This is a genomic window from Chryseobacterium sp. (genome assembly GCF_045629545.1).
In the GTDB taxonomy this organism is placed as follows: domain Bacteria; phylum Bacteroidota; class Bacteroidia; order Flavobacteriales; family Weeksellaceae; genus Chryseobacterium.
This window is the reverse complement of record NZ_JAZQRK010000012.1, coordinates 57,672-115,342: the sequence shown is the minus strand read 5'-3', so window position 1 is coordinate 115,342 and position 57,671 is coordinate 57,672. Positions and strand designations below refer to the sequence as shown.

At 33.4% G+C, this 57,671-nt stretch carries 56 protein-coding genes (2 of these 56 cut by a window edge); 36 read left to right on the top strand and 20 right to left on the bottom strand.

The window, feature by feature from the left end; genetic code table 11:
- From ACKI42_RS03130 to ACKI42_RS03105, 6 genes are all read left to right on the top strand, one after another.
- On the top strand, window positions 1-72 hold the end of the coding sequence (locus ACKI42_RS03130) for a DUF2490 domain-containing protein (RefSeq protein WP_407402360.1). 603 nt of this gene lie to the left of the window's left edge; only the last 72 of its 675 coding nucleotides appear in the window; its start codon lies beyond the left edge, outside the window; its stop codon occupies window positions 70-72.
- Between the two features lie 125 nt (window positions 73-197).
- The gene (locus ACKI42_RS03125; RefSeq protein ID WP_407402358.1) at window positions 198-548 is read left to right on the top strand and encodes a VOC family protein; all 351 of its coding nucleotides are present in this window, start codon (window positions 198-200) and stop codon (window positions 546-548) included.
- A 37-nt stretch (window positions 549-585) separates the two neighbouring features.
- On the top strand, window positions 586-1,608 hold the full coding sequence (locus ACKI42_RS03120) for a glutaminyl-peptide cyclotransferase (RefSeq protein ID WP_407402356.1): 1,023 nt from the start codon (window positions 586-588) through the stop codon (window positions 1,606-1,608).
- Window positions 1,609-1,696: 88 nt separating this feature from the next.
- Window positions 1,697-2,608: a hypothetical protein gene (locus ACKI42_RS03115; protein ID WP_407402354.1), complete on the top strand. Its 912-nt coding sequence runs from the start codon at window positions 1,697-1,699 to the stop codon at window positions 2,606-2,608.
- 37 nt (window positions 2,609-2,645) lie between these two features.
- Window positions 2,646-3,266 (top strand): deoxynucleoside kinase, encoded by a 621-nt coding sequence (locus tag ACKI42_RS03110; RefSeq protein ID WP_407402352.1) that lies wholly within the window; start codon window positions 2,646-2,648, stop codon window positions 3,264-3,266.
- Between the two features lie 86 nt (window positions 3,267-3,352).
- Window positions 3,353-3,703 carry an ArsC/Spx/MgsR family protein gene (locus ACKI42_RS03105; protein WP_407402350.1) on the top strand — a complete coding sequence of 117 codons (351 nt, stop codon included), beginning with the start codon at window positions 3,353-3,355 and terminating at the stop codon, window positions 3,701-3,703.
- Window positions 3,704-3,755: 52 nt separating this feature from the next.
- On the opposite strand, the gene ACKI42_RS03100 is transcribed toward ACKI42_RS03105, so the two are convergent.
- The gene (locus ACKI42_RS03100; RefSeq protein ID WP_407402348.1) at window positions 3,756-4,061 is read right to left on the bottom strand and encodes a DUF493 family protein; all 306 of its coding nucleotides are present in this window, start codon (window positions 4,059-4,061) and stop codon (window positions 3,756-3,758) included.
- A gap of 35 nt (window positions 4,062-4,096) precedes the next feature.
- Window positions 4,097-4,777: a DUF4197 family protein gene (locus ACKI42_RS03095; protein ID WP_407402346.1), complete on the bottom strand. Its 681-nt coding sequence runs from the start codon at window positions 4,775-4,777 to the stop codon at window positions 4,097-4,099.
- 409 nt (window positions 4,778-5,186) lie between these two features.
- On the opposite strand from ACKI42_RS03095, the gene ACKI42_RS03090 reads away from it, so the two are divergent.
- The 10 genes from ACKI42_RS03090 (at window position 5,187) to ACKI42_RS03045 (ending at window position 21,461) form a co-directional block, all read left to right on the top strand.
- Window positions 5,187-8,012 (top strand): SusC/RagA family TonB-linked outer membrane protein, encoded by a 2,826-nt coding sequence (locus ACKI42_RS03090; protein WP_407402344.1) that lies wholly within the window; start codon window positions 5,187-5,189, stop codon window positions 8,010-8,012.
- 12 nt (window positions 8,013-8,024) lie between these two features.
- The gene (locus ACKI42_RS03085) at window positions 8,025-9,440 is read left to right on the top strand and encodes a RagB/SusD family nutrient uptake outer membrane protein (protein ID WP_407402342.1); all 1,416 of its coding nucleotides are present in this window, start codon (window positions 8,025-8,027) and stop codon (window positions 9,438-9,440) included.
- A 65-nt stretch (window positions 9,441-9,505) separates the two neighbouring features.
- On the top strand, window positions 9,506-10,879 hold the full coding sequence (locus tag ACKI42_RS03080) for a glucoamylase family protein (RefSeq protein ID WP_407402340.1): 1,374 nt from the start codon (window positions 9,506-9,508) through the stop codon (window positions 10,877-10,879).
- Window positions 10,880-10,979: 100 nt separating this feature from the next.
- Window positions 10,980-11,684 carry a prolyl oligopeptidase family serine peptidase gene (locus tag ACKI42_RS03075; RefSeq protein WP_407402338.1) on the top strand — a complete coding sequence of 235 codons (705 nt, stop codon included), beginning with the start codon at window positions 10,980-10,982 and terminating at the stop codon, window positions 11,682-11,684.
- A 26-nt stretch (window positions 11,685-11,710) separates the two neighbouring features.
- Window positions 11,711-14,038 (top strand): beta-glucosidase BglX, encoded by a 2,328-nt coding sequence (gene bglX / locus ACKI42_RS03070; protein ID WP_407402336.1) that lies wholly within the window; start codon window positions 11,711-11,713, stop codon window positions 14,036-14,038.
- Between the two features lie 82 nt (window positions 14,039-14,120).
- The gene (locus ACKI42_RS03065) at window positions 14,121-14,501 is read left to right on the top strand and encodes a hypothetical protein (RefSeq protein WP_407402334.1); all 381 of its coding nucleotides are present in this window, start codon (window positions 14,121-14,123) and stop codon (window positions 14,499-14,501) included.
- Between the two features lie 108 nt (window positions 14,502-14,609).
- Window positions 14,610-16,037 carry an adenylosuccinate lyase gene (purB, locus tag ACKI42_RS03060; RefSeq protein ID WP_407402332.1) on the top strand — a complete coding sequence of 476 codons (1,428 nt, stop codon included), beginning with the start codon at window positions 14,610-14,612 and terminating at the stop codon, window positions 16,035-16,037.
- Between the two features lie 152 nt (window positions 16,038-16,189).
- The gene (locus ACKI42_RS03055; RefSeq protein ID WP_407402330.1) at window positions 16,190-16,657 is read left to right on the top strand and encodes a transposase; all 468 of its coding nucleotides are present in this window, start codon (window positions 16,190-16,192) and stop codon (window positions 16,655-16,657) included.
- 265 nt (window positions 16,658-16,922) lie between these two features.
- The gene (locus ACKI42_RS03050) at window positions 16,923-20,621 is read left to right on the top strand and encodes a phosphoribosylformylglycinamidine synthase (RefSeq protein WP_407402328.1); all 3,699 of its coding nucleotides are present in this window, start codon (window positions 16,923-16,925) and stop codon (window positions 20,619-20,621) included.
- Between the two features lie 201 nt (window positions 20,622-20,822).
- Window positions 20,823-21,461, top strand: a complete 639-nt coding sequence (locus ACKI42_RS03045; protein WP_407402326.1) for an SGNH/GDSL hydrolase family protein — start codon at window positions 20,823-20,825, stop codon at window positions 21,459-21,461.
- Between the two features lie 11 nt (window positions 21,462-21,472).
- Here the strand turns inward: ACKI42_RS03045 and ACKI42_RS03040 are convergent, their stop codons facing one another.
- On the bottom strand, window positions 21,473-21,826 hold the full coding sequence (locus ACKI42_RS03040) for a diacylglycerol kinase family protein (RefSeq protein WP_407402324.1): 354 nt from the start codon (window positions 21,824-21,826) through the stop codon (window positions 21,473-21,475).
- Between the two features lie 145 nt (window positions 21,827-21,971).
- On the opposite strand from ACKI42_RS03040, the gene dnaN reads away from it, so the two are divergent.
- The 5 genes from dnaN (at window position 21,972) to ACKI42_RS03015 (ending at window position 25,859) form a co-directional block, all read left to right on the top strand.
- A complete protein-coding gene (gene dnaN, locus ACKI42_RS03035; RefSeq protein ID WP_407402322.1) occupies window positions 21,972-23,102 on the top strand; it encodes a DNA polymerase III subunit beta in 1,131 nt (376 codons plus the stop codon).
- Between the two features lie 178 nt (window positions 23,103-23,280).
- Window positions 23,281-24,183 (top strand): NADP-dependent oxidoreductase, encoded by a 903-nt coding sequence (locus ACKI42_RS03030; RefSeq protein WP_407402320.1) that lies wholly within the window; start codon window positions 23,281-23,283, stop codon window positions 24,181-24,183.
- A 577-nt stretch (window positions 24,184-24,760) separates the two neighbouring features.
- Window positions 24,761-25,063: a hypothetical protein gene (locus tag ACKI42_RS03025; protein ID WP_407402318.1), complete on the top strand. Its 303-nt coding sequence runs from the start codon at window positions 24,761-24,763 to the stop codon at window positions 25,061-25,063.
- A 174-nt stretch (window positions 25,064-25,237) separates the two neighbouring features.
- A complete protein-coding gene (locus ACKI42_RS03020) occupies window positions 25,238-25,456 on the top strand; it encodes a hypothetical protein (RefSeq protein WP_407402316.1) in 219 nt (72 codons plus the stop codon).
- A 73-nt stretch (window positions 25,457-25,529) separates the two neighbouring features.
- Entirely contained in the window at window positions 25,530-25,859 is a 330-nt protein-coding gene (locus tag ACKI42_RS03015) for a GNAT family N-acetyltransferase (RefSeq protein WP_407402390.1), read from the top strand.
- A 66-nt stretch (window positions 25,860-25,925) separates the two neighbouring features.
- On the opposite strand, the gene ACKI42_RS03010 is transcribed toward ACKI42_RS03015, so the two are convergent.
- The 9 genes from ACKI42_RS03010 to tsaE form a co-directional block, all read right to left on the bottom strand.
- Window positions 25,926-27,920 (bottom strand): prolyl oligopeptidase family serine peptidase, encoded by a 1,995-nt coding sequence (locus tag ACKI42_RS03010; protein ID WP_407402314.1) that lies wholly within the window; start codon window positions 27,918-27,920, stop codon window positions 25,926-25,928.
- Between the two features lie 138 nt (window positions 27,921-28,058).
- Window positions 28,059-28,403, bottom strand: coding sequence for a phage holin family protein (locus tag ACKI42_RS03005; protein ID WP_407402312.1), 345 nt, complete (start codon window positions 28,401-28,403; stop codon window positions 28,059-28,061).
- Window positions 28,404-28,492: 89 nt separating this feature from the next.
- Entirely contained in the window at window positions 28,493-28,915 is a 423-nt protein-coding gene (locus ACKI42_RS03000; protein ID WP_407402310.1) for a PaaI family thioesterase, read from the bottom strand.
- A gap of 112 nt (window positions 28,916-29,027) precedes the next feature.
- Complete coding sequence (locus ACKI42_RS02995) at window positions 29,028-31,304, bottom strand: cation:proton antiporter (protein ID WP_407402308.1); 2,277 nt, start codon at window positions 31,302-31,304, stop codon at window positions 29,028-29,030.
- Between the two features lie 102 nt (window positions 31,305-31,406).
- Entirely contained in the window at window positions 31,407-32,129 is a 723-nt protein-coding gene (locus tag ACKI42_RS02990) for a LytR/AlgR family response regulator transcription factor (protein ID WP_407402306.1), read from the bottom strand.
- Window positions 32,095-32,868, bottom strand: a complete 774-nt coding sequence (locus ACKI42_RS02985; RefSeq protein WP_407402304.1) for a sensor histidine kinase — start codon at window positions 32,866-32,868, stop codon at window positions 32,095-32,097. The genes ACKI42_RS02990 and ACKI42_RS02985 overlap by 35 nt, the downstream gene beginning before the upstream one ends.
- A 5-nt stretch (window positions 32,869-32,873) precedes the next feature.
- Complete coding sequence (locus ACKI42_RS02980; RefSeq protein WP_407402302.1) at window positions 32,874-33,245, bottom strand: hypothetical protein; 372 nt, start codon at window positions 33,243-33,245, stop codon at window positions 32,874-32,876.
- Entirely contained in the window at window positions 33,245-34,438 is a 1,194-nt protein-coding gene (locus ACKI42_RS02975) for an alanine dehydrogenase (RefSeq protein ID WP_407402300.1), read from the bottom strand. Before ACKI42_RS02975 ends, ACKI42_RS02980 begins: the two co-directional genes overlap by 1 nt.
- A gap of 60 nt (window positions 34,439-34,498) precedes the next feature.
- Window positions 34,499-34,906, bottom strand: coding sequence for a tRNA (adenosine(37)-N6)-threonylcarbamoyltransferase complex ATPase subunit type 1 TsaE (tsaE, locus tag ACKI42_RS02970; RefSeq protein ID WP_407402298.1), 408 nt, complete (start codon window positions 34,904-34,906; stop codon window positions 34,499-34,501).
- Between the two features lie 78 nt (window positions 34,907-34,984).
- Here tsaE and dnaG point away from each other — a divergent pair, with 78 nt between their 5' ends.
- Window positions 34,985-36,958 carry a DNA primase gene (dnaG, locus tag ACKI42_RS02965; protein WP_407402296.1) on the top strand — a complete coding sequence of 658 codons (1,974 nt, stop codon included), beginning with the start codon at window positions 34,985-34,987 and terminating at the stop codon, window positions 36,956-36,958.
- A 108-nt stretch (window positions 36,959-37,066) separates the two neighbouring features.
- Window positions 37,067-37,753, top strand: a complete 687-nt coding sequence (clpP, locus tag ACKI42_RS02960) for an ATP-dependent Clp endopeptidase proteolytic subunit ClpP (protein WP_407402294.1) — start codon at window positions 37,067-37,069, stop codon at window positions 37,751-37,753.
- Between the two features lie 803 nt (window positions 37,754-38,556).
- Here the strand turns inward: clpP and ACKI42_RS02955 are convergent.
- The 8 genes from ACKI42_RS02955 to ACKI42_RS02920 form a co-directional block, all read right to left on the bottom strand.
- Window positions 38,557-39,291, bottom strand: a complete 735-nt coding sequence (locus ACKI42_RS02955; protein WP_407402292.1) for a carbon-nitrogen hydrolase family protein — start codon at window positions 39,289-39,291, stop codon at window positions 38,557-38,559.
- A gap of 164 nt (window positions 39,292-39,455) precedes the next feature.
- Window positions 39,456-40,259, bottom strand: a complete 804-nt coding sequence (locus ACKI42_RS02950; RefSeq protein ID WP_407402290.1) for a hypothetical protein — start codon at window positions 40,257-40,259, stop codon at window positions 39,456-39,458.
- 197 nt (window positions 40,260-40,456) lie between these two features.
- The gene (locus ACKI42_RS02945; protein WP_407402288.1) at window positions 40,457-40,984 is read right to left on the bottom strand and encodes a DUF1772 domain-containing protein; all 528 of its coding nucleotides are present in this window, start codon (window positions 40,982-40,984) and stop codon (window positions 40,457-40,459) included.
- Entirely contained in the window at window positions 40,947-41,573 is a 627-nt protein-coding gene (locus ACKI42_RS02940; RefSeq protein WP_407402286.1) for an NAD(P)-dependent oxidoreductase, read from the bottom strand. The genes ACKI42_RS02945 and ACKI42_RS02940 overlap by 38 nt, the downstream gene beginning before the upstream one ends.
- A 70-nt stretch (window positions 41,574-41,643) precedes the next feature.
- Window positions 41,644-42,420 (bottom strand): helix-turn-helix domain-containing protein, encoded by a 777-nt coding sequence (locus tag ACKI42_RS02935; RefSeq protein WP_407402284.1) that lies wholly within the window; start codon window positions 42,418-42,420, stop codon window positions 41,644-41,646.
- A gap of 738 nt (window positions 42,421-43,158) precedes the next feature.
- Window positions 43,159-44,085, bottom strand: a complete 927-nt coding sequence (locus ACKI42_RS02930) for a M12 family metallopeptidase (RefSeq protein WP_407402282.1) — start codon at window positions 44,083-44,085, stop codon at window positions 43,159-43,161.
- 28 nt (window positions 44,086-44,113) lie between these two features.
- Entirely contained in the window at window positions 44,114-45,022 is a 909-nt protein-coding gene (locus tag ACKI42_RS02925; RefSeq protein ID WP_407402280.1) for a hypothetical protein, read from the bottom strand.
- Between the two features lie 1,460 nt (window positions 45,023-46,482).
- The gene (locus tag ACKI42_RS02920) at window positions 46,483-46,782 is read right to left on the bottom strand and encodes a helix-turn-helix domain-containing protein (RefSeq protein ID WP_407402278.1); all 300 of its coding nucleotides are present in this window, start codon (window positions 46,780-46,782) and stop codon (window positions 46,483-46,485) included.
- 93 nt (window positions 46,783-46,875) lie between these two features.
- Between ACKI42_RS02920 and ACKI42_RS02915 the strand changes: the two genes are divergently transcribed.
- The 13 genes from ACKI42_RS02915 to ACKI42_RS02855 form a co-directional block, all read left to right on the top strand.
- A complete protein-coding gene (locus tag ACKI42_RS02915; RefSeq protein ID WP_407402276.1) occupies window positions 46,876-47,175 on the top strand; it encodes a hypothetical protein in 300 nt (99 codons plus the stop codon).
- A gap of 35 nt (window positions 47,176-47,210) precedes the next feature.
- Complete coding sequence (locus ACKI42_RS02910) at window positions 47,211-47,750, top strand: LuxR family transcriptional regulator (protein WP_407402274.1); 540 nt, start codon at window positions 47,211-47,213, stop codon at window positions 47,748-47,750.
- 54 nt (window positions 47,751-47,804) lie between these two features.
- Window positions 47,805-49,475, top strand: coding sequence for a DNA cytosine methyltransferase (locus tag ACKI42_RS02905; RefSeq protein ID WP_407402273.1), 1,671 nt, complete (start codon window positions 47,805-47,807; stop codon window positions 49,473-49,475).
- Between the two features lie 2 nt (window positions 49,476-49,477).
- Window positions 49,478-49,666 (top strand): helix-turn-helix domain-containing protein, encoded by a 189-nt coding sequence (locus ACKI42_RS02900; RefSeq protein WP_407402271.1) that lies wholly within the window; start codon window positions 49,478-49,480, stop codon window positions 49,664-49,666.
- A gap of 212 nt (window positions 49,667-49,878) precedes the next feature.
- Window positions 49,879-52,851, top strand: coding sequence for a hypothetical protein (locus ACKI42_RS02895; protein WP_407402269.1), 2,973 nt, complete (start codon window positions 49,879-49,881; stop codon window positions 52,849-52,851).
- Between the two features lie 5 nt (window positions 52,852-52,856).
- A complete protein-coding gene (locus ACKI42_RS02890; RefSeq protein WP_407402267.1) occupies window positions 52,857-53,222 on the top strand; it encodes a hypothetical protein in 366 nt (121 codons plus the stop codon).
- Between the two features lie 11 nt (window positions 53,223-53,233).
- Entirely contained in the window at window positions 53,234-53,620 is a 387-nt protein-coding gene (locus ACKI42_RS02885) for a hypothetical protein (protein WP_407402265.1), read from the top strand.
- Window positions 53,617-53,823, top strand: a complete 207-nt coding sequence (locus tag ACKI42_RS02880) for a hypothetical protein (protein WP_407402263.1) — start codon at window positions 53,617-53,619, stop codon at window positions 53,821-53,823. Before ACKI42_RS02885 ends, ACKI42_RS02880 begins: the two co-directional genes overlap by 4 nt.
- A gap of 4 nt (window positions 53,824-53,827) precedes the next feature.
- Window positions 53,828-53,980, top strand: coding sequence for a hypothetical protein (locus tag ACKI42_RS02875; protein ID WP_407402261.1), 153 nt, complete (start codon window positions 53,828-53,830; stop codon window positions 53,978-53,980).
- A 129-nt stretch (window positions 53,981-54,109) separates the two neighbouring features.
- Complete coding sequence (locus tag ACKI42_RS02870; protein ID WP_407402259.1) at window positions 54,110-54,463, top strand: hypothetical protein; 354 nt, start codon at window positions 54,110-54,112, stop codon at window positions 54,461-54,463.
- A gap of 617 nt (window positions 54,464-55,080) precedes the next feature.
- A complete protein-coding gene (locus tag ACKI42_RS02865; RefSeq protein ID WP_407402257.1) occupies window positions 55,081-55,545 on the top strand; it encodes a hypothetical protein in 465 nt (154 codons plus the stop codon).
- Window positions 55,538-56,077: a hypothetical protein gene (locus ACKI42_RS02860; protein WP_407402255.1), complete on the top strand. Its 540-nt coding sequence runs from the start codon at window positions 55,538-55,540 to the stop codon at window positions 56,075-56,077. The genes ACKI42_RS02865 and ACKI42_RS02860 overlap by 8 nt, the downstream gene beginning before the upstream one ends.
- A gap of 39 nt (window positions 56,078-56,116) precedes the next feature.
- Window positions 56,117-57,671 carry the 5' portion of a sialate O-acetylesterase gene (locus ACKI42_RS02855; RefSeq protein ID WP_407402253.1) on the top strand. The gene runs 1,139 nt beyond the window's last position, so 1,555 of the gene's 2,694 nt are visible here — the first part of the coding sequence; its start codon is at window positions 56,117-56,119; its stop codon lies off the right edge, out of view.

Genomic DNA, 57,671 nt, shown 5'->3' with positions numbered 1-57,671 from the left:
ATTCAGGAAAACAAAAATCGTGGTCAAGTTCAGGTAGGTTTTTACAACACCATTCCGTTTTTTAAAAAGTAAATCTTTTATTTTTTACTAGTAAAGGGTAAAGAATCTTTCTAACTTTATGGAAAACCTATTTACATGTAAGTTTACTTTTAAAATAAAAATATCATGAGTCAATTCCAAGTCATCAGACCACTATTGTGGACTCACTCTTTCGAGGAAACCTTATCTTTTTTACCGAAATCTTAGATTTTGTAGTGGCAGAACGCAATGACCCTTGGAACTGGGCTTGTCTTGAGCGCGAAAATGTGCAAATTATGGTTGCCTTACCCAATGATAATCATCCCAATAAAGAAATTGGTTTTTCTGGCTCTTTTTATCTTACCTTGAGCGATGTAGATCAATTGTGGGAAAAGATACATGCGCAGACCAAGATTTGCTATGATATCGAAAATTTGGACTGGGGCATGAGAGAATTTGCAATTTATGATAACAATGGTTACTTGCTGAAATTTGGGCAATCCACTTCCAAAATTAGTAAAGAGGAATAAAATTTGCTATTTTTGGAGAAAATTTTGACAATATAAAATGAAAAATAAAATACTAATTGGATTTGCAGCGTTGATGCTTTTGTCTGCTTGTAAAAAAGATGATAAGATTCTAAGCTCTTTGGCAGATTTCAATTATTCTATGGAGACCAAAGGGTATAATTTTGGTGATAAACTGAATCTTCCGCAAGAGGTTATGGATAATGCTGAATCTATTTCTATAAGTTTTGGTGATAAAGAAACTACTAGCCTGGTTGTAGATTCTAGATATTTTACTTTGGGTGATAATGCAGTTACATTTGTTATCAAAACTAAAGGTGGAGAAACGCTAAACCAAGATGCAACCATCAATGTGTTTACAAAAGTTCCTGTGCAGAATCTTACTTATAATGTAGTTGCAGAATACCCTCATAATCCTTCCAACTTTGTGCAAGGTTTCCAACTAGAGGGAAATACAGTGTATGAAAGTGATGGACAAAATGGTTCTTCTCAGATATTGAAATACAATCTTGGGGATACAACGCCCATAGCTGCTACTAAGCAAGCTGAAGATGTATTTTCTGAAGGAAGTACCATCGTGGGTGACAAGATTTTTCAATTGACTTGGCAAAATAAAAAAGGTTTTGTTTATGACAAGGCTTCATTAAAATTACTTTCAGAATTTCCTTATCCAGATGTAATGGGAGAAGGTTGGGGCCTAACATTTGATGGCAAAAATCTTATTGCATCAGACGGTACCAAAAATTTGTATTTCCTTAATCCTTCAGATCCATCAAAGGTAGTACGATATATTTCTGTAGCTGGAAATTCTGAAATCTATGATCAGCTGAATGAACTAGAATATTACCAAGGTTTTATTTATGCTAATGTTTGGCAAAAACCAATTATTTTAAAAATAAATCCAGCAAACGGTGAAGTAATAGGAAAATTTGATTTTACTACAATAGCGAAGGCTAATACTAAAGGATCAGATGATGTTCTGAATGGTATAGCCTTTAAAGGAGATAATATGCTGGTAACAGGTAAAAACTGGTCTAAGATATACGAAATTGCTATTAAATAATTAGAAGCAAAATCTATATCATAAAAATAAATATGTAAATTGGTAGCGTTCCTTTCTGGGGGCGCTATCTTTGTAAAATAAATTTTTTTTGAAATTTTTTAATTTAATATTCATCTTTTTATTTTGTGCTTTTTCTGCACAAAAAACACTGCCATTTGATTCATTAAGAATCAAAGAGGCTAAAGATCTGTTTGCTGATGACTACGGAAGTATTTATCTCTACAAAAACAAAGACTTTAGTTTTACCAAATACGATTCTTTGGGAAATCAGCTAGGTAAAATGATGTTTACCGTACCCTTTAGAGTACAAGGTGTTCAAAATCCGCTTTCTGTAGCCTTATTTTCAGAGAATGCACAGGAAATGAAGTTCGTAGACCAAAATCTCAATGAAATACAAAAAATAGATTTTAAGCAAAAATTTACTTTTATCAAATTTGCATACGCAGAGGATTTGCAACAGATATGGCTTTTAGATGAAAGTACCAAACGACTTATACAGTATAATTTCAGAAACGATACGATGGTCAATTCCTATTCCTTCGCTCCTAATTTTGATGATTTGATAGACTTAATGGTATTCGAGAATAAAGTGTACTTCCTATCAAAAAATAGTTTTAAGGTTTACAATCTGAAATTCGAAAAACTTTTTGAGGCTGCCTTAGATAATGCAAAAAGATTCCGAAGAGAGAATGACGTGATAGTGGTGGTTACAAAGAATTCTATTTTAAAATATATTCCAGAAACTGAATTGTTGAAGATTTTTGAAGATCCTGATGCGCAAATTGTGGATAAAAACAGCCGTGCATATTTTGAAGTAAAAGGGAACAAACTTTATCTTTACACCCTAGAAAATTACAAGAGCAAGAAAGAAAGCCAAAAAGAACAATCACCTGAGGAAGTTGAAAAAACAATCGAGCAGCTGGAAAAAGAAAAAGCCGAGCAGCCGGATATTCTACAACTTATGAAAGAGATTTTTGATGTTCAGTCTCTTGGGATTTAGTACAATCAACTCAAAAGAAAAAAATAGAAGACGAGATATGCATATTGCAGTAACAGGAAATATTGGAGCGGGAAAAACAACACTAACAAGGATGCTTGCAAAGCATTATGGTTGGGATGCACAGTTTGAGGATGTAGATCATAATCCTTATTTGGAAGATTTTTATGCAGATATGAGCAAATGGAGTTTTGCTTTGCAGATCTATTTTTTAGGAAGTAGATTTCGTCAGGTTAAAGAGATTAGAGAAAGTGGCAAAAATATTATTCAGGATCGTACCATCTATGAAGATGCTCACATTTTTGCAGAAAATCTTAATGATATGAATCTACTTACGGCTAGAGATTTCAGTAATTACACCTCAGTATTCAATCTCATGAAGAGTTTCGTATCGGCACCAGATTTATTGATATATTTAAAATCTGATGTTCCCAATCTGGTGAAAAAAATCTATAAAAGGGGTAGAGAATATGAAGCGTCTATTAGCATTGAGTATTTATCTAAACTAAACTCAAAATACGAAAAGTGGATTTCTAGTTACACAGAAGGTAAACTATTAATTATTGATGTAGATAATCTAGATTTTGTAGAAAAACCTGAAGATTTTGGCTTAATTCTAGAGCAGATAGAAACTTCTTTACATGGATTGTTTCAACAATAATTCCATGTAAATTATTATGCATTGACTAGTATGGCGCTAAATTTGTTCCATTCAAACATAGTTATACATATTCAAAACCTATTATCATGCTAGTTAAAGTTTTACACAATAACAATTGTTCAAAGTCGAGAGCAATTTTGGAATATCTTGATGAAAATGGAGTGCCATTTGAAATCATTGATATGATTAACGATCCATTGAGTCCATTGGAATTGAAGACGATACTGAAAAAGCTCAATCAAAGTATTTTTAGTATTGTGAGAACTCATGATAAGCTTTATTTGGAAAACTATTCTAGCAAGCAATATACAGATGAAGAGTGGCTAGATATTTTGTCTAAAAACCCTTCTCTTATACAAAGACCTATTATAATAAAAGGACCTGTGGCAATGCTTGGTAGACCAATAGAAAACGTAAAATATTTTATTGACAAATAGATTATCGAAAATTAAATAAATAAAAAAGTCAGCTATTAGCTGACTTTTTCGTTTATAGAAGCATTACATTTTCTATTTTTCCTACTTGTTTGTATATATCTATTACCTGATCCGCATCCAATACAAAGGCATTGATATTACATGCTGTGTATTTTCCATTTTTGCTTTCTCTATTACTCATCGTAAATTTGATGCCATCGAATACCTTATAGATTTCTGTAAGTTTTGCTTCGTCTGTGGGTATGATAAATTTAAATAAATAATCTTCTGGAAAATCATGATTGTTTTCTAATTTTTCCTTTAGCGATGCGTAAAATTCCTCCGGACTCGCATGTTCATTTCCTTGTAGTATGTCCATTATTTAATAGTATTATAGCTTAAATATAACAAATATTATTTAATTCCGAAAGACCCAAGCAAAGAACTTGAATTTTGCTTTTCGTGATCTTCAATAATATTAAAAAGGCCATTTACTATCTGTTCTGAGGCCATAGTACTTAACCCACTTGCGTTGGTAGCAGAGGTGTTTCCTCCTAGCAGTCCACTCAATAGGTTGCTTCCAGATAAAGCAGTATTAATAGTTTTTACAATTCCATATTTGTTCAACTCTTGTTCCACTCTTGGGGCAATAGCAGTTACCAATTGATGTGAAGTTTTTTCTTTCAAAATAAGAGTTGCTGTGCCTTTTTCTCCTTTTATAATTCTGGTAACATCTTGAGCTGTTAGGCTATTCACTGCATTTTGAAGAATTGGTTTAGAAATATTCACCGTATATACCGCAGCATCAGCAATATATTCTCTTTCTTTGGCAACAATAGAGGGCGCTATTTTTTCTAGGGTAGTATTGATGTCTCGCAGCTGTTTTGGTAACGCTTTATCTACCAAATTGTTTTGCAAAAATGATTCTCTGTTTCCGTAGATATTCATTCCTTTATCTATACCTCCAAGTAATATCCTTTTGATAATAGAAAGACCAATATCTGAAGTGGCCATTGTTGTACAAGATTGAAGGGTAGTGCTTATTACTGCGCCGGTACTCAAAAGTAGAGTTGCAGCGATTATATATTTTTTCATTGTCAATTTTCTTTAGGATTTCAAAATCTAAGCCAAAGGTAAAAACTATAGCATCGTTATCAAAATAATCATGGGATAATTCGATAAAGTTAGATTTATAATCATGAAAAATGGAACTCGAGCATCGTATGGAAGTTCTTATATCAATTTTAGGCGATTTACTACCAAGTATTTAGAATTCAGAAGTACAAAATTATTAATTATACTTGCGATTTTTTTAAGAATATCTGTAAAACTATAGTGATAATAGGTTTATTATTTAATATAATAGGTTGTTTATAAATAAATTAAGTAATTTTAAGTTCAAAGAAATTTTTTTATACTTTTGATTAATGTCTTATTATGGGAAAAACCATTCATGGATATCTTTATTCTAGTTGCATTTATACAAAAAGGAAATTAACACGTTATGAAACAAACACAATTAAAGTATTCTTGCCTCATTGCTGTTCTATACTTCGGTATGAGCGTAGATGCACAGTCTACAAAAAAAGATTCTACCACAAAGGAGCGGAAGATAGAAGAGGTAGTCATGATTGGGTATGGATCTCAGAAGAAAGAAAATATCACGGGAAGTATAGGCTTGGTATCTGCCAAAGAGTTGGCAGATAAGCCCAATGCAAATCCGCTAAGTTCTATACAAGGAAAGTTGTCGGGTGTGCAAATTATCAACTCTGGTTCTCCTGGAGGTTCTCCTAGGGTGGATATTAGAGGAGTAGGTTCTCTGTCTGGTAAAACCGTGTTTATTGTAGACGGGATGATCACAGATGATATTTCTTTTCTAGGCCCGCAAGATATAGAATCCATGAGTATACTGAAAGATCCCTCTAGTTTGGCAATCTATGGTGCAAGAGCCTCTAATGGAGCAGTGATTATAAAAACCAAATCGGGTAGAGGTAAAAAACCGGTGTTCAATTTTAATTCATATTTAGGATTTAAAAAAATTACGAACATCCCTGAAATGACCAATTCAGATCAATACATTGAGTTGTATAATGAGAAACTGAAAAATGAAGGCATTACAGATCCGAAAAGCTTTCTTAACCGCAATAATTATTCGGCTGACACTAATTGGTTTAATGAAATTTTTAGAACAAGTATTATAAATTCTAATGACTTTTCTGCTTCTGGTGTTGCTGGTAAACTCAATTACTATGCAAGTGTTGGGTTACTACAAGATGAAGGAAATCTAGCAGCTGGTAAGGGTATCAACTCTGGGAGTGGTTTTAATAGATTGAATACCAAGCTTAATCTTACTTATAAGATTAATAAGAATATTACATTTGGAAATAATTTTACTTTCTCCAAAATGCGTACAGATGTTGCACAGAATCCGTTATTGGATGCTTACACCTCGCCACCTATATTTTCTGTAATGAATGATGCTATTGGAGATTATCAGTATTTCAATGGATTTTCTATCCCCAATTCTAGAGCCAAACTGGATCTGTATCGTTCTCAAATTCGCCAGGAAAGATTACTAAATAACGTTTGGGGAGAGTATAAGTTTTTGAAGGATTTCACTCTAAGGGTAAGCTATACCAATGATAATATCAACCAAAGCAAATACGATTATACTCCTACGGCAACATATACTCCTAAAGCAGATCAGAAACCAAATAAGCTGGTAACAATAGATTCTAGAACGAGAAATTATGTTTGGGATAACACTTTAAGTTGGAAAAAACAGTTTGGTGATCACAATTTAGAGTTATTGGGTGGATTTTCTAGAACAAGAAATTCTTTGTCTGAAATTTATGCTTCCGCTCTTGATGTGAATTATAACGGTAGCAATGAATCTTTGGGTATATCAAAAGGCACAAACCAAGTGTATTATATTACCGATAGATTAGCTGAAGCTATTTCACAAGATCATTACAGAGTAGAATCTATTTTCGGGAGAATAAACTACGATTATAAAGGCAAATATTTGCTTAATGGTTCTGTCCGAAGAGATGGGTCTTCTAAAGTTTCTAAAGAAGATCGATACAGAACCTTTCCAGCAGTCAGTGCAGGATGGGTAGTATCCAAAGAAGACTTTATGTCAACACAAAACGTATTCAATCTGTTGAAATTTAGAGCGAGTTGGGGGCAATTGGGAAATCCAGATGTACCAAGAGAATATACGCTAAATGCTTCAATTATTGGAGCTGGAGCTTATTTCGGAAACACAGGTTATCCTGCAACGACAATAGATAGGGTGATAGATCCTAATATTGGTTGGGAAACAACTATAGGGAAAGACTTTGGTGTAGAAATGGCACTTTTTAATAATAAATTAAAAATAGATGCTACTTATTTTGATAAAAATACCAAGGATGTAGTGTATGGCATTGTACAAGGTACAGTTTCTGGTGCAAGTAACTGGAATAGCTTTGTGACGAATGCTTACTCATTCAAAAATAAAGGTTTCGAAATTGCGGTGAACTACAATACGAAGTTTAATGACAATTTAGGTCTATCAGTTTACGGAAATTTCACAGGACTGAAAAACGAAATTACTTCCGTCTATGGGGGATCTTATCTGAATGCGGGAGCTAGTTTGTTTGGTAATAACATCATCAGACTAGAAGCAGGACAAGCTGTAGGATCTTATTATGGCTATGAAGTGGATGGAATCTTTCAAAATGATGCTGAAGTATCTGCGTGGGCCACTCAAAATGGGGCTACTCCAGGAGCATTCAAATTTAAAGACATGGATGGTAATGGTATTATAGATTCTCGTGATAAGACATTTTTAGGTAGCCCCATACCAAAAGGGACCTATGGTTTTGGTATTAATATGAATATTTATGACTTCGACTTTGGAATTGATTTTCAAGGCGTTTTCGGTAACAAAATTTATAATTATAATAGAGAACAACGCTACGGTAACGAAAATTGGGATTTGGACTTTTATAACAACAGATGGAGAGGTGAGGGTACCTCTAACAGCTATTCTATGACTACTAATAATCAGGCGATTATATTACCTAGTAGTTTCTATGTAGAGGATGGTAGTTACATTAGAATACGTAATGTTCAAGTAGGTTATAATTTGCCAAAATCATTTGCTCAATCTCTATCTATCACCAAATTGAGATTGTATGTAAGTGCACAAAATCCGTGGACAAGCTTCAAGTACAATGGATTCTCCCCCGAAATTTTGAATGGAGATAGAGTACAAATGGGAGTAGATAATAATATCTATCCAATTTCAGCTATTTATACATTTGGGATGAGTTTAACTTTTTAATCTAGAAAAATCATGAAAAAAATATTTTTATCTATAGCCCTAGTGGCAATAACTGTAAGTTGTAACGATTTTTTAGACATCAAAGAGGAAGGGGTAATTGTGGGAACGGATTTCTTTAAAACAGAAAATGATGCCATGGAAGCTACTAATGCAATCTATAGCTTCCTTCGAAGTTATGATAATTCTGCCTTTCCTTATCAGTTTGTTTTTGGGGTGCCAGCAGATGATGTGGTGAAAGGTTCTAACCCTGGTGATGCTTCATTTATTAATGAATATGATAATTTTACATATACAGTAAGCAATGATGGCGTTAAAGGATATTGGATTGGGCAATGGCAAGCCGTAAATAGAACCAATCAAGTTATTACCAAAGTACCAGATATCGAGATGAATGCAGCACTTAAAGAAAGGCTCGTAGCAGAAGCCAAGATGCTAAGAGCTTATTTTTACTTCAATCTCATAAGAATATACGGAGGTGTCCCAATCTTTGATGGATTACAAAGTGACTACAAGAAACCAAGGAATTCTGTAGAAGAGGTGTATAATTTTATTATTTCAGATCTTACAGCCGCAGCTGCAGTTTTGCCTCAAAGTTATGATGCAGCCAATAAGGGTAGAGTAACAAAAGGTGCGGCACTTGGAATGCTCTCTAAAGTTTATTTGTATAAAAAAGATTGGCAGAAAGCTTTTGATACCTCGAATCAGGTGATGGGATTGGGTTATTCTCTAGATCCAGACTTTAATCATGTATTTAGACCATCAGGAGAATTCGGTTCAGAGTCTGTTTTTGAAGTTAATTGTGATTGTTCAGCACAGTTTGGAGGAAGTCAATATGCCGAGGTACAAGGAGTTAGAAATCAATTTGGATGGGGATTCTTTACACCATCACAAGCTTTAGAAGATGCTTTTGAACCTGGAGACATCAGAAAGGAACTTACTATTCTTAGAAACGGAGAGACTACCCCAGAAGGAGATCTTATTGCTATGGGTGATCCTCAGTCGGTCACTACCTTCAACCAAAAAGTATACGTGCCAACTGCTCTTAATAATAATGCTTGTGGTTATGGTTCTATCCAGAATATTAGAATTATGAGGTTTGCAGAGATTTTATTGATAAACGCCGAGGCGGCAAACGAGCTTGGAAATACATCGGTAGCCACTACCAATCTAAATAGGGTAAGAAACAGAGCTTCATTGGCAGGTACTACAGCTACCAATCAGGCAACACTTCGTACAGCAATATGGCATGAAAGAAGAGTGGAGCTAGCCCTCGAGGGTGATCGCTTTGTAGATCTTGTAAGAACCGGACAAGCTGGCAATGTATTGGCACCCTACGGATTTAAAGTTGGTAAAAACGAAGTTTTTCCAATTCCTTTAGATGCAATGAATGAGAGTAACGGAATGTTTACTCAGAATCCTGGTTATTAATTAATATATTTAAAATAGCCAAAGTAATCTTTGGCTATTTTTTTTTACCAAAAAATTTAGCTCACATGAAATCTACCTTTTCAACACTTATTATTGCTTCCTTATTTCTTTCCTGTACAAGTATACCTCAAAATGGCTCAAGATTGGAAACGAAAAACAATCCTACAGATACACAATTATTAGATAGAGTACAAAAAGATGCTCTCAAATATTTTTGGGACTATGCTGAGCCCAATTCGCTAATGGGTAGAGAACGATATCATGAGGACGATATATATCCAGATCATGATAAGCATGTAATCACCACTGGAGGCTCAGGTTTCGGCTTAGCTACTATATTGGTGGGAGTAGAACGAGGTTTTGTGCCAAGAAAAGATGCTGTAAAGAGATTACATGTTATGATGGATTTCTTATCTAAGGCAGATCGCTTCAAAGGAGCTTGGTCACATTGGATAAATGGAGAAACCGGAAAAACAGTTCCCTTTGGTAAAAAAGATAATGGTGGAGATCTTGTAGAAACTGCTTTTCTTACCACAGGTATCATTATGGTGAGAGAGTATTTTAAAGATGGTAATAAAGAAGAAAAAGCACTCGCTGAGAAATGCGACAAGCTTTGGAAGGAAGTCCAATGGGATTGGTACACAAAAGGAGGCGAAAAGGTACTTTACTGGCATTGGTCACCAGACTATCAGTGGGAAATGAATTTTCCTCTCCAAGGTTACAACGAATGTCTGATCACCTATATTCTTGCAGCTTCATCTCCTACGTATTCCATCGATAAAGAAACTTACGAAAATGGTTGGACTCGCAATGGCACCTACTTGTCAGATAAAAAACAGTATAACCTACCCATGATCGTGAAGCACAACGGAGCAGAAAAGTACGGTGGACCTTTATTTTGGTCACAATATTCTTATATTGGGCTAGATCCTAATGGTCTGTCCGACTCTTTGGTAAAGAATTATTTCGATCTAAATAAAAATCAAGTATTAATAGATTACCAATATTGCCTAGAAAATCCTAAAAATTACAAAGGCTACGGAAAAAACTATTGGGGTCTTACCGCAGGGTATTCTCGTAATGCAGATGGTAGCGTTGGCTATGATGCGCATTTTCCTGAGAACGATCGCGGGGTAATAACACCTACTGCTGCATTAAGTAGTTTTCCTTACACTCCTACACAATCTATGGATTTCTTGAGATTCATCTATACCGAAAAATCACAGTTTATAGGTTCTGCTGGTCCCTATGATGCCACCTCTATACATTATGACAACTGGTTTACACCACGTTATTTGGCTATCGACCAAGGTACGATATCTCCCATGATAGAAAATTATAGAACAGGTTTACTGTGGAAATTATTCATGAATGCACCAGAAATACAAAAAGGGCTCAAAAAATTAGATTTTAAATCTACTAAGTACCCACAGAAATAATATTTTATTTAGAAGCTATTTCCCGCTTTTCACTTCAATCTTTTTTTTCCAAAAAAAGGATTTTCATTTCAATCGGGGCTAGTCAAACAATCGTATAACTATGATGACAATAAAATCAATTTTTTTCGCAACACTTTTATTTTCTTTAAGTCTTCAAGCTCAAGAAAAAAAAGCCACCTTTAATAAAGAAATCAAAAAGCAAGAAAAAATATCTTATATATTAGATTTCCCAGATAATACAAAAGATAAAGTTCCGTTAATCGTTTTTTTGCATGGTTCAGGAGAGCGTGGCAACAATTTAGATCTGGTAAAAGCCCATAGTCCATTTACTTACAAACATCTTATGCAAGAGAAAGTGGCTATTTTGGCACCACAATGTCCAGAAGATACTTGGTGGGATACAGAGACGGTGTATCAACTGATTATAGAGATTAAAGAAAAATATAAAATAGATCCTACAAGGATTTACATAACAGGATTATCTATGGGAGGTTGGGGAACTTTGAAATTGGCGATGGAGCATCCCGAGATGTTTGCCGCGGTGGTGGCTATTTGCGCGCCTACAGATAGAGTGATGCTAGCCAATATCCATCAGTACAAAGATCTCAATATTAAGTTATTTCATGGGGGTATGGATGACGTTGTATTGCCAGAGAATGCATTTCAATTTTATCAAAAATTACATCCTATCAACAAAAATGCAGAGCTCACGATTTTCCCGAATGATAATCATAACTCTTGGGATTCTACCTATTCAAATCCCCAATTATACTATTGGATGCTATCACAAAAGAAAATAAAATAATAAATTCACATAAAGAAGAACGATATATGAAAAAGCTAGTTATCATTGCAACAATAGCACTTGCACCTATTTTTTCGGCTCAGGAAATGATTTCCAAGCCCGTACAATCCTACCAAACCACACAATACCAAGCTAAGAAAAAAGCTTTTGTAGAAAATCTTTTGGCAAAAATGACGTTAGACGAAAAATTAGGGCAGCTGAATCTTCCAAGTTCTGGGGATTTTACTACAGGTTTGGCTCAAAGCTCAGACATTGGTAAAAAAGTAGAACAAGGCTTAGTAGGGGGACTATTTAATATCAAAGGTGCCGACAAAATAAAGGCGGTTCAAAAAATTGCTGTAGAAAAAAGCAGACTCAAAATTCCATTAATTTTCGGAATGGACGTAATACATGGTTACGAAACTACTTTTCCAATACCATTAGGACTGGCAGCTTCTTGGGACATGAATATCATTCAGCAATCAGCGCAAGTTGCAGCTAGAGAAGCAGCCTCAGATGGGATCAATTGGACTTTTTCTCCAATGGTGGATATTTCTAGAGAACCTCGTTGGGGTAGAGTTTCAGAGGGTTCTGGAGAGGATCCTCACCTAGGTAGTGAAATTGCAAAGCATATGGTGTATGGATATCAAGGTAAAGATCTTGCACTCAAAAACACCATTTTGGCTTGTGTAAAACATTTTGCCTTATATGGGGCTGGCGAGTCAGGAAAAGATTACAATACAGTAGACATGAGCCACATCAGAATGTTTAATGAGTATTTTCCTCCCTACAAAGCAGCAGTAGATGCAGGTGTAGCTTCTGTGATGGCATCTTTTAATGAGGTGGATGGTATACCTGCCACTGGTAACCGTTGGTTACAAACGGAAGTTCTTAGAAACCAATGGAATTTCAAAGGTTTTGTAGTTTCAGATTACACTGGTATCAATGAGATGATAGATCACGGTATGGGAGATCTGCAGCAAGTATCTGCATTAGCGCTAAATGCTGGTGTAGATATGGATATGGTTGGAGAAGGATTTCTAACGACGCTGAAAAAATCTCTGGCAGAAGGTAAAGTTTCTCAGGCAGATATTGATACTGCTACCAAGAGAATATTAGAAGCCAAATTTGATTTAGGTTTGTTCGATGATCCTTACCGTTATGGAGATGCTAAACTTGCTTCCAAAGAAGTCTATAATACTGAAAATAGAAATATTGCCCGTAACGCAGCAGCACAATCAATGGTTCTTCTAAAAAATAATGATCAAATCTTACCCCTAAAAAAAACGGGAACAGTAGCGGTTATTGGCCCATTGGTGAAAAATTCTGAGAATATGCCTGGCACATGGAGTGTGGCTTCAAAACATGCAGATGCAGTATCATTACTTAAGGGTTTGCAAGATAATTATGGTAAAGAAGTAAAATTCATTTCTGCTAAAGGTTCTAATGTGGACGATGATGCCAAACTAGAAGAAATCTATGCTGCACACGGCAAAAAGACAGATAGAGACAGTCGTTCGAAAGAAGCATTATTGAAGGAAGCGGTTGAGGTAGCGAATCAAGCCGATGTTATCGTATTGGCAATTGGAGAATCTGCTGAGATGAGTGGAGAATCTTCTTCACGTGCAGAAATCACTATTCCTGCTGCCCAAGTAGATCTACTTAACGAATTAAAGAAAACAGGTAAACCTATTGCACTTGTACTATTTACAGGTAGACCATTGGCGCTTACTAATGTGAAAGATGCGCCAGGTGCTATACTGAATACTTGGTTTGCAGGCTCTGAGGCTGGTAATGCTATCGCTGATGTTCTTTTCGGAAAAGTAAATCCTTCAGGAAAATTACCCATGACATTTCCTAGAAGTCTAGGGCAAGTGCCTATCTACTACAACGCAAAAAATACCGGAAGACCAATAGGTCAAGAAGCTACCGATAAATGCGAGTATCAAAGATTTCGCTCCAATTATATGGATGAGTGTAATACCCCATTGTATCCATTCGGATTTGGACTGAGTTATTCTAAATTCAATTATTCGGATATTTCTGTTTCTAATACCAATCCTACTGGCAACCAAACAATTCAAGCTTCGGTTACAGTTACCAATTCAGGTAACTATGATGGAGCAGAAGTAGTACAACTTTACATAAGAGACCTTGTGGGATCCATTACTAGACCAGTAAAAGAGTTGAAGGGTTTCCAAAAAGTTATGCTAAAAAAGGGTGAATCCAAAAAAATAACGTTCAATATTACTCCAGATAATTTAAAATTCTATAATAGCGAATTGAAATTTGATTGGGAAGAAGGCGAATTTGAAGTGATGATTGGTACCAACTCTCAAGAGGTAAAAAAGACCAAGATTATTTGGAAAAAATAATTCAGCATCAAGCCTTCTCAATTTGGGAAGGCTTTTGGTTTGGCACAATATTATTAGGTAAATAACCACGTTATCATCAATTATGAAAAAACTTATTTTATTAGGTTCTGTACTGTTGGGTACGTTTTTCTTTGCTCAAACAGTGGGTGGAGACCAAGATGCGCATGGTTGCAAAGGCTCAGCGGGATATACCTATTCTCAAGTTCAAGACAAATGCATCAGAGTATTCGAGCAAAAAGTAAAACTTAAAGAGGTAAAAAGTAACAAATCCTACGAAACCATCGCGGCTGTAGTGTGGAGCGCCGACAAAAATAAAGCAGAAGTTTTCTTAGCAAATGAAGAAAAAAGTGTAATACTAGAAAAAATGAGTGGGAAAAAAGTCTGGAAAAATAAAATTTACACTTTAACCCCTACAAAAAAGGGGTATAGTCTCAAAAAAGACAATATTATAATCTATCAATAAGGTGAAATGCTGTCTTAGCTACCAAAAAAGCAATAATTTTAGAAAATGACTTCAAAAGAGTCATTTTTTTTCTTTATTTTTGTACATCTAATAAAGTAAAAAGAAAGAATGAATTCCTACAAAAATCCTTTGGAAGAGAGATATTCCAGTGAAGAGATGTTGTTTAATTTTTCTCATAATAACAAATTTCGTACTTGGAGAAAACTTTGGATCGCACTCGCTGAAATTGAAAAAGATCTTGGTCTAGAAATTTCTGCTGAGCAAATAGAAGAACTAAAAGCCAACGCAGAAAATATAGATTATGATAAAGCGGCAGAATATGAAAAAAAATTCCGCCACGATGTAATGGCACACGTTCATGCGTATGGTGATGTCGCGCCTTCTGCAAAAGGAATTATCCACTTGGGAGCAACATCTGCATTTGTGGGAGATAATACAGATCTTATCCAAATTCGTGATGGACTTTTAATCCTGAAGAAAAAATTGGTGAATGTAATGAAGAATCTTGCTGATTTTTCTATGCAGTACAAAGATCTTCCTACATTAGGTTTTACTCACTTTCAGCCCGCACAACTTACCACCGTTGGGAAAAGAGCTACACTTTGGCTACAAAGTTTGGTGTTGGATATAGAAGAACTAGATTTCTTCTTAGAAACTTTACGTTTCAGAGGGGTGAAAGGAACCACTGGGACTGCAGCTAGTTTCTTAGAGCTATTCGATGGTGATTATTCAAAAGTAAAACATTTAGATAAAGAACTTTCTAGCAGATTTGGCTTCGATAAAGTATTTGGCGTTTCTGGTCAAACTTACGATAGAAAAATAGATGCAAAAGTGGTTGCTTTATTAGGTAATATTGCACAATCTGCACACAAATTTAGTAACGATTTGCGTCTTCTTCAGAACCTTAAAGAAGTGGAAGAACCATTCGAGAAAAACCAAATTGGTTCTTCTGCAATGGCATACAAGCGTAACCCAATGAGATCTGAAAGAATTGGTGCATTGGCAAAATATGTGATGTCTCTTACAACCAGTTCTGCAATGGTGGCTTCTACACAATGGTTCGAGAGAACATTGGTTGATTCTGCTAACAAAAGATTAACGATTCCACAGGCATTCCTTGCAGTAGATGCAATCTTATTAATTTGGAACAACATTATGAACGGTATCGTAGTGTATCCAAACAGAATCAACAAGCACATCGAAGAAGAACTTCCATTCATGGCAACAGAATACATCATTATGGAAGAGGTGAAAGCTGGTGGCGACCGTCAGGAAATCCACGAAGTGATTCGAGTTCATTCTATGGAAGCATCCAAAAAAGTGAAAGAAGAAGGGAAAGAAAATGATCTTATCGAAAGAATCCTGAACGATGAAACACTTAAGCTAGATAAAACAAAATTAAAAGAAGTTCTAGACCCGAAAAACTTTATAGGTTTTGCGCCTATTCAGACAGAGCAGTTCATCAGCAATGAAGTGCAGCCCATTTTGGAAGCGAATAAAAACTTAATTGGTTTGGAGGCTGACCTTAAAGTATAAATCAAATGCAGCCTTTTTGGCTGCATATTTTATTTTAGCTTCTTTTTGATTTAATAGTATTCCGGAGGAATACAATCTGTATAGAAAGTAGCGTATGGAATTGAGCAGCATTCCGTAGGAATGCTATCTTAAAAATATATACAATAGAAATTATGCCAAACACCTATACGCAAATATATATTCAGGTTGTTTTCGCAACAAAAGGAAGAGATGTTAAAATAAAAGCAGATGTTCGTAATGAAATTGAAAAGTACATTTGTGGAATATTTACGAACAAAAATCAGAAAGTTTTGGCTATTTATTTAAACCCAGATCATATACATATATTTTTTAGTTATAAAAATTTGCAGATAACAATTCCGGATTTGATAAAAACAGTAAAAATTGAATCAACTAATTTTATTAATGAAAAAAAACTATGTTTAGGTAAATTCTCTTGGCAAGAAGGTTATGGTGCATTTTCTTATGCAAAAAGCCAGAAAGATAATGTGGTGAACTATATTTTAAATCAAGAGAAACACCATTCGAAACAAAGTTTCAAACAAGAATATATTAAAATGCTAAATGCATTCGAAATAGATTATAAAAATGAATATTTGTTTGAATTTTATGAACAATAAAAAATAGCAATCCTACGGATTGCCCCAACCAAGGAAACTTGTTTTGCTACACAGATATGATTCCTACGGAATCAGCTAACAAAAAGCAACGGTATGAATTTTTCAAATTTTATAATATTATGAAAATATAAAATTGCAGTAGTTAAAAATGAGATGTGTGTAGCAATAAGGAAATGGAAAAACCTGCATTCTGTTTGAATGCTATAGAAAACTAAGCAAAGATATTGCTTCAAAATTAAAATAAATCTAATAAAACCGACATCTAATGTCTAACAACAAAAGAATTTTCGTAGAAAAAAGAGAAGTTTTCGACGTAGAAAGTCCAAAAATTATCGATGAGGTAAAAGCAATTTTCCCATCCATCAAAAGCGTAAAAGTGTACAACATTTACGATATTTTTGATTTAAAAGAAGGTGAATTCGAGAAAGTAGTCAACAGTACTTTTGTAGATCCTGTTACAGATATTCTTCACACAGATAATCCTGCAACCCACATCCATTTCGCAATGGAATTTATGCCAGGACAGTATGATCAGCGTGCAGATTCTGCGCAGCAATGTATCGCATTACTTACCGGAAATGAAATTGCCAAAGTAAGAAGTGGAAAACTGATTTCTTTCGAAGGCGTTTCAGAACAAGATTTAGTAAAAATTAAAAATTTGTTAATCAATAAAGTTGAGTCTCAAATTAAAGATTTATCAATCCTTAAAATTCCTTCAGATGAGTTGCCAACACAGGTTTTAGTTCACGAGAATTTTACTTCTCTCAACGAAACCGATTTAGAAAATTTCTACAATATCCACGGATTTGCTTTAGAATTGAATGATTTGAAATGCATTCAAGATTATTTCAAAACTGAAAATAGAAATCCGACAGAGACAGAACTAAAAGTTTTGGATACGTATTGGAGCGACCATTGTCGTCACACTACTTTCGAAGCGGCGCTTACAGATATTCAATTCGAAGGAAAATTCAAATCTACATTAGATACTATTTTTGCAGATTATTTAGAAAAAAGAAAATTCTTAAACCGCGAGCATAAACCAGTTTCTTTGATGGATTTGGCAACCGTGTGCGCAAGATATTTCCACAAAACAGGAAACTTAGAAAACCTTGTGGTTTCAGACGAGATCAACGCGTGTACCATTCAGATTGAAGCAGAATACGATGGCAAAAAAGAGCCTTGGTATTTATTATTCAAAAACGAAACCCACAATCACCCTACAGAGATAGAACCTTTCGGAGGAGCTTCAACGTGTTTGGGTGGCGCGATCAGAGATCCTTTGTCTGGGCGTTCTTTCGTTTTCCAAGCGATGAGACTCACGGGTGCTGCTGATGTTTTAGAATCTGTAGATAAAACACTACCTGGTAAATTGCCACAAAAAACAATTACCAAACAAGCTGCCAACGGATATTCTTCTTATGGTAACCAAATTGGTTTGGCTACAACAATGGTTTCAGAAATCTACGATGAAGGCTATAAAGCTAAGAGAATGGAAGTAGGTTTTGTTGCGGGCGCTGTACCTATTGATTGGGTAAGACGTGAAAAACCAGAAGTAGGAGATTCTATCATCATCTTGGGTGGCGCTACGGGTCGCGATGGTGTTGGTGGCGCAAGTGGAAGTTCGAAAGAACAAGACGAAACATCTATCCACACCATGAGTTCTGAAGTGCAAAAAGGAAATGCTGTAGAAGAACGCAAAATCCAAAGATTGTTCAGAAATCCGGAAGTAACAAGATTAATCAAAAAATCAAATGATTTTGGTGCTGGTGGAGTTTCTGTTGCTATTGGAGAAATTGCAGACTCATTAGAAATCAATCTAGATATTTTACCTTTAAAATACGAAGGTCTCAACGGAACCGAACTAGCGATCTCTGAATCTCAGGAAAGAATGGCTGTGGTGGTAGAACCAAAAGACAAAGAAAAATTCATCAAGTTCTGTGAAGACGAAAACATTGTTGCAGTAGAAGTAGCAAAAGTGACAGATTCTGGCAGAATGCAAATGTTCTGGAAAGGAAATATGATTGTAGATCTTTCTAGAGAATTTTTGGACACCAATGGATCTCCAAAAACGCAAGAGGCAAAGATTACACATCTACAAGATTTAAACCTAGAAAATAAAGCTTTTACAGAAGAAAATTTCTTATCGATCCTTAGCGACAAAAATGTGGCATCCCAAAAAGGATTACTAGAAATGTTCGATGGATCTGTAGGCGGAACTACAGTGGCAATGCCATTGGGTGGAAAATACCAACAAACTTTGATGGAGGGAAGCGCGCAAACGCTACCAATCTTAGGCGCTAAAGATATCGAAACCGTATCTTTTGCAAGTTGGGGATTTGATGCCGAAATCTCAAAACAAAATTCATTATTAGGCGCTTCTTACGCTGTGATAGAAAGTGTTGCAAAAGTTGTTGCAATGGGTGGAGATTACAGAAATATAAGATTAAGCTTCCAAGAATACTTCGAAAAACTAGGTCAGGATGCTGAAAAATGGGGTAAACCATTGGCGTCTTTATTAGGTGCTTATAATGCGCAAATCAACCTTGGTTTGGCAGCAATTGGAGGTAAAGATTCTATGAGTGGAACTTATCAAGACCTTAATGTACCACCAACTTTGATTTCATTTGCTTGTGCAGACGGACAAAAGAAAAATGTAATCTCTCCTGAGTTGAAAAAAGCAGGGAACAAATTATTCTTCTTCAATCATGAAAGTTTGGAGCAAGGTCTTCCCAATTATGATCAATTAAAAGAAGTTTATGAATTCATTTTCGAGAATATAAAATCGGGAAAAATTGTATCTATTAAAACCATTAAAGATGGTGGAATTGCAGTTGCTTTAGCAAAGATGAGTTTCGGAAATAGATTGGGTGCAGAAATTAATATTGCTGATGAAAGTTTACTCCTAGCTAAAAATGTTGGAAGTTTATTAATAGAAGCTACTGAAGAATTATCTCTAAGCTCGCTTCAATGTATTGGTGAAGTAAAAGAATCTAATGTTCTTGTAATTAACAATTTATCATTCGATATTGTGAAATTACTTGAAGAGAATACAAAAACATTCGAACAACTTTTTCCAACAATCGAGAAAGAAAAAATTACTCTGGAAGTTGATAGAAGTTTAAATTCAATCAACCCAAGAACGATTCTTATCAATAAGCACGGTATTGCGAAACCTAAAGTTTTTGCTCCGTTATTCCCTGGTACAAACTGTGAGTACGAAACGCTAAATGCTTTCCAAAAAGAAGGCGCAATCGTGAACAGTTTACCTCTAAAAAATATTTCTCACCAATTGCTAGACGAAAGTATAGATGCTTGGATAAAAGAAATTAATGAGTCACAGATATTGGCATTTTCTGGAGGTTTCTCTGCAGGAGATGAACCAGATGGTTCTGCAAAATTCATTGTAAATGTTCTGAAGAACGAAAAAATGAAAAATGCAGTTCACGAACTTTTAGAAAGAGATGGTATGATTATCGGGATTTGCAACGGTTTCCAAGCCCTAGTGAAATCGGGATTGCTTCCTTACGGTCAGATCAAAGATTTAGACGAGAATTCTCCTACTTTGGCTCATAATGCGATCAGAAGACATATTTCTCAGATGGTTAATGTAAAAGTAATTAATGATGAATCACCTTGGTTAAAAGGAATGAAGGGTCTAGAGTATACAATTCCAATTTCTCACGGTGAAGGTCGTTTTATGGCTTCACAAGAAGAAATTGAGAAGTTATATAAAAACGGACAAATTGCTACTCAGTATATCGATTTAGATGGAAATATCGCTCACGGTATGCCATTTAACCCAAATAACTCGTTATTCGGTATCGAAGGAATCACTAGTCCTTGTGGTAAGATATACGGTAGAATGGGACATCCTGAGCGTTTTGCAGAAGGATTAATGAAAAACATCCCAACAGCCAACTATCACAATATTTTCAAAAATGGAGTAGAGTATTTTAAATAAAATATTCACTTTAAACAAAAGCAATAACCGTCAATCCTGGCGGTTATTGTTGTTAACGAGAATTATTAAGAAAATGAATAATTTTAATTAAACTAGAAAAGCTAGTGAAAATACATGAATAATTGTCATGCAAATTTTCAATTGAATATTATAAGTAAGACCATAATATTGCTCTAATTTTGCATTGTTAATTTAGGTATAATGAAAAAAATAATATATGGTCTGTTCTTTGGCGATAGTATTACTTACGGAGAATATGATGGTGTTTTTGGTGGTTGGGTAGATATTCTAAAAAGATATGCACTGCAAAATTTCCCAGAAAGTAATAATGAGTTGATCCTTTTTAATCTAGGGATTGGTGGAGAAACTTCAGCCGACTTTCTAAAGAGAATAAATCCAGAAATGTCTGCTAGAAATTCTGCAGAAAAAAATGTAATTTTCCTAGGATACGGAGCCAACGATTTGGCGATGAAAGAAGGTGCGTTCTTGGTAAATGAAGAAGATTTTAAGAAGAATATGAGTGAAGCTGTAGCAAGAGCACAGTTATTTTCTAATGATATTTTTTTAGTTAACATTTTACCCTTTTCTAAGTATATTGATGGAGTAGAATCTCCCAATGGAAAGCTGAGAACTAATGAAAACGTGCTTATTTATAATCAAATTTTAGAAGATATTGCTACTGAATATTCAATTGGATTTGTTGATTTTTATTCTGCGTTGTGCGAAAATAAAGAAATTTTTTTATCAAAAGATGGCGTACATCCCAATGAAAAAGGATATGAAGCTATGGCATATATATTGAAACCCCTTATGGATAAATTTATTAGAATGACTTTGTAATTTTTTTTAGTTTAAAATAAATATTTTTTATAAACAAAAACGCCTACGACTACTGCTAATACAGACATTAGGGTAACAGCGCCTGCACAAATATCTTTAATGAAACCAATCCTTTTATCATAATCAGGTTGCACATAATCACACAGTTTCTCTATTGCTGTATTGAAAATTTCTGCGATCAGGACTAAAAAACAAACTGATAGAATGGCAATTACATCGAGAGTTTTTACGGGTAAAATGCCCATCATCATACAATTTACAACCAAAGCACAGGCATGAATCTGAAAATTTCTTTCAGATTTTATAATCATCCAAAGTCCTCTGGATGCGTTGAAAAAGCTTATGTGGATTGGAGGTTTTCTCATGGTGCTATTCCTATTTAGTAAAGATTTTTATTTCAAATAGTGTAAAATTGTGCAAAAAAAATGACTTGTTGTTAATAACTATACGTAAAATTTATAAAAATCTACATTCTATTTATTATATTTGTAGAAACTTATTTTTAAATCTATGAAATTTATTATTTCAAGTGGAGAACTACAGAAAGCACTGCAAACTGTAAGCGGAGTAATATCGAGCTCACAATCGAGACCAATTTTGGAGAATTATCTTTTTGAACTCAATCTCAATAATGTTACCATTACAGCGTCTGATGGAGAAACCACTCTTGTGACTTCTTTGGATGTAAAATCCGACGATTCTGGTAGATTTGCTGTTCCTGCTAAGATTTTTCAGGATTTTATAAAAACATATGGCGAACAACCACTTACATTTCTTGTAAAAGATAATGCGGAGGGTAATGGTAGTCAGTTGGAAATTTTAGACGAAAAAGATAATTTTGCAGTTGCTCTAGATAATGAGGAAGACTATCCAGAATTACCAGAATTTGATGCAGCGCAAACGGTTACAATGCCAGCGGGTGTACTTTCTGAAGCACTTACCAATACACTTTTTGCTACAAGTAACGATTCTTTGCGTCCTGTGATGACGGGTGTACTTTTCCAATTTGGTGAAAATGAAACCAACTTTGTCTCCACAGACTCTCATCGTTTGGTGGTTTACAAGAGAAAAGATTTGGTCAATCCTGAACCTATGGAGTTTATCATGCCGAAAAAGCCTTTAAATATTTTCAAAAATATTTTAGCAAGTTCCAATGAAGATATTAGGATAGACTTCAATGATAATATGGCTAAATTTACTTTTGGTAAACATATTTGGATCTGTAGATTGATTGATGGTAAATATCCCAATTATACTGCGGTAATCCCGAAAGATAATCCCAATGTTCTTACAATCAACAGAACCTTGCTTTTAGGCGCGATCAAGAGAGCTTCTATCATGTCCAACAAGTCTACCAACCAAGTAAGATTTAGGCTTTCTGCCAATATTCTACATCTTCATGCTGAAGATACTGAGTATGCCAATAAAGCAGATATGCAAATCCCATGCGACTATAATGGCGATGATATCAACATCGGTTTTAGTTCAAAATTCTTAACGGAAATGCTTACTATTCTTTCTGCTGATGATATTACCATGAAAATGTCCCAACCCAACAGACCTGGTATTATTGAGCCATTAGACGGATTAGAAGAAAACGAAAATATCTTGATGTTATCTATGCCTGTAATTGGATTGTAATATTGATTTTTATTCTATATAAAAGAAGAGAGACTTTAGCAATAAGGTCTCTCTTTTTTAATTGTTTTAAATGAGTGATGAATTACCTTTCAGTAATCGGTTTCCTAAAAGTAACTCATAGTACCTAGCCGATACTAAGATTGTAGCTTTGGTTTATAATTAATGAAAATAGTAAATCATGACTACAACAATTTTAATCGCCCAATCTTATGGTGCAGCAGATAAAGTATTAGAGTTTCATACCCAAGAATTACCAGTATTGCAGAGTGGGATGGCAAGAATAAAAGTGAAATCTGCAGGCATCAACCCAATAGATGCTAGAAGAATGACTGGCGAATTCAGACATGGTAGTATGCCACAAACATTTGGAACTGAGTTTGCTGGAGAAATTTTAGAATTATCAGGAAATTCTACGTTTTTCAAAATTGGAGATGCTGTTTTAGGATCTGGTGGTGGTTTTACTCATGCTACCGTTATAGATGTTCCTGTAACCAATCTTATTCATAAACCAGAATCTATGAGTTGGGATGTCGCAGGAACTCTTGCAGGAGTTTCTCAGACAGCTTCTACGATATTAGACGAAATTGGTCCTATAAAATCTCTCCTTATTCATGGTGCCTCTGGTGGTGTAGGTTCTATCACAATACAACTTGCTAAAGAAAGAGGTATCGATGTTGTAGCAACAGCCTCTACAAAAAACCAAGATTATTTACAAAAATTGGGAGCTAAAGCAGTGGTATATGGTGATGGTTTGGTAAGTAGACTAAAAAATGTACATCCAGAACTATTTGATGCTTCTATCGATATGTCGGGTACCGAAGAAGCAACGCAAGCTTCTTTACAAACTGTAAAAGAAGATGGTTTTATTGGTACTATTGCCGGAAAGCCAGTTTCTTCCCCACGTGTGCAAGCAGTTTGGGTAAAAAGAAATGTAAATAATCTAAAACATGTAGTAGAGCGAGTTGCAGATGGTACTTTTTCTTGGGAGGTAGACCAAGTATTCCGTTTTGAAGAGGCAAGCAAGGCGTATGCTTATATTTTGGATGGGCACACAAGAGGTAAAAATGCGCTTCAGTTTTAATACATTTTTTATTTAAGTTCATTTAAATAATATTTAATATGAGTCAAAATGCTATTATTACGAGCGTAGAAGGCGGTTAGGGAGAAAACCCGGCACTTGAATTTGCACAACTGGGTTATCAAGTATTTGGGGAGGCTACAAAAGCTGAACAGATTGTTAGTCTAGAACGGAAATCTATAGTAAAAGTAAAATTATTGCTTTAATTTTTTTTTTTAAATCGAAGAAATTGTAAATTTTTCTTGTTAAATTGGTGATATTAAAGATGGAATACTTAATATTCTAGGTACTATGCCGGAATTTTAACGTATAGACCACTAAAAGTCTTAAAACATGAGGAACTTTTGAGTGAATTTGAAGTGAACACATTCAGAGTTTTTTCACGTTCTAATGTAATGAATCCTAATTTATAATCAGCAAAAAATAGAATTGTACACATCGGTATAGTAAGTGTAGATTTTCCAAGTCCATTTAACGGTTTTTCAGCAGCAAATAAAGCCGCAACAGAAGCTTTAATGACTGTTTATCGTACAGAGTTAGCTTTATTTGGATAGATGTAACGATAGTTGCACCAGGAAATATGCATACTAGCGGACCCGAAAAAAATGCTGCTGTTATAGAAATAGTAAGCAAATCCTTTAATGAAAAGCTATCTAAAAACTATAAAGAGGCCTTCCAGAATTTTGCAGAAAGAATAAATTCTGGACAATCTCATGCTTTAGATGCAGATGTTGCAGCGAAGCAAAATATTGATATTTCTTTACAAAATCCTGCAACCATAACAGCTGCAGTAGGAGAGAATGATAAAGAATTGCTAGGATACATCAAAAATTCTACTCTAAAGCAACAAGCTGAAATGTGTTTGAAAACACTACAAAACTAATTTTAATTTTAAAATAAAAAAAAGATGGAAACTTTCATCAATCCTAATGATCTATCAGGCAATAGAAATGCACAAGCATTGCTAGATTAGTAGGATGCCATGATCAACAAAACAGAACCTCTAAAGGCAATAAGACAATATATTGTCCCAGAATACATATAGCACAATCCCTATTTGTCCACAGGAGAAGATGGCACAGGATTGGCTTTTGAAGACCGACTGAATAATTTTCCCAATATGAGTGTAGAAGTTTACCAAATAATAGCAATAGATAATTACGTTTGGGTACACGTAAAGTTTAAAAATTTTTATTCTAATAATGTTGCCGATTTGGGTGTAGCGGGAGTAGATATTTTTAAGTTTAATGAAGAAGGGAAAATTACAGATCATTGAGATGTTCTACTATCTGTATCAGAAGTGGAAAACTTAGCCAACCAAAATGGTATGTTTTAAACTCATTATTTAAATTAAAATACAATGGGAAAATATTACAATAAAACATGAAAAATCTCAAGATAGCGGAAGATTTTTGGCGTACTATGATGGTGTAGAAGCAGGCTACATTAAGTACAAATGGATGGAAAACGGAAACTTCAATGCCAATGGAACTTTGGTTTATGAAGAATTTCGCGATAAAAAAATCGGAAGACCTTTGTATGATACCTTGCTCAATTTTGCTCGAGAAAAAGGTGTGAAAATTTATCCTACTTGTCCTTATGTTGTGAAATTAATGCTGAGAGATACATCTGTACATGATCTTTTGGATGATGATTTCAAAAAGGAAAATGGATTATAGATTAAGTTTTACTTTTAATTTTAAAACAAAAAAACGGGCAATAATACCCGTTTTTTTTGTTTATTGTTATAAAGTTTCTTTCAACCACTCAAAGAATTCTCTTTGCCAAACCAATCCGTTTTGAGGATTCAGTACCCAGTGATTTTCGTTCGGGAAGTAAACCAATTTACTTTTTAAACCTTTTAGTTGTGCCGCCTGAAATGCTTCCTGACCTTGCTCATAAGGAACACGGAAATCTATTCCACCTTGAACAATCATGATAGGTTTGTTCCATTTTTCAACAAAATTGATTGGGTTAAAGTCTGTATATGCCTTTGGTAAAGGTTTTTCCCACGGAGAACCCAAATCCCAATTGGCAAACCAAAGTTCTTCTGTAGTAAGGTACCAAGATTTCATATCAAAAAGTCCATCGTGTGCAATGAAGGTTTTGAATCTATTTTCATGTACACCAGCTAACATAAATACACTGTAACCACCATAACTTGCTCCTACAGCACCTACACGATCTGCATCTACGTACGGTAACGTTTTAGCATAGTCGGTAGCCGAAAGATAATCTTTTATAGGTTGTCCGCCCCAATCTTTAGAGATCGCTTCGTTCCATTCGGTTCCCCATCCTGGCATGCCTCTACGGTTTGGTGCAACTACGATATAACCGTTTGCAGCCATCAAAGCAAAGTTCCATCTTGTGCTGAAATATTGAGTAAGGGCAGATTGCGGTCCACCTTGGCAATATACCAATGTTGGATATTTTTTTGAGGGATCAAAGTTGGGTGGATAATGAAACCAAACACCCATTTCTTTACCATCTGTAGTTTTTATCATTTTTAGCTCAGATTTCCCTTGCGCCAAATTGGTATAAGCTTCTTTGTTGACATCGGTTACCTGCTTCATATCACCATTTTTTGGTGTTACAGAGAAAATTTCTGCAGCATGGTTAATATCTGTTCTTGAAACCAAAATAGAATTTTTGATATCCGCAAAAATCTCATTCACATCAAAGTTTCCTTTGGTAATTTGCTGTACTTTAGACGTTTTAGAATCTAATGAAAACAATTGCTTGGTTCCTCTGTATGCAGCAGTAAAGTAAATGGTTTTAGAGTCTGTAGCCCACAATACATCACCTGTAACACTTTCGTCCCAAGATTGAGTAAGATTGGAGATTTTTCCAGATTTCCAATCCATGATTTTGATATCATTTTTATCTGCTTCATATCCATCTCTTTTCATACTTTGCCAAAGCAAAGATTTCCCATCTGCACTAAATTTAGGATTGTTGTCGTACCCTTTATTAGCTTCGGTTAAATTTTTGGTAGTACCAGAAGCTATATCATACGCGAAAATATCTGTATTGGTACTGGTAGAATATTCTTTACCACTATTTGGCTTGGTAACATAAAGAAGTTGAGTAGAATCTGGGCTCCAAACAAAATCTTCAGCACCACCAAAAGGACGTTGTGGTGAATCCCAAGCTTTGCCATCTAGTAAGTCTTTAGCAGATGAAATAGCATCTGAAACTTGAAGTACGAATACGTGGTTGTATTTTCCTTCGTTGTAATAATCCCAGTGTCTATGGTTAAGATCTGTATACACTTGTGCAGTAGTTTTTGGCGTATCTGCATATTTGTCTTTCCCCATTAGTTTCTCTACCAAAACTTGTTTGCTGAAAGCAATTTTTTTACCATCTGGTGAGATTACAATATTGTCTACTTCACCAATGGCGTAGAAATTTGTCCAAGTTTTTCCAGAATCTTTAGAAACATAAATAACGTCTCCTTCTTGTGCATACAGACCATTTTTATCCCATTGTATAAGGGATTTTTTGCCTAAATCTATTTTGGAAGCTTGGTTGTTGATGGCATTTAGAAAGTAACTTTCGCTGTTGGTTTTCTCTGTTTTCAGATCTACTTGTCCTACTTTATAGATTAAAGAAGATTGATCTGGAGAAACTGCTTGTACACCTACTTTTTTTAAGGTCCAAAGAATTTCCGGCGTCATGAGTTGTTGTGCATTCATCAAAAAAGGAGCTGCCAATGCTAGCAAACTATATTTAAGTTTCATAAATTTCTTGTTTAAGTCTTAAGAGTTCAAAGTTAGGATTAATATTAAAATAATAAAACAGTTATTCTTTAAGTTTAAACATAAAAAAATCGCCAACAATAATTGCTGGCGATTGATGTATGTAAGGAATGATAAAATTTATTTTTCGTCCGAAAACATAGAGTTTGCTAGGGAAGTAACCACTGATAATCCTATACTGAAAATAAATGCCCAAAGGAAACCATCTACTTCCATACCTTCTATGAAATAGTCTGCCATAAGAATTATAATGGCATTGATCACTAAAGAAAATAATCCTAAAGTAATAATGGTCAGCGGTAATCCCAAAATACTAAGAATTGGTTTTACAATCAGGTTCAAAATACCCAAAACAATTGCGAAAATAATAGCTGCTCCGAAATCATTCAGATGAACTCCAGGCAAAATTTTGGTTAATAAAAAAGCGACAACCGCAGTGATTAGCAAGCGAATAATAAGATTCATAGTATAATTTTTAAGTGAGCTACAAATGTAACAAAAGCTATTCCAAATCTTTGGAGATATCCATTAAATTTGGATTTCTTTTTAGAAAATTATTTTATTTTCATCATCGTTACCAAAGAAGTAGCCACATGATTTTCTACTAAAGTTTCTTCATGTAAAGTGTATATTTCGGTCCGAATAACACTTATTTTATTTCCTCCTTTCACCACATACGATTTGGAAATCAGGGCATCACCTAATGCGGGACGAAGATAATTAACCTTGAGTTCCACTGTTACTACATAGCAATCTTCTGGGTAATGGCTTACCGCTGCATAGCCGGACGAAGCATCTACAAGTGAAGCAATCATAGCACCATTGAACATACCTGCTGTACGCATCATAATATTCATTTTTGGGACTTTTATAGAAATGAAGTCGATGTCTAGCTCCACTAATTCTGCATTATAAAAACGCAAAGCTTCGGATCTATTAAAGCTTTTCACCATCGTTGCTCTTTTTTCTTCTGTCATAATTATTGTAATTTAAGCAAATTTAAAATTTAATTATCCTTTAAATTTTAAGCTGAAGTTAAAAAAAAAATTCCTTCAAAGATGAAGGAATTGTATGTTGTAAATAAGTTATTTAAACTGGGTTGGATAATATCAGGGTTGATGGTATGTCTGCAAGCCAATAACTTTTAGTGTCGATAAGGTTTCTCCAAGATTTGTTACTTATAAGCATTAGATCTTGAGAATTCAGAAAGTCTTTTTCAATTTTTTTCTCATTGTGGAAAGTAATATGGTTGGGTGCTACATGCTGTATGCTTCTTATAAGTTCTTTGATTTCGATATTGTTTTTAATTTTTCCTGCAACATCTACAATGACAATCTGAGAATCGTTATTGTTGATCAGTCTTTTGGCGTATTCGAAAAGGTAAAAATCATTTAAATAAAAAATAGGAATAAAGATTTTATCTACCTTAGCAAAGTTTTTTTCAACCAAAACTCCAACAGGAATATTTGTTTTATCTAATATTTGAAGTGTAAAATCGTCAAATGGAGAGTTATTGAAGATATTGCTTTTGCCTTTTACGGTATTTAATAATTTTTCGGGATTAATTATTTTAGTTGTAAACCCAAATAATCTTCCCAACAAACTGCCTTCATACATAGATTTTCCTAGCATAATAAGGAGTAAATCGTAATTCCCTTTGTTGGATATATTGGTAAGATCGCTTTCTATATCTGTGGAAGCTTTGAAAAGTGTGACAACTTCGACTTGCAGTTCTTGTGATGTTTCTATCACATTTTTAAATTGATCATTTTCAAATCCTTCAATTTCATAAGTATGTACTTCATCTATTGAGGCAATATTCATAGCTGTAATGCTCTTATTACCGTTCATTTTATGCGTAAATGCATTGGCAAGTCTAAGCAAAATACTACCAGATTCTGGATTATCAAATGAGAGTAGCAATCTGTATTTCGAGTCGTTTTCTCCATTATCTTCATCTTTTTTAGATTTAAAAATAAAATTTATAAGATCTAGCGCAGGTCCCGTCATAAATGTAGTGAACAATGCCATTATGACCATCATAGCAAATATTTGTGGACTCAACACGCCAAGATCATACCCTATATTCAATACAATAAGTTCCATCAAACCTCTAGTGTTCATTAGCGCTCCAATAGTAAGGCTATCTTTCCAATTGATCCCCAAAAACTTCGCAGCTAAAGCACTTCCTGCAAATTTACCTACCACGGCTATAATAATGATCAATAATGCAGTAACCCAAAGATGTCCTTCATTTAGCAGCCCAATTTGCGTGCGGAGGCCAGTAAATACAAAGAATAAGGGAAGCAAAAGAACCAAAGCTACATCTTCTACTTTATCTATAAATAAGGTTCTGAATTTTGCATTTTCGGGCATAATAGCTCCAGCCATAAAAGCTCCGAATAGAGCATGTATACCAATAACCTCCGTTGCATAAGCAGAAATAATAAGAGTAAGGAAAAATATTGCTACCATTGGTTTGCTAATAGAACTTTTGCCTGATTGCAAATCGCCAATTCTTTTCAGAAAAGGGCGTACTATCTTTATCATTAAAAATACATACGCAATTGCCATGATGATGACGTAGATAGAACTTGTGAATGAGCCTGCTTTTACAATAGCAATTACTGCTGCCAAAATACACCAAGCGGTAATATCATCTGCTGCTGCACAGGTAATAACAATCGTGCCCAATTTTGTTTTTTGGAGATTTCTTTCTTGTACTATACGCGCAAGCACAGGAAAAGCAGTAATACTCATTGCAATTGCGATGAATAGGGCGAAAGATATAAATTGAACACCATCAGGAGCAAATTCTTGATAAATAAAATAGGAAAGACCAATCCCAAGTGCAAAAGGAAAAATAATACTTGCATGACTTATCACCACCGCATCATGTGCTTTTTTTCTTAAAACACTCAAATCTAGTTCCATTCCTACGATGTACATGAAAAGTATCAATCCAATTTGACTTAAAAATTGCTGATTACCCAAAGATTCTTTAGGAAATAATAGGGTAGAAAATTCTGGAAAATGCATCCCAATAAGTGAAGGACCTAGTATAATACCCGCTACCATTTCGCCGATTACAGAGGGTTGCTTTATTTTAATACAAACCCATCCTAGAAGCCTAGCTGAAAATATAATGGTAACAATCTGAGCCAATAATATTGCTAAAGGATGATGGAGATTGGTCTTAAATGATTCTAAAAAATTGTCCCAAGTAGTGTCTGTAATCGTTTTTGTAATGATGCTGCTTTTGTCTTCTAAAGTTTGTCCTTGTATCAAAAACCAATAGATTAAACAAGAAAAAAGCGCAATAGTTGCGATATAAAAAATAATATTTTTGTATTTCCCCCAGTTCATAATTCCTTTATTTTGATTGTAAATTTCTTAAGAAAAAAGAGATGTAGAAAATTTCGATTCTTCAAATGTAACCAAAGTTTGAAATTATGTAACAAAAATTATTTATAAGCTTTCAAATGCCTTTTGTAACGAACTTCTATAAGCGTCACCAATCTGAATTTTTCTGAAATAATCTTTATTAATGGGTAATGTAGTAATGATTTCTTGATGCGAAAATACTTTTATACAACATAATGCGATAATCTCTTTTTTATTGACTTGTATCCAACGATGAGGTGACAAAAGATCCATCAGTGTTTTAAAACTAATGTTTTTTAGGATAAGTGTGGTGTTATCTCTAAGGAGGATTTCTTTATCTCGGCTATCTATTTCAGAAGTTTTTATATAAACTATTTGGTCTGTAATAATAGTCGTTTTGCCGAAATTGGTATTGAGCTCTATATAATCTTGTTTTTGAGAAGGAGTATTTATAAGTTTTATTTTTTCAAATGCCTGCTGTAACCTTTCTATCTTGATGGGTTTTCTTACATAGTCTACTACATTGAGGTCGTAAGCTTCTGCAGCATATTCTTTGTAGGCAGTTGTAAATATAATTTTCTTAGAACTAGAAAACAATTCTGCCACTTGTAGACCAGTCATTCCTGGCATTTCTATATCCAAGATGCAAACATCAAAATCAAGCTTATCGATTTCTTTTACAAAAACCAAAGGATTATTGAAAACTTTCACCACTGCTATATTATCTATCTGTTCACACAATAGTTTTAGATAGCTTAAGGCTAAAAGTTCATCATCTAAAATAACGCACTTGATCGTAGTACTCACCCAAATTTATTTTTAATTCTGCGGTGAAGATACCATTTTTAGGAATTCTTTTAAGCTCGTAATGATTGCCATAAATCATTTTTAATCTTTGCTCTAATGATTGGCTTCCAAAACCACTATTTTCTTTTTCAAGAATATTTTTTTTAGAGGCCTTATTGCTCACTTTCAAAGTAAAAATTCTGTTTTCTAACTCAAAACTAATTGCTATAAAAGAATCTTGTGCCAAAAAGTCGGTGTGTTTGAAAGCATTTTCTATAAGATCTACGCAAAGTAAGGGAGCGAAAATTTTGAGATCGTAAGTAGCATCTGACTTATCAATTCTAGATTTACTTCTGAAATCAAAAAGCGGATTTATTTTTATTTTGTTGATTTCTATTAAACTTAAAGCAAAATTGAGTTCCTCTTTTGGACTTACAAATTTATCATTGCTTTCGTACAAAATATAATCTAATACGTTGGCTAATTTATCCAAAGAACTATATGTTTGATAGGCATGAGACTGCACAGAATTTAGTATATTCTTGAAGAGATGCGGATTGAGTTTGTTGCCAATGTGTTCTAGCTGAACCTCATTCAGTCTTTGCTCAATCAGTCTATTACTATCGGTAATTTGCTTATTGTTGTTCCTTAATTTTTTATTTTGTGCTAAAATGAAAAAAATAATTATGACCAAAAAAAGAAAAGCAAATACTGCTATGGAAATCAAATAATCATGAATCATGTAGTAATTGCTTTCCATTTGTTTTATTTTATTTTGGTAAGTTGATTAAGATTTGCATTGTCAGCACATTTCTCAAAAGTAACTTCGTATCTTGGATTTTTTTCTGGGTAAGAAATCAAATAACTTGGGCAGGGCTTTTTCTGAGCATTACTTCTATCAAAATCTATTTTCCCGTTGGTAAAAATGCTGTCCTTCAAGAATTTTTCATCTATTTTTAGCGCATTCATTTCTGCCGTGAATTGTTCTGAATAAGAAAAATCTTTGGATAAAGTTTCTGCAATGACACGACTATTGGGAAGATATCCAGAACAGCTAGCTCCTTTTTTATTAAGCACAATAAATACAATAATAAGCCCAGGAATAAGCCCGAGAAGGTAAAATTTAATTTTTTTCATTAGAAAAGTAAAAGATTGATATCATGATAGGTAAGTCCAAAACGATCGCAAACTACCTTTTTGGTATGTCTGCCTTTGTACATATAAAGACTTTGTTTCATCTCGTTATTACGAAGAAGCATATTCTCGAATCCATCTTCTGCATCATATCCTAAAATGTAAGATAAAAAGAAATTGGAAATGGCCTTTGTGGTAGTTCTAGGCATTTTTGAAGTAAGGTTGGGAAGTGCACAATGGATAACACCATGTTTGATGATATAAGGATCGTCCATTGTAGTAAGTTCAGAGGTCTCTACCGCTTTTCCGTTATCTATTGCAATATCTATGATGACGCTTCCTTTCTTCATCTTCATTACCATCTCTTCTGTAACAATGGGCTGCATATTTATACCTGGCATTGCCGCTATTACGACATCTGCACGTCTTAAGCATTTTGTAAGTTCTTTAGGATCTATCATAGAAGTTGGTACTCTGCCATCTACGATAGTGTGAAGTCTTCTTAGTTTTGAAAGAGAATTATCAAAAACTTTTACACTAGCGCCTAGACCAATTGCGGCTTTTGTTGCAAATTCTCCTACAATGCCCGCGCCTATAATTACTACCTCAGCTGGTCTTACACCTGTAATTCCTCCTAACATTAATCCATTAGATAATGCTAATAATTCTGATGCGTAAAGGATAGACACAGTACCAGCAATTTCTCCTACTAATCTTACTAAAGCCAATTGTTTGTATTCGTCTGCAATAAATTCAAAGGCAATGGCGTTGATCTTCTTTTCGGCTAATTTCTGAAAATAGCATTTTTCTCTAAGATTAATCTGTAATGCTGATACAAGATAAGAATTGGGCTTCATTAGCTCGATTTCTTCATCAGTAGGAGGATTTATTTTTAAGATTAAATCTTGTGCAAAGGCTTCAGTAGGGTTGTTGGTAATCCTAGCGCCCGATTCTGAGTATTGCAAATCTGTAAAGAAAGATCCATTTCCTGCGCCCGCTTCTACAATGATCTCGTGGCCATGTTGTACCAAAACTTGTACCGCATCTGGCGTAATACAAGTACGCCTCTCATTAAGACAGGTTTCTTTGGGGATACCGATGCTAAATTGTTTTCCTTTTTTTATCACCTCTAATTTTTCTTCCTGAGGAATTAATTGTTCCTCTGAAAAAGGAGTGAAAATATTTGTAGTACTCATACTAAATTCAATTGTTGCTTACAGAAAAATAAAATTTCTAGGGGCAAAGATACGTAATAATTACTCGAAACTTATTTCCCTAGCCGTCTCAGAATTGATGATATTCATCGTATGAAACTTCATGCCATATAATTCTTCTTCATACACTTCTGGCCATTCTATAATGCATAGATAAGCGTTGTCTATATATTCTTCTATTCCAATATCATACACTTCGTCAAGGTCTTTTAGTCGATAAAGATCAAAGTGAAAAATTTTTCCTTTTGGAGAAGTATACTCGTTCACAATGGAATAGGTGGGGGAGTTTACCTCGTCTGTACTTCCCAAGTTTTTAAGTAAAAATTGGGTGAAAGTAGTTTTTCCTGCTCCCAAATTTCCTTTTAGTAATAATATTGGATGCTGCAATTGTGGAAGTATTTTATCTACAACCTGTTGCCAATCTTCAAGGCGAGTGATGCTGAAATTCATGAAAATAATTTGCTGCAAAATTACTATATAACTCACATATTAGTAGCAAGAAATTGCTATTTTCCTTATTTTTACAGCATGATTTCTAAGCAAACGATAGATAAGATTTTCTCCACTATAAGAGTAGAAGAGATTATCGGCGAATATGTACAACTGAAAAGAGCAGGATCCAATTTTAAAGGTCTCAGCCCTTTTCATGAAGAAAAGTCGCCTAGTTTTGTAGTATCACCAAGCAAACAAATCTGGAAAGACTTCTCCACCGGAAAAGGAGGGACTGCCATTTCATTTTTAATGGAAATTGAAAATTTCACCTATCCAGAGGCTTTGCGTCATGCTGCCAAAAAATATGGCATTGATGTAGAAGAAGATATTAGGGAGTTTTCTGAGGAAGCAAAAAATGCACAGTCCGAACGCGATATCATGTACAAAATACATGAAGTGGCTAATGATTACTATCAAAATTTGCTTTGGGGGGATGAAGAAGGGAAGGCTATAGGTTTTTCTTATTTCAAAGAACGTCAGCTTAGAGATGATATCATTAAGAAATTTCAGCTAGGATATTCTTTAGAGAAGAAAAACGCGTTTACAGAGTTTGCGTTAGAAAAAGGATACAGCAAGGAGATTTTAGAGAAGTCAGGTCTTGCAATATTTCCAGAAAATACCCCTTCGGGAGTAGATAGATTCCGAGAGCGAGTAATGTTTCCTATCCATAGTTTTTCGGGTAGAGTACTGGGTTTTGGAGCTAGAATACTTAGGAATAATGTAAAAACTGCCAAATATCTCAACTCGCCGGAGACCGAGATTTATCATAAATCTAATGTTCTGTACGGACTTCATCAAAGTAAACAAGCGATTTCCAGAAAGAATGTTTGTTTGTTGGTAGAAGGTTATATGGACGTTATTTCTCTGCATATGTCGGGGATAGAAAATGTAGTGGCGAGTTCTGGAACTTCACTTACCACAGAGCAAATAAAACTTATAAAAAGACTTACGGAGAATGTAACGATTTTGTTTGACGGTGATAATGCGGGTATAAAAGCGAGTTTCAGAAGTATTGATATGTTGCTAACGGAAGGCATGAATATTCGAGTTTTGCTTTTTCCAGAAGGCGATGATCCCGATTCTTTTGCCAGAAAACATCCTCAAGAATATGTAGAAAAATTCATAGAAGAACAAGCAACAGATTTTATTGATTTTAAAGCTGAAATCCTTTTAAAAGAAGCAGGAAACGATCCTATTAAGAAAGCAGAAGCCATCCGAAATATCGTAAAATCAGTAGGTTTTGTGCAAAATTCTTTGAAAAAAGAAGTTTATCTGAAAGAAGTTTCGAACAAGTTTGGGCTATCGGAGCAGAGTCTTTTTAATGAATTGGATATTCAGAAGCAGCTGATTCAAAACCAAAATCAAAGAGCTCCTCTAGCTGAGAATAAAGCTCCTAAACTAGAGATTGTTCCGCCAGATGTAGATGTAGTAGATCCTGTTATTTTTGATCTTTTGAAACAAGAAAATAATTTGGTCAATCTAATGCTGAATTTTGGTGATATAGTATTGCATAGGGAAACACCTTCGAATGAAAAGTACGACATCACGGTGATAGAAGAAATTCTGAATCATTTTGAAGAAGAAAATTACGAATTTCAGGTGGATATTAATAAAGTAATTATTGATAGCATCAAAGAGGGTATACAAAATGAAGAACTGAGAAAAGGAAATTTCTTTGTGACTTTTATGGATGAAGGGATAACCACGAAAGTAGTAGACGCCATTATGCCATTAAATGACCTAGAAAATTGGGCTTCAAGAAATATCTACCCACCCAATTATGGTGATAAGATAAGTGGACAAGTGGAAGGAGATATTTTGATTCATAAATTTAGATATATCGACTTTATGATCAGGAAAATCACAGATGACCTAAAAAACCTAATGAATGATGAAGGCAAGTATTTTGAAGCCATTAAGAAAATCACTATATTGAAACAAGCTTCTATGCAACTTTCTGAAATTCTGGGATATTCTCCCATCAAAGGAATCTATGTTCATAGAAAATAATCTACATAAAGCCCTAATACAGGCTATGACAAAAAGTCTTATATATTTTTAGGAATAAAAATTGTAATTTAGTTAAAAGTAAAAAATTAAAATAATACCAATATAAATATGGACATTAAAAAAGAATTTAGGGATTTCTCTGTAAAGCATTTAGGGAATAGCGGTTTGGTAACCGACCAATATATGGGAATGTATGGCCCAACAAATCTTACGCCTTATATCATGGAGGAGCGTAGAATGAATGTTGCCCAAATGGATGTATTCTCTCGTTTGATGATGGATAGAATTATCTTCTTAGGTACAGGAATTGATGACCAAGTGGCAAATATTGTTACGGCTCAGCTTTTATTTTTAGAAAGTTCGGATTCTTCTAAAGATATCCAAATCTACATCAACTCACCTGGGGGAAGTGTATATGCAGGTTTGGGAATCTATGACACGATGCAAATCATCAAGCCAGATGTAGCCACTATCTGTACTGGGATTGCAGCTTCTATGGGTGCTGTACTTTTGGTAGCAGGTGAAAAAGGGAAGCGTTCTGCGCTGAAACACTCTAGAGTAATGATTCACCAGCCTTCTGGTGGCGCACAAGGTGTTGCCTCTGATATGGAAATCAACCTAAGAGAGATGCTAAAATTGAAAAAAGAATTATACGATATTATCTCTGAGCATTCTGGACAATCTTATGATTGGGTAGAAAAAGCCTCTGATAGAGACTATTGGATGACTTCAACTGAAGCGAAAGATTTCGGAATGGTAGATGAGGTTTTACAAAGATCTAAAGAGAAGAAATAATTTTCCCCAACGATAAAAAAAATACGTATCAAGCTATTGATGCGTATTTTTTTTAGTTAATTTTTAAATTACTATTGCTGTAGCAAAATTTTATTTAAAATTGAGTTTTGTCCCTTTTGCAATACCATTTTGGGTCACAAGGTGTAATTTCACAACCCGCAAAGTAATATTTATCTTTATTCACCTTCATGAAATTTCCAGGCATAAGCCCATAAAAAATCGGAATTACCTCTTTGTCAGATTTACATCGTGGACAAATTTTGCTTTTATTTATTCGATATTTACAGTATTTGTCCGCATAAAAAATTCGATTTAGATTTTTATTTAAATCAATTTTGAAAACATTGAGTTTATAATCTTCGTTTAGAATTTGCAAAGTATAATTTCCTTTTTCTAAATTTTTTACTTCAAATTCTTTGTTTTGTCTCGCTTTCAGAAAATGTACTTTTTTACTTGACAGATTTATTAATTTTAAATCAAATTCTTGAGGATCAAATCTGAAAATCAAAGTATCAATAATTTTGCCTTTCAAATTTTGTGCATTGAAAACCAAAGGGGTCAGTACGAATAAAATTAAACAAATAATTCTCATATTATGCTGGTATTAGAAGATAAAAAATGAAAGATATGTTCTCAAGGGTATCACGAATTTAGATAATTATAAGATTTTTATTTTTTGAACATTTTGAAGTTAATTAAAATCGAAGATTATCGCAATTATCTCAATTTTAATAATAAGTCTTTTAATAGCCTTTCCATTAATGTAAATTATTTTTACGTTAATTGAATCTCAATTAGATATATTAGGGACAATAAACTTTATTTGCTATTTTATTAATTGTATCATAGATTAATATTCCCTCTTGGTAATCATTCAATTGTTCTATTAATCTGCCATCATTATTCCAGAGAGATGATTTCCCGGCGCAATCATAACCTCCAGACTCACCAATAAAATTAGACATCATTACAGTCATATTATGTTCTTTAGCTATTGATGATAATTTTAATAAATCATCATCAATACCTGATTTTGAATTTAAAACACTTGCAATATAAATACTTGCATTGTTTACTTTAGCATTTTGAGAATGATATTTATCTGAAATTTCATAGCATATTGCTGGTGCGAAAATATTGTTATTTTCAAACTTTACAATAATCTGTTTATTACCTTTAGTAAATAATTCTTTTTCAGAAGGAAATAAGTTTTGTTTTGAATATATAATTTTTTCTTTACATGGTTGGAAAATAATCATACTGATAAAGATCTTATCATTTTTCATAGTCGGTAAACCAATACCTATTGTAATATTATGTTCATCACTTTTTTTTTGAAAAATATCAAGCTTAGATTCATCAAAGTTTTCACTAATTATTTTTGCAAGTTCTGGTTCATATCCAGTTAATGATAATTCAGGAAATATGATTAATTCAACATTATTATCAATAGCTTTTTCTATTAATTTCAAATGATTTTGTAAATTTATTTTCACATTTCCTTTAATAGGATTTGTTTGTGCAACACTTATCTTCATATATTAAATTTCAAATTTAGAATAACGTTTGTAATCAGCAATTTCTAAAATCAAAAATAAAAGCTAAAATCCATAAAACCCCAATTTCAAAAATAAACCTCTTTGAAATTCTTCCCATTGAGGTGTATTTATGATATTTTTTTCCAATGTGAAATTGTACGATTTTAGTTGAATTTATTTTTTTTTAATATTTTATAAATAATAAAAGGCAATCCAAACATAAATATTAAAAATACGTTTGTTAGCATTTTGTCTTTACCATTATCAGCAAAAAAGCAGATAGCTAAATAAAAAATAATTACTGGTGAGAATATTAGAAATTGATGAAGATAATACTTATTTTCAATTTTTAGATAATCATTAAAATCTACTTCATTTTCTAAAAAATAAGGAAATTTGTATTTAATGAAATCATGTATTTCTTGGATGTTTTCGTCATTCAGTTCTCTTGGACGAATAATTTTATTTCCAACAATTATTTTAATATTTTTTTCTTCAAATGAGAAAGCTTTGATATTTTTTATTGGATAAGATTTTAAATACGATTTGGGATTGAATGCATAATTTTTATAATTCTGGTCTTCTACTGATATACATTTTAATTCTTTATTATTAATAAAAAAAATTTCAAATTCATCCTTAATTTTACCTTCTTGGTATGAAGATTTTAGGAAGAAAAACAATGATAAAAATATTGTAGTAATTAGAATTTCAATAAAATTTAAGTGAGTATATAATGAAAACCCAATTAATGGAAAAATAATAATTAAAATGATAAATGGGATTTTTAAAACTTTATATTTTATAAGAAAGTAACTACAAGCGATAACAGTAATAGAACATAAACCATTTTTCCAATTCATATAAAAACCCATTAATCCTAAAAGAAATATTCCTAACGATATAATAAATGAAATTTTATCATTAATTCTTCCGAAATTTTGTTTTTTTATACTTATATAATTCATTTCTGGTGTTTGGATATTATTTTAGTCTGACTATTATTCAAGCGGCCACAATACTTGTTTGTAATTTTTTTGCTAAAATACATAAAACCCTAATTTCAAAAATAAATCTCTTTAGAATTATTTCTAAAGAGATTTATTTATTTTGGTTTTCACTTATGCTCGAGAATAAGATATGTATGGTAGTTACCGATAACTTATTATTTAATTGAGCTAGCAATTAAAAATAAAAAACTTAGAATTGATGAAAGTGTTCTTACATTATTCCAAAAAATCCAAGGAGCTTCGAAAATAGTTCGCATTTTTTGTAAGTCTTCTTTATTGGCATTTTCTATAGCAAAAGTTTCTAATAGATTATTCAATGGTACATTTTGTAAACCAGTAATTACAAAAACTCCAAAAATATATAAAAGTGCACCCAAAAGGATCAGATAAAATTTGGGAGATGAAAAGTCAATAGACAAAAGTGAACTCACTATGCAAAATAATAAAGCTCCAAAAAAACAGATAAAAAATACGGGATTCAAGACTTCTTTGTTTATGTTTTGCATCGCGAGCAAATAGTCTTTGTCTTTTAGTTTTTGTAATCCAAAGTTTACCGAAAACGTGTAGGAAAAGAAAAATCCTGCCATCAACCCTGTAAACAACAGTGTGATAATTAAAGAAATATCAATGGTTTTCATAATAGAATTAATGGGAAATATTAACAGCTTTTCTATTAAATTCATTGTTTTCGATTTGGTTCAACATAAAATGGGCAACATCTTTTCGGCTGATTTTTAAGGTTAATTTGGTTGACTCTTCTCCAATATCAACTTTATAATTATTTGTTTTTTCCCCGTTTGTCAAAGCACTTGGGCGAATGATGGTATAATTTAGCGAGCTTTTTTCAATGAATTGTTCTTGCAAGTTATGATCTGGTAAAACTTTTTTTAGTAGAAAACCAAACATGATGTATTTCCATACGAAATTCAGGTGCTTATAGCTATTTCCAGCTCCAATTGTCGATTGACAAATCAATCGTTGAACACCTTCTGATTGCATTACAGTAATAATATTTTGGGTTCCAGCAGCTCTAATTTTACCAACTTTCCCATCACCCAAAGCACAAAAAACCACATCTTGATTTTTAATGGCATAGCGTACACTTTCGACTTGCAAAACATCGCCTTGATGAATTGTTAGACGAGGATTTTCTGCTAATTTTAATTTGTCGGCATTACGAACAAAAGCTGTTGTGTGATACCCTTTAGCAAGAGCTTGTTTTACAATTTCAATTCCTACAGTGCCATTGGCACCAAATACGATTACATTCATTTTATTCTTGTTTTGTTTCAGCAAAGTTTCAGAAAACAAGCTTTTGAAAATAGAATAAAAACGACATTGGTTATTTTATCACGAAATTTTTTGGAGTTTTACCAGTAAATGCTTTGAAAACACGAATGAAATGAGATTGATCTGAAAATCCGTTTTCGTAAACTACATCGGTAAGCTTGATGTAATCTTTGGTTGTCAATTGATGCAAGGTTGCTTGAAACTGAGAAATTTTTGCAAATTGTTTGGCAGAAATGCCTGTCTCTTTCAGAAATCGTCTCTCCAAAGTTCGGATGTTGATTTCTAAATTTTCTGCAATTTCCTTAATGGAGGTTTGCCCTTTACAATCGATAATGTTTTGAATGGCTTTTCTGATGCACAAATCTAAACTGTTTTTCTTTTGAATAAAATATTGAAACAACAAGTGACTTATTTTTTCAATCCTTTTATCAAGAGAATCTGTCTCCAAAAGCTGTCTTGTGAATTCCTCTATATTTACCTCCAATGTGTTGTCCAAATAATAACAACTGTCATTAATACTCTCTGGAATAATTTTCCAAAAAGCCCTCAAAACAAATGGATAAAATTGAAAAATAATGATTTGATACGACCCATCAATCTCCAAGGTGATGGGTTTTATAGTTTGTCCGTACAGAAAAATTTCAGGCATTTTTTTGTTGTGAGGATTCACGTATAAACCATTTTCTGTCTTTTGGAACATTAATCCTGGATAACCATCTGCAAAAAATGGGAGTGAGGTATGTTGATTTTCTTTGTTATTTTCAAATACCCAAATATTTTTCACAAATAGTGAAATAGAAGAATGAGGTTTAATGGATGAAAAATTCATTCAAATTTTGTGATTTATTACTTTTCTGAATTCTCTAGAATATGAAGGCTAACGGAAAAAGTATTGGCAAATTGCGGGGTTTCGAAGAAATGAAAGTTCTAGGATCGACCAAACTAAGCGAATGCTTTTTCAATACTGCTAACTTACAAAAAAAACGGCATATTTCTTTTAGCAAAATCTACTTATCATCATGAACTTACAAGAGTAGTAAGCCATTCTTTAGGGGCATTGGAGTACTTTGCATTAAATGATAAAATTACCCTACAGTATAATAGAGCTGCTCCTAATAATTTTACAGAAGCTTATGTTTCTATTATCCATACAGGAAATTAGTAAAATGCAAATTTTCTTGAAGAAAAAGAATGAGAAAAATTCAATTAGTTAAATCATCATTTGGTTTTTATAAATGCTAACCATTTGATGTGTTAAACGATGTATAAAAAGAGGTGAACAAATCCAATTAATTTCTTCAATACTTACTCTATTGGGTTTTATAATCGCTATTGAAATTAATAATTATAATAGAAAAATCTTCTCGAGAATTAAAGAATGGTATATATTTAATATGGTGTATTTTACTTTCCCATTGGTGAATATAATTTGCCAAAACATGTAAATAAAAAAACTAATTCTATAACTATATTTAGTACTTTCATTAAAGTAATTTTATTTTGTACTAAGTACAAAAAAATAAGCTTTATTTCTAAAACTTATTCCTATTTTCTGAGATGATTTTAATTAGGGTTGGTTTGGATATTTCGGATAATATTCTCTTAAATATTTTCTGTCATAAACACTCCAATGATCCCAGTTATTAACTAATGGTTGACCGTTGTCCTTTCTAGTCATTGTTACAGTATATGGTTTAGCAAAGTCATACGATCCGTAAAGCATTACAGAATTGTAGTCGAATTCTCCTTTACCTATATTGTTTGGATGAATATACCAATTTGACAATATATCTTGACCATATTGATTTACATCTACATTATTCCATAGAATATTAATGTAATTGCCCCTATCTGGTCTAGTGTGCTCGTGAGCAAACCCTAAAGCATGCAGTATTTCATGTATGAGAATATATTTATTTAAATGCGAAGCAATTGCTAATTCTTGTCGACCTCCTTGCATTCCTATATGTGAAAAGCTTCCATATCCGCCACTTGGGACAAACGCAATATAATTTTGACCTGGCTGGGGATTTGATATTTGTACAAATTTAATTCCTGCATGCTTTATACCAGTTGGTGGATCCATCTCAGCTATTGCTTGTTGTACAGCATTATGTATGGCAAGAGTTGCAGTTGTATAATAAATTACGCCTCCTGGCCATAGTCTAGTATATCCTCCTTTTCTGGTGAGACGGGGCTCTGTTTGATTCTGCGCTCCAATCTTTACAGCATTAAAGTCTGCTTTAGATACAATGATGTCATCTTCTAAATATCGCGCCTCTTTATCTTCAAGAATATTAGCAATTTTACCTCCGGGAAGCTTAAATGTATGCAATGTCTCACCGTCGTTTGTTTTCGAGATAATGTGGTTTTTAGCTGCATCTATAGTTTCAGCTTCTATTGAATCTTCTTTTTGACAAGACGTCATAATGCTTAATGCAATGATACTTGCCATTGCCGAAGATCTTACGATGTTAAGTTTTTGTTTGTTCATAATAATGATTTTTTAATGATTAGGTGTCTCAGAAAATATATTTTATACCTATTAGGAATTGCCAAGAATTCCATTTTACTTCGTTTAGTTTGGTTGGAACACTGGTATTGTCTTCCCTGTATAATAGGTCTATACCATTTTTTATAAGAGCGTTAGAATAAGCGCCTTGTCCAGAAATGGCAATTTTGTCGTTAATCAACTTTGTTATAGCAAGTCTAGTTGTGTGATTGTATCCTTTTCCTGTATGTGTAAAACTTTTAGGATGACGAAAAGGTCTTAGGTTCCAATTGGCGTAAGAATCATATGATGTATATCCCCATTGTGTAGATAGGCCAACATTTAGAGTTTGAATAATATTGTGCTGTATATTTAAATATCCTCCTACAGAAAGCCATTTTGTCTTGTAGTATGAATCTAAGTCTTCTTGGTAATCGTATTCGGGATTATCATCTGGATAAGTATGGTTGAGTAGTGTCAGTTTTTGATTAAGAAAATCTGAGTAAACACCAGCCGAGAAACTTGTATTTTTCCTATTAATAAATTTATAACCCACCTTGAGCTTGGGATTGTGTTTGTATCCTTTATGACTACTCATCAATAAATCTGAAAAAATTCCTTGCCTATTATCTTCACTATAGTCTTTGTCATTAACATCTCCTTTAAATGCATCAGAATATAAATATCCCAACTGAGCTTCCCATCTATTTGTATTGTAGTTTATTGCAATACCATTATTGGTATATTGTATTTTTTCCCATTTTAGTTCTGAATAAATATTAGGGTTGGTCCCTTTTTCATTACCTGCAATAGAAAAGCTAAGATTGTCTTTACTATATCCAGATAATGCTTCAATAGACACGCCTTTTGTAGTGATTATCTGCGCTTTTGAGCCAAAAAATACCCCAATAATGATTAGGGTTAATATTTTTTTAATCATATTCTTTAGTTTTTATATAAAAGAAAAATTTATCGTATAATTGGAAATAATTGGATAAAATAAGGAGAGATTAGAATTGATAAATGTATCTAGTCTTACTATGGAGTAATATTATAAATAATTTGAAATATCTTTCTTTTTAACGCATGATTTTTGTATGAATGTATTTTAGATTTATAAATTCAAAAATTTATAAGCTCATTTTACAAAGCTGCATCTATTTGATATACAGATGGTTGGTAATCATATTATAATAAAAATTGGATAAACTGAAAAATAAGTAATGAAATTGTGATTGGAGAAATTTTAGTCTCCAAATAACAGATTGAGCCAAATTGATACTAAATAGATAATTGGAAATAAAGTAAATTCTTAAAGAGCGAATTTTTAATGGCTATAAAATTTTAAAAAAATAAAAATTAAAGTTTTAAAATAAGAAAGTATAAATTATCTATCGAGTCTATAAATTTCAGATCTTTTATCTTTTTAAATCTATGTTTGGATAATTACCTAGACAAATTGATATTAAAAGCTTTTATAAATTATTTGTAATCAAATTGGAAGATGATGTATATATATGGTTGCTTGCTGAGGATATGGAGTGTTTCTATAATTGAAGAATTGTGCAAATCAAGTAATAGATTACATCTAAAACACTTAATTCCCATGCAAAAGGAGAATTTTATTATTTTAAAATTTAATTTTCTCTTTATTCGAATCTCTGAATATTAATCTAATCTTAGGAGTATAAAGTGATATTTTGATATAACGAATATAATTATGTTCTAATATATATAAGTCTACAAAATAATTATACAAAATTCATAAATTAACTTTTACTCTATTATAACGCTCGTAATGTTACGTGCTGAAGTACCATTATTTTTTGATGCCTCATTGATAAGGCTTATTATATCCTTCATTGTTATTCTAGTACTTTCGGCAAATCTATTTTTTCCAATGCTATTTCCAAGGGCTAAAATAATCGGATTTTTTTCAAGAACTTGGTTATCTACATTATCATATTCTTTTGTTATAGAATTATAACCAATGCTGAGATTTCTTAGTTCATTTTCAATAAGGAATTTAGTCCTCTATTGTCTGTCATCTATTATTTCCTTTAAATCGCACTGTAAAACCTAATGGATGCGTAGGGCTATAAAACTTATAGTAGTACTCCCAAGTCTTTTTAAGATTGGATTTTATGCTTTTTTCACCCAGGTTGCTGGGATTGCTTTTAGTGGTGAGTGATGCTTTTTCATTTTACAAGTCTTTATACATTTTTTAAAATTAAAAAGCAGAGGTGAGATAAAAAAAAACCGCAAACATAATATAGATGTATGTTTGCGGAGTTTGTACCCAGTACCATTATCACCATGAAGAGACAAGTTGTTAATATTCAGTTTATTGAAAAACGCTCGTGTCGTTATCGTGTCGTTAATCATTATATTTCAACCTATTTAAAGGTAGTTATCTAGAATTTTTCCGAATTCTTTAAGTATTTCTTCACGCGACTCTTTGCGTTTATACATTGCTTTGCTTTCAGAAACTATGTGGTTTTCTTGTTTTGATATAATAGAATTTATATCCACATCTGGAAATACCTCTTTCATCCAAACTAAGAAATCTAGTGGAATTGCTCTTTTTTCGTTCAAATAATTGGTAATTGTTTGTTGACTTACGCCATATTTTGCACCGATTTCGGTGTGAGACCAGCCTTTTTCTTCAAAAAACTCTTTAATTTTCTCGCTGATTTTCATTGAGTTATGTATTTGTGCTAAAATTATCACAACAATTTGTTGTGCATAACAACACTTTGTTGTAGGTTTGTGAAACGTTACACAAGTGTTACGATGACAAAGATAAAAAATAAAACAATAGACGGCGATATTCAAACGAATATTAAGGATGTAAAAAAGATTTACGTTCCATCATCTGTGTTCATGGATTTAGATGTGACTTTTGAATTTTTAAAAAATAATCTGCCTAGATATTATGCAAATCAGGTTCTGAAAATTTTACCCAAAGACAAGAAGGTAGATATAGCATACATCAGGCGCGTTAAAACCTATAAGATTTTAAATGTGCATATCATAACTGCAATGTATCGAGTGGCACAATTCCACGCTATTCAAAAAAGTGAAACAATTTAAATAATAGACTTATGAAAACAAGACCTTTTCCAGGGATGCTCGACACCTCCAAGGAATATTTCACAAACGATTCCGACGTGATGTTAATCACTGCAGGACAAGTGTTAAATTTTGATGAAATAGAATCTCATCCTGAGTTATCTGCAATAATCCAACGTGAGGAAGATTTGCAAATAATATTAAGAAGTTGGTTTCCTGATGACCCAAGAGAGCAATTGAAAACCTTAGCTAAATGTAGGTTCGGAGCATTAAATTTCAATGCTGACTTTTCTAATAATGAATCCTCAAATGACTATTCTATTTGCCCGAAACGAGGACATTGCGTAGGAGAAAACATAGTTTGTAAACCGCTATCTAGATTTAATGTTCAAATGACAACTGTTGAAGTTGATATTATGATACAGCTAGCTGGTGAAGAAAAGAATACTACTATCGCTTCAAGTATGGGATATGCAACAGGTACTTTTTTCGTCATGAAAACTTCAATCTACTCTAAGGTGAAATCTATAATTAATAAACCTTTTCTAACCAAACAACAGCTAGCTAAATTCCTTTTCTTGGAAGGGCTCCTGTAAATTTTTCTTTTTAATCGCCCCGTTACGGCGGGGCTTTTTACCTAAAATCTAATTATGAAAAAAGAATACATAACTGCAATAAATATATTCATCAAATTAATATATGTTGACCTTTTTTGCGGAGCGGGTGGTACTTCTACCGGAGTAGAATTGGCAATGGTTGATGATAAGAAATGCGCAAAAGTTATAGCATGCGTAAACCATGATGAAAATGCAATTTTATCACACGCCGCCAATCACCCGGATACTTTACATTTTACTGAAGATATACGAACTTTGGACTTAACAGAATTGATTTCGCATGTAAAGCAAATGAGAATTAAATATCCTTTTGCAAATCTTGTCTTATGGGCTTCATTAGAATGTACTAATCATTCTAATGCAAAAGGGGGGATGTCACGAGATGCAGACTCTAGGACTTTAGCTGAGCACCTTAATAGATATATTACATCCATCAATCCAGATTGCATTCAAATAGAAAATGTTAAGGAGTTTTTGCACTGGGGTCCACTTATTCAGAAAATTAAAGACGGTGAATTTGTATTTGATAAAAAAGGCAAAGAGGTGATGATTCCGGATCCTGATTTTAAGGGGACGGATTATCATAGATGGATAAGTTCAGTAAAGGACTTAGGCTATAATTATGAACATAGAATTTTAAATGCTGCTGATTTTGGAGCTTACACGATTCGCAAAAGATTGTTTATTCAATTTGGAAAAGAGAACTTTCCTATCGTTTGGCCAGAACCAACACATGAAAAGACGGGTGAAAGATTGATAAAATACAAACCCGTTAAGGAATGTCTGGATTTTTCGTCAAAAGGCAAATCAATATTTGAAGGAAAACCCCGTGCTGAAAATACTCTTAAAAGACTATACGCAGGTTTAGTAAAGTTTGTAGCAAATGGTGACTATGAGTGGATTGTTAAATTTAATTCCATGAGTCGAAAGGGCGTACATATTCCTCCAGGTGTAAATGAACCGTGTCCTACGGTAGCTGTACAAAATAGATTGGGACTCGCTTCAGTAGAATTTATATCGAAATATTTTTCAGGACATCCGGAATCAAAAAACATTTTAATTAACCAACCTTGTAGAGCAATATCAACAGTAGATTATCATGCTTTAGTATCTCCTGTTTTTCTTTCTTCTTATTATGGCAATGGAGACAATGTTTCATCTGTTGAATCGCCATCACCAGTGATAACAACAAAAGACCGAGTGGCAAAGGTTGAGTGTGTTTTTATTGATCAACAATACGGCAAAAGTAAACCTTCAAGTGTAAACAGTTCTGCTGGCACATTAACTACAAATCCAAAATTCGCATTGGTAAATACGGAGTTCTTGTTGAATCCTCAATACAGCTGTAAAGGTAGCGACGTAGACAAACCTTGTTTTACACTTATCGCTAGGATGGATAAAATGCCACCGTATTTAATCCAAGTTGAAAGTGGTGAAATTGGGATTGAAATTTATGACACTGATTCTGAAATGACAGTTATTATTAAAAAGTTTATGGCAGTATACGGAATAGTAGATATAAAAATGAGAATGCTATTTGTAAAGGAACTGCTCAAAATTCAGGGGTTTCCTGTTTATTATGTTTTAATAGGAAATCAAGCAGATCAAAAAAAATTCATTGGAAATTCAGTGGAAGTTAGGACGGCAAAGGCGATGTGTGAGGCTACTTCAATTAAATTAAATAATCTTAAAAAAGCAATTTAATAATGAGTAAAGAAATTTTAAATCTGATACTTAAAGCTTCCGGGAAAACAAAAAAAGAATTTGCTGACAAAATTAAAGTAAGTGTTAGTTCTGTCACTAAGTGGATGACAGGAATCACAAAACCGACACCTAATAACCAGGTGAAAATTCGGAAAGAGTTTAAATCTGAGATAGCAAAACTTTATAAATGATTACAAATGAATATAAAGTTAAGTCCAGATAAATTAAGGCGAAAATATAATGCCGTATATAGGTTGAGAAAAAAACTGAATTGCGAGACATTAGAAAAAAGAACTCAGATAATTTATACAAATGATTTTAATCTTTTAAACATTTCTGAGGTAAAAATATTAATTAATGAGTTTGGGTTTGTTATCCAACCAGAACTATTCAAAATATAACCATGTCGTTTCCAATAGATCAACAACAAATATTTACCGCTACTAATGGCGGTTACGATATCATTACTAGATTTCTTCCTCAGGCTAAGATTAAAAAGCATTTTAAAATTAGAGAAGAAGGTACAGAATCTGCGTGGATGAGTATAAAAGATGGAGTTTATTTTGTGCAGGATTGGGGTGATGTTGGTGGATTTTATGAGAAGGCAAAAAATGCTATTCATATTTATGCACAAGAAACCGGCAAAGCTTACTTCGATGCACTACTTGCACTGGGTGAAGAATTAGGATTAATTACTACACAAGCAGAAAACGTAAAATACCTATCTTCTTGTACTTTGCAGGAGTATAATGGAGAACCATTGAATGAGAGTGGTTTTACCTTTAAAACAAAAGAATTTTCAGACTATGAGTTTGAAATTTTAGGTCCATTAGTCAATGCAGAACATTGTAAAAAATTAGATTTTCATTCTTTGGAATCCTATTCTTGGTTAAAAAGAGAACCAGGAGTTCAGGACGAATTTTGCAAGGTGTACACTGTCCAGTCGACAGCAACATTTCCAATATTTGCAATAATCCCAAATCATAAACCGAAACTTACCATTGAAGGCAAAGAAAAAAATGTAAAGATTGAATATATAGAGCCTACTTGGTTAAAGATATATCAGCCAAAATCGAGTGATAAAAAATATAGATTTTCTTATTTAGGTAAAAAACCTTCCAATCATATTTTTGGATTGGAAAGGTTGAAAAACATTACGATTAAGGAAGTCGACGATAAAGATGATCAAGGACGCATTATAGGTACTTCAAAAAAGATTGAGAAAGTAAAAAATGTTGTCATATGTTCTGGAGATCGTGACTCTATTAATATGGAATCTACTGGGAAAGCTGATGTCGTAATTTGGTTTAATTCTGAAACCGCAAAGATTACTGAGGTTGAAATTAAAACGTTACTTAAATACGCTGAAAACGTTATCAATGTTCCAGACCTAGACCCTACTGGTGTAGATGCAGGAAAAAATGTTGCCTTAGAACATATGGATGTGAAAACAGCATGGCTTCCTGAAGAACTTACTTTTTTCAAAGATTTCAGAGGCAATCCATTGAAAGATTTTACAGACTTCATGAAGAAGTATTCTGTATTTGGAGATAAAGATCAAAAAGATTTGAAAGATAAAGTAGAACGTCTGCTAGAACTAGCCCGTCCAGCACGTTTTTGGGACGGTAAATACAATAAGAGAAGTAATTCTACCGATTACACCATCAACTACATGAACGCCTTTAATTTCTTGCGTTTAAATGGATTTTACAAAGTGAATGATGAAAACCGTAAAGACGGATTTTATTTTGTTAAACAAGACAAACATGTTATTAAAGAAGTTCGTGCCCAAGAAATAAAAGATTTTTTCAATCGCTCTTTAGAAAATAAGCAGAAAGAAAAAGGAATGACCTATTTCCCAGATCAACTTTTAAATTTGCTTTTAGCATCTGAAGCTATTTCTGATAAAAAATTAGCAGGTCTTACCGAGAAAAGATTTGATTATGTGGATTACACTCCAGAGAGCCAGTTCCTTTTTTTTAATGATTTTATTTGGGAAGTTTCAAAAAATGGAATTGAAAAAATTAGCAAAGGATATTCGCGATATGTTAAGCATGAAAATGTTATCAACAAAAAAATTTCTATTACTCATAAGGGCGTTGAGCTTGATACTTCAAAGCTTCAAGTAGAAAAACCGCTATTTAACATAGATAAAGACGCGAATGGAAATTACCAGGTAATAATTGAGACTCAAGAATGTGAGTACATGAATTATGTAATTAATGGAAGCCGCGTTTTTTGGGAAAAAGAATTAGAAGGCCTTTCTGATGAGCAACAATGCGAGTACAAAAAAAATAATCCTTCATTGCTAACATCTGATAAACTAACAGAGGATGAAAATTATACACAAACGATGCACTTTGTGAATAAAGTATTTACTATTGGATACCTGCTTCATAACTACAAAACTATGTCTAAAGCTTGGGCTGTTATTGGGATGGATGACAAAATCGTAGATGAGCATTCTAGTCACGGGCGTACTGGGAAATCTCTAACATGGAGTGCTGCTATGCGCTGTTTTAAAAATACTAAGTACAAAGGGGCCAGAAGGAAAGAAGTTTTGGAAGGGCAGTTTTTATTCGAAGGTGTTACAGAAGAAACTGACTATTTAATTTTTGATGATGCAAATGAATATTTTAGGTATGAAGAATTATTTACGGATATCACCGGAGATATGTCGATCAACAGAAAAAATCAAAGCGAGTTTAATCTTTCATTTTATGATTCACCGAAAATCTGTATTACTACTAACTTTTCATTAAAGAATCTTTCGCCGTCATTATATTCAAGAATACTGATATCCTCATTTTCTAATTTTTATCACGGTTATGATGCCAATGAAAACATTCAGGAGTTTTCACCACGTCACCACTTCGGACATGATTTCTTTTCTAAACAGTGGGGAGACAGACAATGGTTTTTACTAATTAATTTTTATGCGTATTGCCTTAAATTTTATTTAGGGACTACCACAAAAATAGAAGCTCCTCAGGAGAATATCCGCAAGAGAAACCTTATTGCTGATTTAGGACCTATTTTCCGTGAATTCATGGATAAATTAGTAGCGTACGAATATAATCTGAATACTTATTTATCTAAAGAGGATCTCCTCAAAAAGGTTCTCGAAATTCCTCAGCTTAAAAATTATACTGCAGCTCATTTCAAAAAGCAAGTTGCAAGATATTGTGAGCTTGAGGGGTTGGTTTTCAATCCTCAAGAATATTGGAACGACGTCAAAGGGAAAAGGATAACGCAATGGGATCCTGTAAAAAAGGTTACTGAAGAAAAATTCTTTATCAAAAAATCTTTTGAAGAGAACATAATATATCCTAATCAGACACCAGGAGTGACACAAAGCGTTTATACTCAAAAATAGAAATTATGCTAACAAAATTTGACGTACCGCCAACGCGTGCCGAATTAATGAAATTGTATAAAGGCACTCTTTCGTTTCAATGTGCTTTTTTAAATATGGATCTCATCGGCATAAGGTTTTTAGAAAGCCAAGAAATCATTGTTATTCAATACAGAGGTGCATTTAAATGCGGATTTATATACGAAGGCGAAAAGTTCACCAATGCCCAACTGCTAGAAGCTTATGATGATGCTCCAAAGATTTATGATGACCTCCAAGAATATGAGCGAAAGCATCACGAATTTATTGAGCTCCTGGTCGTAAGAAAACATGATTATGTTTTTATTACAGAAGCAGAAGTACAACCAAAAATACCAATTAAAAAACTTTAAATATTTGACTTATGAAAAAAATAATTAATAGCATTCGACAGCCAATTACTAGAAAAAACCATGATAATATATCGATTAAGCATGAACAATTATTATCCGAATTGGGGTTAACAGTTTATGATTGGGCTGAAGATTTTTTTTCTACTAAAAATCTAAACAAAGCTTTGAAGTACAGTAATGTCTTTGATAATTATATCGGAAATTTTACACAATATAATGGGGTAGGTGGGGATATCACTAAGCTGTCGGTTAAAAATAAAATTAAGATTTATTGCAAATACAAAGGTTATGAATTTAACCCTGCAGAACATGTAAATGTTAATAGTGATTTGATAATTAAATATGATCCGGACACTAAGACTTCAGTTGAATATATATTTATAAAAAAATACAGATGAATAAGCCTTTTTACTCCCACGAATTACTCATTCGATTAATCAGGGAAACGCCAGATAGAGATGATCTTGTAAGACTTAATACTCTGTATGTAGAATTAGCTGAGCAAGGCGATATCAGTGTTACTGTGCGAATGGTTCACGAAATTAAAGCTCAAGAAATGAGCTTTATTCTTCGAGATAAAATAAATAATAAAAAAAAATAGAATTATGAGACCATTGAAAATAGGAAAGTTTAAAGAAAAGTATTACACAATAGGAAAAACCGTCAAAGAAAGCGATAGAGAGAGAAGAGATTTAGCATTGAAAATTGCAAAAAATCACATAGATAAAAAACCAATTAAATACCTCTTAAAAAGATGAAAAATGAGAAACAAGTCAAACGAAATACAATCTAAATGGAATCACAACATGCAGGAAGATTGTGAAGAAATCACCTTCACTGAATACACTAAACTTTTTAACAATAAATAACTTTTTAAACAATACATTATGATTATTACAGGTAAGATTTTAAAAATCGAAAACACAGAATTATTAGGGGAAAAGAAATATCCGAAAAGAAAATTTTATTTAGACAGAAGCCGCAAAGATCAGTTTTCTGATGATGTTTATCCTAACATTAACCAGGTAACTTTACGTGGGGAAAAGAATGTTCAGCTCATAGATTCATTTCAGTTGGGTGATGTTGTAGATATTACTGGAGACATCAATGGTAATTTCTTTACGCATGAAAATGAAGAGAAATTTTCTCAGGATCTAAATTGCTGGGGCATTACTCTTAAAAAAAGAATAGAACAGAAAAACACACAACAAGATGGAACATCCGTTTACAACGCCAAGTAGCGAATCTAGATGTGCGTTTATTAATAGCTGCAAAAAGCCACGGTTGATTCTTACCGTGTCGGATGTAATTAAAAAAAGTAAACAAGCGAATCACGAGATTTGGAGAATATGCATCTGTGGATGCTACCAAGATCTAAAGAAAAATAACTATTGTGAAGAATGTGGAGCTAAACTTTAGAAGTCTCCATAAACCATCAGAAGCCGTCCTATATAGGGCGGCTTCTTGCGTTACCATACACTTGCTAATTACAAAAAAGTAAAGCGTTTTCTTCTAATAGTAAATAGCCAGATACTGGTGGCTGATTTCCCCCTTGAAACCCCCTACCATAAAACCGTTAAATTTTTGTAAGAATGTAAGGAAATAAGATAAGTGCTTTATTGTAAGGACTTACAGAGTATTTTACTTTTTGTAATTTTTTACTATTCCTTACAAAATAATTGTAAGGAAAAAATAAAGAAATACAACCTTACATTTTTATTTTTGGGGTCTTACAAAATGATTTTAATAAAACAGTTCTGTAAATCAATCACTTACAGTATCCTTACAGAATTACAAAAAAATGCACACATTATAGATTCGTTAGAAGTTTTTTATCACAACAAATTGTATAGTAATAATGTATTTATTGTTATCTTTGTGGTTGATCATGAATTACTTAAGGAATTTTAAAAATAGATTTGCTGTAAAATTAGAATTAGTATCTGCTTTGGTGGAAGGTTCATTTTTAATCAGCCCACCGAAAGGTTTTACACAAGACATCCCTACCAACTATGATGGGGCCTACTTCACAATTAATTCTGCCAACCTATCCGAAAAATCAAAACTATCAAAAGCTGGTGTGGTACACACAGTATCTTTAGATATAGGCTTTCCACTGTTTCCAGGTGTTGAAGATTTCAAGGAAAAATTTCGTCAGCTGTCGGAAGTGAAAATTACTTTCAACACTGGAGAAATAGTGAGGATTAACAAAAATGATATATCTCTAAACCGCCCTATCGATGTCGAATTTACCTCTGATGCAATGAGTGTAGGTATGGCTTTATCTATCACAAATATATTCCCGCTCAAATTTGATGAATGATAATAATATAATCCCTCTGAAACTTCGCCCGCATCTCGTATCATTTCTTATGAAAGAATTGGTAGGAGAAAGTAGAACATTTGTAGGCTTCAAATGCTCGGTGCATCATATCGAGCGGCATTCTTTCATTTATAATTATCTGCTAGAAAACATTGAAAAAACAGATTACCCTATAAAAGATATTACGGGGTTTAATATTTTTCTGAATATAAAAGCCAAATCACGCAGACGTTATATTGCTGCAGGTAATTTTTACAAAGTGCAAGGTCTAGGTAAAAGTTTTGTTTACTTGCCAGAAAAGTTTGTAGATAATATTAATGATCTATTTGAGCAGCAATTTAGAACAACTTTCTATAGTTACGTTTTGGCAAGAGCTCATGATGAAGATAGAAAGACTAATGCAATTATGAGTTTTATTGAAAAATATGACTTATTTGAAGTGGGCGTTACTCAAATTCAGCTGAGACAATTATTTTACAGAATAAGTTCTACCGGTATCTGTTCTCCACTCCAAGGGAAACTCAAGCGATAAAATGAATTATTCAAAAATTTATGCGTCACAACTTACCCAATGGTTAAGTTGGATTTTTGGAGCATGAAATTTAAAATACTAAATAAAGTTTTCGGATCAGGCTCGGCTCCTGCCAGAGATCGTTTTGCTTTTTTGGCGTTGGTAAAAGATATAGACTATTATCCCCCAACCGATTCTTTGGGAGTTCTACTTTTAGATGATATTAAAATGAAGGAAAATTGCGGAATGATGCAAATTTATCTTACATCATCATCACAGGAGTATTCTTATGAAATGGTTGGCGAATCAGATTCTAAATCATTTAAAGTAAAATTTACTGGTACTCATCCCGGAACTGAACAGCAGGCTCTCGAGTTTTCTAAAAACTTTGTTGAGGAAGAATTTGTGGTTCTTATACCGCAGTGTAACAAAGGAATAAAGGTCTTGGGTTCTCCAGGATCACCATTAATATTTACTTCATCCCATAAATCCGTTAAGGATTCTGAAAAATTCAATTTTGTTTTTGAGCAAGAAGTAGGCTCAGAACAAATATATATGCTATATGATGGCACCATTACTCTTAATACAAACATTGATATTGATATGAAAGACTTCTTAGAACTTTTAAAAGGTTATATAAAAATAGACGGTTCAAACCTCACAGATGCTCAAAAGCTTAATCTTAGAAATATACTAGGTGTTGGTGGTGGAAATTTAGGCAACTCAGATTTATCACTATCTGAAAACAGAAGTTTTAATCTTAAAACGTTCTTCTTTAACTTCTTCAGTAATGTAGGTTTGGCTCGCGTTGGGATTAACAAAAATAATCCTACTCAAGCTTTGGATGTTGTTGGAAATATAAAAACTGATGGACTTATAATTGCTGAAGGAGGAAGTCCTGAAGAAATAGGATCTATAAAAAGAATTGGGGACGAAATTCACTTTAAAACCTCTGCAGGTTGGGATTCCTTATTATTAAAAGGAGATTACATATCAGATTCTCATGGGGTAATATATCCGGATACTCTAGAACCAGTAGATGGTTGGAAAATTGGATGGTACACTCCGAAAATAAGTGCAGTTGATCCAGGAACAAATTATCCTAATCAAGGGAATCAAAAATCTATTGAAGATTATTTCACAGAGTTTTATTTTAATGGAACAACTTGGGAAACAGTTTCAAAAAAAATGCCTACTTCCAAAGCCTTCATTCCTGCATTTGCAGATGTGACTTTTCCTTTATCAGGTGATGTGCAAGTAACACATTTAGACCGTTATTGGCAGCTTAGAGAAGGGAAAATTGCTTTAGTTACGGATGTTCCTTCGGACGACTCAACTATTTGGAAAAGTATTGGTGGTGGCTCAATCGCAGATTTTTTTGATAAGGACAATGATAACCAGGCACTCAGCGCATCAACCGTTATAGAGGGTTCAATTGACATTGTTAATAGTGCGTTAGTTACCTCATTAACTGAAGTGATAGGGCTAAATGATTTATCAACCGTTACAGAAAGCGTTAGCATTCCTAATATTCATTGTATTAACCAAAAAGTCGTAAATAACGGCAAGCTTAGTAAGCTAAACGTTAGAACTGACGGTTCAGGTGTTTTGAATG

Coding starts and splice junctions, on each gene's coding strand:
- ACKI42_RS02905 (WP_407402273.1), top strand. CDS start 47,805: ATGAAAAAAGAATACATAACTGCAATAAATATATTCATCAAATTAATA.
- ACKI42_RS02900 (WP_407402271.1), top strand. CDS start 49,478: ATGAGTAAAGAAATTTTAAATCTGATACTTAAAGCTTCCGGGAAAACA.
- ACKI42_RS02935 (WP_407402284.1), bottom strand. CDS start 42,420: ATGAATTTTTCATCCATTAAACCTCATTCTTCTATTTCACTATTTGTG.
- ACKI42_RS02985 (WP_407402304.1), bottom strand. CDS start 32,868: ATGGAAAGCAATTACTACATGATTCATGATTATTTGATTTCCATAGCA.
- ACKI42_RS02925 (WP_407402280.1), bottom strand. CDS start 45,022: ATGATTAAAAAAATATTAACCCTAATCATTATTGGGGTATTTTTTGGC.
- ACKI42_RS03010 (WP_407402314.1), bottom strand. CDS start 27,920: ATGAAACTTAAATATAGTTTGCTAGCATTGGCAGCTCCTTTTTTGATG.
- ACKI42_RS03080 (WP_407402340.1), top strand. CDS start 9,506: ATGAAATCTACCTTTTCAACACTTATTATTGCTTCCTTATTTCTTTCC.
- ACKI42_RS02910 (WP_407402274.1), top strand. CDS start 47,211: ATGCTCGACACCTCCAAGGAATATTTCACAAACGATTCCGACGTGATG.
- ACKI42_RS02895 (WP_407402269.1), top strand. CDS start 49,879: ATGTCGTTTCCAATAGATCAACAACAAATATTTACCGCTACTAATGGC.
- ACKI42_RS02975 (WP_407402300.1), bottom strand. CDS start 34,438: ATGAGTACTACAAATATTTTCACTCCTTTTTCAGAGGAACAATTAATT.
- ACKI42_RS02995 (WP_407402308.1), bottom strand. CDS start 31,304: ATGAACTGGGGGAAATACAAAAATATTATTTTTTATATCGCAACTATT.
- ACKI42_RS03025 (WP_407402318.1), top strand. CDS start 24,761: ATGCATACTAGCGGACCCGAAAAAAATGCTGCTGTTATAGAAATAGTA.
- ACKI42_RS03055 (WP_407402330.1), top strand. CDS start 16,190: ATGCCAAACACCTATACGCAAATATATATTCAGGTTGTTTTCGCAACA.
- ACKI42_RS03000 (WP_407402310.1), bottom strand. CDS start 28,915: ATGACAGAAGAAAAAAGAGCAACGATGGTGAAAAGCTTTAATAGATCC.
- purB (WP_407402332.1), top strand. CDS start 14,610: ATGAATTCCTACAAAAATCCTTTGGAAGAGAGATATTCCAGTGAAGAG.
- ACKI42_RS03045 (WP_407402326.1), top strand. CDS start 20,823: ATGAAAAAAATAATATATGGTCTGTTCTTTGGCGATAGTATTACTTAC.
- ACKI42_RS03075 (WP_407402338.1), top strand. CDS start 10,980: ATGATGACAATAAAATCAATTTTTTTCGCAACACTTTTATTTTCTTTA.
- ACKI42_RS02940 (WP_407402286.1), bottom strand. CDS start 41,573: ATGAATGTAATCGTATTTGGTGCCAATGGCACTGTAGGAATTGAAATT.
- ACKI42_RS03040 (WP_407402324.1), bottom strand. CDS start 21,826: ATGAGAAAACCTCCAATCCACATAAGCTTTTTCAACGCATCCAGAGGA.
- ACKI42_RS03005 (WP_407402312.1), bottom strand. CDS start 28,403: ATGAATCTTATTATTCGCTTGCTAATCACTGCGGTTGTCGCTTTTTTA.
- ACKI42_RS03085 (WP_407402342.1), top strand. CDS start 8,025: ATGAAAAAAATATTTTTATCTATAGCCCTAGTGGCAATAACTGTAAGT.
- bglX (WP_407402336.1), top strand. CDS start 11,711: ATGAAAAAGCTAGTTATCATTGCAACAATAGCACTTGCACCTATTTTT.
- ACKI42_RS02920 (WP_407402278.1), bottom strand. CDS start 46,782: ATGAAAATCAGCGAGAAAATTAAAGAGTTTTTTGAAGAAAAAGGCTGG.
- ACKI42_RS02890 (WP_407402267.1), top strand. CDS start 52,857: ATGCTAACAAAATTTGACGTACCGCCAACGCGTGCCGAATTAATGAAA.
- dnaN (WP_407402322.1), top strand. CDS start 21,972: ATGAAATTTATTATTTCAAGTGGAGAACTACAGAAAGCACTGCAAACT.
- ACKI42_RS03095 (WP_407402346.1), bottom strand. CDS start 4,777: ATGAAAAAATATATAATCGCTGCAACTCTACTTTTGAGTACCGGCGCA.
- ACKI42_RS02860 (WP_407402255.1), top strand. CDS start 55,538: ATGAATGATAATAATATAATCCCTCTGAAACTTCGCCCGCATCTCGTA.
- ACKI42_RS03105 (WP_407402350.1), top strand. CDS start 3,353: ATGCTAGTTAAAGTTTTACACAATAACAATTGTTCAAAGTCGAGAGCA.
- dnaG (WP_407402296.1), top strand. CDS start 34,985: ATGATTTCTAAGCAAACGATAGATAAGATTTTCTCCACTATAAGAGTA.
- tsaE (WP_407402298.1), bottom strand. CDS start 34,906: ATGAATTTCAGCATCACTCGCCTTGAAGATTGGCAACAGGTTGTAGAT.
- ACKI42_RS02980 (WP_407402302.1), bottom strand. CDS start 33,245: ATGAAAAAAATTAAATTTTACCTTCTCGGGCTTATTCCTGGGCTTATT.
- ACKI42_RS02950 (WP_407402290.1), bottom strand. CDS start 40,259: ATGAATTATATAAGTATAAAAAAACAAAATTTCGGAAGAATTAATGAT.
- ACKI42_RS03110 (WP_407402352.1), top strand. CDS start 2,646: ATGCATATTGCAGTAACAGGAAATATTGGAGCGGGAAAAACAACACTA.
- ACKI42_RS02875 (WP_407402261.1), top strand. CDS start 53,828: ATGAGACCATTGAAAATAGGAAAGTTTAAAGAAAAGTATTACACAATA.
- ACKI42_RS02945 (WP_407402288.1), bottom strand. CDS start 40,984: ATGAATTTAATAGAAAAGCTGTTAATATTTCCCATTAATTCTATTATG.
- ACKI42_RS02880 (WP_407402263.1), top strand. CDS start 53,617: ATGAATAAGCCTTTTTACTCCCACGAATTACTCATTCGATTAATCAGG.
- ACKI42_RS02885 (WP_407402265.1), top strand. CDS start 53,234: ATGAAAAAAATAATTAATAGCATTCGACAGCCAATTACTAGAAAAAAC.
- clpP (WP_407402294.1), top strand. CDS start 37,067: ATGGACATTAAAAAAGAATTTAGGGATTTCTCTGTAAAGCATTTAGGG.
- ACKI42_RS02915 (WP_407402276.1), top strand. CDS start 46,876: ATGACAAAGATAAAAAATAAAACAATAGACGGCGATATTCAAACGAAT.
- ACKI42_RS03090 (WP_407402344.1), top strand. CDS start 5,187: ATGAAACAAACACAATTAAAGTATTCTTGCCTCATTGCTGTTCTATAC.
- ACKI42_RS03030 (WP_407402320.1), top strand. CDS start 23,281: ATGACTACAACAATTTTAATCGCCCAATCTTATGGTGCAGCAGATAAA.
- ACKI42_RS02870 (WP_407402259.1), top strand. CDS start 54,110: ATGATTATTACAGGTAAGATTTTAAAAATCGAAAACACAGAATTATTA.
- ACKI42_RS02865 (WP_407402257.1), top strand. CDS start 55,081: ATGTATTTATTGTTATCTTTGTGGTTGATCATGAATTACTTAAGGAAT.
- ACKI42_RS02955 (WP_407402292.1), bottom strand. CDS start 39,291: ATGAAGATAAGTGTTGCACAAACAAATCCTATTAAAGGAAATGTGAAA.
- ACKI42_RS03065 (WP_407402334.1), top strand. CDS start 14,121: ATGAAAAAACTTATTTTATTAGGTTCTGTACTGTTGGGTACGTTTTTC.
- ACKI42_RS03100 (WP_407402348.1), bottom strand. CDS start 4,061: ATGGACATACTACAAGGAAATGAACATGCGAGTCCGGAGGAATTTTAC.
- ACKI42_RS03050 (WP_407402328.1), top strand. CDS start 16,923: ATGTCTAACAACAAAAGAATTTTCGTAGAAAAAAGAGAAGTTTTCGAC.
- ACKI42_RS03120 (WP_407402356.1), top strand. CDS start 586: ATGAAAAATAAAATACTAATTGGATTTGCAGCGTTGATGCTTTTGTCT.
- ACKI42_RS02930 (WP_407402282.1), bottom strand. CDS start 44,085: ATGAACAAACAAAAACTTAACATCGTAAGATCTTCGGCAATGGCAAGT.